The organism is Lysinibacillus sp. Bpr_S20 (assembly GCF_023337835.1).
Taxonomy (GTDB): Bacteria; Bacillota; Bacilli; order Bacillales_A; family Planococcaceae; genus Lysinibacillus.
This window is the reverse complement of the sequence record NZ_JALNLQ010000015.1, coordinates 1-57,671: the sequence shown is the minus strand read 5'-3', so window position 1 is coordinate 57,671 and position 57,671 is coordinate 1. Positions and strand designations below refer to the sequence as shown.

53 protein-coding genes (1 of these 53 running past the window's edge) are annotated in these 57,671 nt (G+C 36.8%); 48 read left to right on the top strand and 5 right to left on the bottom strand.

All coding sequences use genetic code 11. The features are described 5' to 3' along the window. From pnp to MWJ95_RS22800, 3 genes are all read left to right on the top strand, one after another. A protein-coding gene (pnp, locus tag MWJ95_RS22810; RefSeq protein ID WP_249073086.1) for a polyribonucleotide nucleotidyltransferase crosses the window boundary here: on the top strand, positions 1-281 show its 3' end. Its footprint begins 1,834 nt before the window's first position; 281 of the gene's 2,115 nt are visible here — the last part of the coding sequence; its start codon lies beyond the left edge, outside the window; the stop codon is at positions 279-281. 229 nt (positions 282-510) lie between these two features. Continuing rightward, positions 511-654 (top strand): hypothetical protein, encoded by a 144-nt coding sequence (locus tag MWJ95_RS22805; protein WP_249107294.1) that lies wholly within the window; start codon positions 511-513, stop codon positions 652-654. A 54-nt stretch (positions 655-708) separates the two neighbouring features. Continuing rightward, on the top strand, positions 709-1,932 hold the full coding sequence (locus tag MWJ95_RS22800) for a M16 family metallopeptidase (protein ID WP_249107293.1): 1,224 nt from the start codon (positions 709-711) through the stop codon (positions 1,930-1,932). 257 nt (positions 1,933-2,189) lie between these two features. Here MWJ95_RS22800 and MWJ95_RS22795 read toward each other — a convergent pair whose 3' ends face one another. The 5 genes from MWJ95_RS22795 to MWJ95_RS22775 all read right to left on the bottom strand — a co-directional run bounded on the left by MWJ95_RS22795 (position 2,190) and on the right by MWJ95_RS22775 (position 5,237). After that, positions 2,190-2,591 (bottom strand): hypothetical protein, encoded by a 402-nt coding sequence (locus tag MWJ95_RS22795; RefSeq protein WP_249107292.1) that lies wholly within the window; start codon positions 2,589-2,591, stop codon positions 2,190-2,192. Between the two features lie 169 nt (positions 2,592-2,760). Then, a complete protein-coding gene (locus tag MWJ95_RS22790; protein ID WP_249107291.1) occupies positions 2,761-3,375 on the bottom strand; it encodes an ABC-2 transporter permease in 615 nt (204 codons plus the stop codon). A gap of 15 nt (positions 3,376-3,390) precedes the next feature. After that, complete coding sequence (locus tag MWJ95_RS22785; protein WP_249107290.1) at positions 3,391-4,014, bottom strand: ABC-2 transporter permease; 624 nt, start codon at positions 4,012-4,014, stop codon at positions 3,391-3,393. Between the two features lie 2 nt (positions 4,015-4,016). Continuing rightward, entirely contained in the window at positions 4,017-4,859 is an 843-nt protein-coding gene (locus MWJ95_RS22780; protein WP_249073080.1) for an ABC transporter ATP-binding protein, read from the bottom strand. Next, entirely contained in the window at positions 4,860-5,237 is a 378-nt protein-coding gene (locus MWJ95_RS22775) for a GntR family transcriptional regulator (protein WP_249073079.1), read from the bottom strand. Positions 5,238-5,378: 141 nt separating this feature from the next. On the opposite strand from MWJ95_RS22775, the gene MWJ95_RS22770 reads away from it, so the two are divergent. The 45 genes from MWJ95_RS22770 (at position 5,379) to MWJ95_RS22550 (ending at position 57,497) form a co-directional block, all read left to right on the top strand. After that, positions 5,379-5,642 carry a YlmC/YmxH family sporulation protein gene (locus MWJ95_RS22770; protein WP_053594254.1) on the top strand — a complete coding sequence of 88 codons (264 nt, stop codon included), beginning with the start codon at positions 5,379-5,381 and terminating at the stop codon, positions 5,640-5,642. Between the two features lie 9 nt (positions 5,643-5,651). Further along, a complete protein-coding gene (locus tag MWJ95_RS22765; RefSeq protein WP_249073078.1) occupies positions 5,652-6,431 on the top strand; it encodes a dipicolinate synthase in 780 nt (259 codons plus the stop codon). Beyond that, positions 6,425-7,015 (top strand): dipicolinate synthase subunit B, encoded by a 591-nt coding sequence (locus MWJ95_RS22760; RefSeq protein WP_249073077.1) that lies wholly within the window; start codon positions 6,425-6,427, stop codon positions 7,013-7,015. The genes MWJ95_RS22765 and MWJ95_RS22760 overlap by 7 nt, the downstream gene beginning before the upstream one ends. A gap of 82 nt (positions 7,016-7,097) precedes the next feature. Beyond that, entirely contained in the window at positions 7,098-8,135 is a 1,038-nt protein-coding gene (locus MWJ95_RS22755; RefSeq protein WP_249107289.1) for an aspartate-semialdehyde dehydrogenase, read from the top strand. A 13-nt stretch (positions 8,136-8,148) separates the two neighbouring features. Further along, positions 8,149-9,066: a 4-hydroxy-tetrahydrodipicolinate synthase gene (dapA, locus tag MWJ95_RS22750; RefSeq protein WP_249073075.1), complete on the top strand. Its 918-nt coding sequence runs from the start codon at positions 8,149-8,151 to the stop codon at positions 9,064-9,066. A 590-nt stretch (positions 9,067-9,656) separates the two neighbouring features. Beyond that, complete coding sequence (locus tag MWJ95_RS22745) at positions 9,657-11,324, top strand: ribonuclease J (RefSeq protein WP_249073074.1); 1,668 nt, start codon at positions 9,657-9,659, stop codon at positions 11,322-11,324. Between the two features lie 309 nt (positions 11,325-11,633). Beyond that, the gene (locus tag MWJ95_RS22740) at positions 11,634-13,922 is read left to right on the top strand and encodes an FtsK/SpoIIIE family DNA translocase (protein WP_249073073.1); all 2,289 of its coding nucleotides are present in this window, start codon (positions 11,634-11,636) and stop codon (positions 13,920-13,922) included. Between the two features lie 187 nt (positions 13,923-14,109). After that, positions 14,110-14,838, top strand: coding sequence for a GntR family transcriptional regulator (locus MWJ95_RS22735; RefSeq protein ID WP_249073072.1), 729 nt, complete (start codon positions 14,110-14,112; stop codon positions 14,836-14,838). A 54-nt stretch (positions 14,839-14,892) separates the two neighbouring features. Next, entirely contained in the window at positions 14,893-15,984 is a 1,092-nt protein-coding gene (locus tag MWJ95_RS22730; protein WP_249107288.1) for a BMP family lipoprotein, read from the top strand. A gap of 585 nt (positions 15,985-16,569) precedes the next feature. Then, on the top strand, positions 16,570-18,117 hold the full coding sequence (locus tag MWJ95_RS22725) for an ABC transporter ATP-binding protein (RefSeq protein WP_249073070.1): 1,548 nt from the start codon (positions 16,570-16,572) through the stop codon (positions 18,115-18,117). Further along, positions 18,117-19,163, top strand: coding sequence for an ABC transporter permease (locus MWJ95_RS22720; protein WP_249073069.1), 1,047 nt, complete (start codon positions 18,117-18,119; stop codon positions 19,161-19,163). Before MWJ95_RS22725 ends, MWJ95_RS22720 begins: the two co-directional genes overlap by 1 nt. Position 19,164: 1 nt before the next feature. Continuing rightward, the gene (locus tag MWJ95_RS22715) at positions 19,165-20,124 is read left to right on the top strand and encodes an ABC transporter permease (RefSeq protein WP_249073068.1); all 960 of its coding nucleotides are present in this window, start codon (positions 19,165-19,167) and stop codon (positions 20,122-20,124) included. Between the two features lie 259 nt (positions 20,125-20,383). After that, the gene (gene yfmF / locus MWJ95_RS22710) at positions 20,384-21,655 is read left to right on the top strand and encodes an EF-P 5-aminopentanol modification-associated protein YfmF (protein WP_249073067.1); all 1,272 of its coding nucleotides are present in this window, start codon (positions 20,384-20,386) and stop codon (positions 21,653-21,655) included. Beyond that, positions 21,652-22,953 carry an EF-P 5-aminopentanol modification-associated protein YfmH gene (gene yfmH / locus MWJ95_RS22705; RefSeq protein ID WP_249073066.1) on the top strand — a complete coding sequence of 434 codons (1,302 nt, stop codon included), beginning with the start codon at positions 21,652-21,654 and terminating at the stop codon, positions 22,951-22,953. The genes yfmF and yfmH overlap by 4 nt, the downstream gene beginning before the upstream one ends. Further along, the gene (gene ymfI / locus MWJ95_RS22700) at positions 22,950-23,678 is read left to right on the top strand and encodes an elongation factor P 5-aminopentanone reductase (RefSeq protein ID WP_249073065.1); all 729 of its coding nucleotides are present in this window, start codon (positions 22,950-22,952) and stop codon (positions 23,676-23,678) included. Before yfmH ends, ymfI begins: the two co-directional genes overlap by 4 nt. Positions 23,679-23,722: 44 nt before the next feature. After that, a complete protein-coding gene (locus MWJ95_RS22695) occupies positions 23,723-23,980 on the top strand; it encodes a DUF3243 domain-containing protein (RefSeq protein WP_249073064.1) in 258 nt (85 codons plus the stop codon). A 227-nt stretch (positions 23,981-24,207) separates the two neighbouring features. Further along, complete coding sequence (locus MWJ95_RS22690) at positions 24,208-24,996, top strand: DUF3388 domain-containing protein (RefSeq protein ID WP_249073063.1); 789 nt, start codon at positions 24,208-24,210, stop codon at positions 24,994-24,996. 16 nt (positions 24,997-25,012) lie between these two features. Beyond that, a complete protein-coding gene (locus MWJ95_RS22685; protein WP_249073062.1) occupies positions 25,013-25,933 on the top strand; it encodes a helix-turn-helix domain-containing protein in 921 nt (306 codons plus the stop codon). 50 nt (positions 25,934-25,983) lie between these two features. Then, complete coding sequence (pgsA, locus tag MWJ95_RS22680) at positions 25,984-26,562, top strand: CDP-diacylglycerol--glycerol-3-phosphate 3-phosphatidyltransferase (protein WP_249073061.1); 579 nt, start codon at positions 25,984-25,986, stop codon at positions 26,560-26,562. A 17-nt stretch (positions 26,563-26,579) separates the two neighbouring features. Next, on the top strand, positions 26,580-27,836 hold the full coding sequence (locus MWJ95_RS22675) for a competence/damage-inducible protein A (protein ID WP_249107287.1): 1,257 nt from the start codon (positions 26,580-26,582) through the stop codon (positions 27,834-27,836). 392 nt (positions 27,837-28,228) lie between these two features. Then, a complete protein-coding gene (gene recA / locus MWJ95_RS22670; RefSeq protein ID WP_249073059.1) occupies positions 28,229-29,293 on the top strand; it encodes a recombinase RecA in 1,065 nt (354 codons plus the stop codon). Between the two features lie 560 nt (positions 29,294-29,853). Beyond that, on the top strand, positions 29,854-31,413 hold the full coding sequence (gene rny / locus MWJ95_RS22665; RefSeq protein WP_249073058.1) for a ribonuclease Y: 1,560 nt from the start codon (positions 29,854-29,856) through the stop codon (positions 31,411-31,413). Positions 31,414-31,738: 325 nt separating this feature from the next. Next, positions 31,739-32,509, top strand: coding sequence for a tyrosine-protein phosphatase (locus MWJ95_RS22660; protein ID WP_249107286.1), 771 nt, complete (start codon positions 31,739-31,741; stop codon positions 32,507-32,509). Positions 32,510-32,694: 185 nt separating this feature from the next. Then, positions 32,695-34,401, top strand: coding sequence for a phospho-sugar mutase (locus MWJ95_RS22655; protein ID WP_249073056.1), 1,707 nt, complete (start codon positions 32,695-32,697; stop codon positions 34,399-34,401). A gap of 178 nt (positions 34,402-34,579) precedes the next feature. Continuing rightward, positions 34,580-35,563, top strand: coding sequence for an ATP-grasp domain-containing protein (locus MWJ95_RS22650; RefSeq protein WP_249073055.1), 984 nt, complete (start codon positions 34,580-34,582; stop codon positions 35,561-35,563). Between the two features lie 334 nt (positions 35,564-35,897). After that, a complete protein-coding gene (locus MWJ95_RS22645) occupies positions 35,898-36,872 on the top strand; it encodes a glycosyltransferase (protein ID WP_249073054.1) in 975 nt (324 codons plus the stop codon). Further along, positions 36,857-38,344 carry a lipopolysaccharide biosynthesis protein gene (locus tag MWJ95_RS22640; protein ID WP_249107285.1) on the top strand — a complete coding sequence of 496 codons (1,488 nt, stop codon included), beginning with the start codon at positions 36,857-36,859 and terminating at the stop codon, positions 38,342-38,344. Before MWJ95_RS22645 ends, MWJ95_RS22640 begins: the two co-directional genes overlap by 16 nt. After that, on the top strand, positions 38,341-39,582 hold the full coding sequence (locus MWJ95_RS22635) for an ATP-grasp domain-containing protein (protein ID WP_249073052.1): 1,242 nt from the start codon (positions 38,341-38,343) through the stop codon (positions 39,580-39,582). The genes MWJ95_RS22640 and MWJ95_RS22635 overlap by 4 nt, the downstream gene beginning before the upstream one ends. Beyond that, positions 39,579-40,670, top strand: coding sequence for a DegT/DnrJ/EryC1/StrS family aminotransferase (locus tag MWJ95_RS22630; RefSeq protein WP_249107284.1), 1,092 nt, complete (start codon positions 39,579-39,581; stop codon positions 40,668-40,670). The genes MWJ95_RS22635 and MWJ95_RS22630 overlap by 4 nt, the downstream gene beginning before the upstream one ends. A gap of 213 nt (positions 40,671-40,883) precedes the next feature. Next, positions 40,884-41,591, top strand: coding sequence for a WbqC family protein (locus MWJ95_RS22625; protein ID WP_249073050.1), 708 nt, complete (start codon positions 40,884-40,886; stop codon positions 41,589-41,591). A gap of 53 nt (positions 41,592-41,644) precedes the next feature. Next, complete coding sequence (gene rfbA, locus MWJ95_RS22620; RefSeq protein WP_249073492.1) at positions 41,645-42,538, top strand: glucose-1-phosphate thymidylyltransferase RfbA; 894 nt, start codon at positions 41,645-41,647, stop codon at positions 42,536-42,538. An 11-nt stretch (positions 42,539-42,549) separates the two neighbouring features. Next, positions 42,550-43,569, top strand: a complete 1,020-nt coding sequence (rfbB, locus tag MWJ95_RS22615; RefSeq protein WP_249073491.1) for a dTDP-glucose 4,6-dehydratase — start codon at positions 42,550-42,552, stop codon at positions 43,567-43,569. Positions 43,570-44,133: 564 nt separating this feature from the next. Continuing rightward, positions 44,134-45,363 carry an O-antigen ligase family protein gene (locus MWJ95_RS24670; protein WP_249073049.1) on the top strand — a complete coding sequence of 410 codons (1,230 nt, stop codon included), beginning with the start codon at positions 44,134-44,136 and terminating at the stop codon, positions 45,361-45,363. Positions 45,364-45,392: 29 nt separating this feature from the next. Next, positions 45,393-46,430, top strand: coding sequence for a glycosyltransferase family 2 protein (locus MWJ95_RS22605; RefSeq protein WP_249107283.1), 1,038 nt, complete (start codon positions 45,393-45,395; stop codon positions 46,428-46,430). Positions 46,431-46,439: 9 nt separating this feature from the next. Next, positions 46,440-47,213, top strand: coding sequence for a glycosyltransferase family 2 protein (locus tag MWJ95_RS22600; RefSeq protein ID WP_249107282.1), 774 nt, complete (start codon positions 46,440-46,442; stop codon positions 47,211-47,213). Positions 47,214-47,549: 336 nt separating this feature from the next. Next, positions 47,550-48,446 carry a UTP--glucose-1-phosphate uridylyltransferase GalU gene (gene galU, locus MWJ95_RS22595; RefSeq protein WP_249107281.1) on the top strand — a complete coding sequence of 299 codons (897 nt, stop codon included), beginning with the start codon at positions 47,550-47,552 and terminating at the stop codon, positions 48,444-48,446. A gap of 50 nt (positions 48,447-48,496) precedes the next feature. Continuing rightward, positions 48,497-49,795 (top strand): glucose-6-phosphate isomerase, encoded by a 1,299-nt coding sequence (locus MWJ95_RS22590; protein ID WP_249107280.1) that lies wholly within the window; start codon positions 48,497-48,499, stop codon positions 49,793-49,795. A gap of 293 nt (positions 49,796-50,088) precedes the next feature. Beyond that, on the top strand, positions 50,089-50,802 hold the full coding sequence (locus MWJ95_RS24665) for a YveK family protein (RefSeq protein WP_249073044.1): 714 nt from the start codon (positions 50,089-50,091) through the stop codon (positions 50,800-50,802). A gap of 2 nt (positions 50,803-50,804) precedes the next feature. Then, positions 50,805-51,512, top strand: a complete 708-nt coding sequence (locus MWJ95_RS22580) for a CpsD/CapB family tyrosine-protein kinase (RefSeq protein ID WP_249073043.1) — start codon at positions 50,805-50,807, stop codon at positions 51,510-51,512. Between the two features lie 117 nt (positions 51,513-51,629). Then, on the top strand, positions 51,630-52,427 hold the full coding sequence (locus tag MWJ95_RS22575; protein WP_249073042.1) for a TIGR00282 family metallophosphoesterase: 798 nt from the start codon (positions 51,630-51,632) through the stop codon (positions 52,425-52,427). Positions 52,428-53,147: 720 nt separating this feature from the next. Next, positions 53,148-53,414 carry a stage V sporulation protein S gene (locus MWJ95_RS22570; protein WP_004224903.1) on the top strand — a complete coding sequence of 89 codons (267 nt, stop codon included), beginning with the start codon at positions 53,148-53,150 and terminating at the stop codon, positions 53,412-53,414. Between the two features lie 230 nt (positions 53,415-53,644). Next, positions 53,645-53,809, top strand: coding sequence for a hypothetical protein (locus MWJ95_RS22565; RefSeq protein WP_249073041.1), 165 nt, complete (start codon positions 53,645-53,647; stop codon positions 53,807-53,809). Between the two features lie 64 nt (positions 53,810-53,873). Then, positions 53,874-54,488 carry a cysteine peptidase family C39 domain-containing protein gene (locus MWJ95_RS22560; protein ID WP_249073040.1) on the top strand — a complete coding sequence of 205 codons (615 nt, stop codon included), beginning with the start codon at positions 53,874-53,876 and terminating at the stop codon, positions 54,486-54,488. Between the two features lie 403 nt (positions 54,489-54,891). Then, complete coding sequence (locus MWJ95_RS22555) at positions 54,892-56,631, top strand: 2-oxoacid:acceptor oxidoreductase subunit alpha (RefSeq protein WP_249073039.1); 1,740 nt, start codon at positions 54,892-54,894, stop codon at positions 56,629-56,631. Beyond that, on the top strand, positions 56,631-57,497 hold the full coding sequence (locus MWJ95_RS22550; RefSeq protein WP_249073038.1) for a 2-oxoacid:ferredoxin oxidoreductase subunit beta: 867 nt from the start codon (positions 56,631-56,633) through the stop codon (positions 57,495-57,497). The genes MWJ95_RS22555 and MWJ95_RS22550 overlap by 1 nt, the downstream gene beginning before the upstream one ends. Positions 57,498-57,671: the final 174 nt, after the last annotated feature.

Below are 57,671 nucleotides of genomic sequence, written 5' to 3'. Positions count from 1 at the left end.
TCGAAGACATCGTACGCGAAGCAAAAGTTGGCGAGTATTACTTATCAACAGTTAAACGTATTGAAAAATTCGGTGCGTTCTGTGAAATATTCCCAGGTAAAGATGGCTTACTTCACATCTCTGAAATTCAAGAGGAACGTACAAAACAAGTTGAAGATGTATTAAAACTTGGCGATCAGTTACTTGTAAAAGTTATTGAAATTGACAAGCAAGGTCGTGTGAATTTATCTCGTAAAGTAGTTATTCAAGAGGAAAAAGAACGCGCTGAGCAAGATAAATAATAATTGTAAAAAAGGCTGCGTATAATGCGCAGCCTTTTTTAAATAAAATATAAGTAAAATGGTTCAATAAGGGATACTTTGGGGGGAGCTTCACATTATGGTTCATCACCAAAAGTTGTGGATGACTTTTGTTAAAACGTCTACTATGTAAATAAGTTGATTGGAGTGGAGGCTGGGCGACTCCTCGGGGATCAGCGTCACAGATGAGACCCTGGAGCGAGCAACGCGAGTGAAGCAGCTCATCGGACGCCCCCAGGAAGCTCTGCTCTGTGCGAAAGCGAAGCGACAGCAACAAATGTTTTATCTGTGCGAAAGCGAAGCGACAGCAACAAAGCGCCCAGTCGGAACGGAAATCAACCACACGTTTTGGTGATAATCCCTCATTATGCCTTTAATGTAGAACCAGAGATAAATTGGGGGAGATTTTTTGGTACAAGTACATACATGTCAGAATGGTGTGCGTATTGTGTCTGAGCAAATTGATCATGTAAGATCTGTTGCGCTAGGCATTTTTGTGAATGCAGGATCTCGTTATGAGCTGCCTGAGGAAAATGGCATTACGCATTTTATAGAGCATATGCTTTTTAAAGGGACAAAAACCCGATCAGCTCGCCAAATTGCAGAAGAATTTGATCGCATTGGTGGCGAGTTAAATGCTTTTACATCCAAGGAAAACACGTGTTATTATGCAAAGGTTTTAGACCATCATGCTGAACGTGCAGTGACAATTTTAGCGGATATGTTCTTTAATTCTACGTTTGCAGAAGAAGAGTTAGAGAAGGAAAGACAAGTTGTGCTTGAGGAAATATTAATGAGTGAAGACGCACCTGATGACGATGTTCATGAAAAACTATGGGAAGTCATGTATCCAAACGACGCACTTGGTCGCCCAATTCTAGGAACTGAGGCTACTTTAAAAACATTTACAGCAGATATGATCCGTCACTATATGGCAAAACATTATGGACCGGAATCCGTTGTTATTTCAATAGCAGGAAATATTTCTGCAAAACTTTTGCAAACAATTGAAGATTTATTTGGCCAATATGAGCCATCTCCATTGGCGGTGGAGCCTGTGCTTTCCAATCCTGATTTTTATCCAGGAGAGATTTCAAAAACTCGCGATACGGAGCAAGCGCATTTAGCTATTTCTTATCCTGCAATTGGCGTAAAGGATCCAGATATGTATAGCTTTATTGCACTTAATAACATTATTGGGGGTAATATGAGCTCTCGTTTGTTCCAAGAAGTACGTGAAGAACGTGGTTTAGCCTATTCAATATTTTCTTACCAATCTTGCTATGCGGATGTTGGGGCGTTTACGATTTATGGTAGTACAAGTCGTCAGCAACTATCACAGCTTCAACATACAATTGATGCGACATTACTTGATATTGTAGCAGGTGGCGTAACAGAGGAAGAACTTATGAATGCGAAGGAACAGCTGAAGGGAAGTTTTGTACTCGGTTTGGAGGGGACAGGCGCTCGTATGAATCGTAACGGTACAAGTGAAATCGTCCATCGCAAACATCGTTCAGTAGACGAAGTATTAGCGTCAATCGATGCTGTATCCATGGAATCAATTGACCGTTTAATTGCAAAAATCTTAAAAGCTGAGCCAGCCATTTCAATTATTGGCCCAGAAGCATAAAAATACTTCTACATTTGACGAAGCATCTATAAGAAGAATAGCAATTGAACAGCACCTTTCTAAAGGGGAATTTGTGAATAGATTAGCGGTCCAAACATACATTGCAGAAAATTAAGAACGATGGTAACTAATCCATTTGAGCAGTTCAAATAGAAAAATTAGCCTTATTAAATTACTTTAACAAGGCTAATTTAACTATTCTTCAAACTACATATGATCGTAATTATTTGGAGGTATTTTTATAAAATAATGATTCATTATTTTCTTTCTAAGATAATCTCCTCTTCATTATCATTCCAACTAATTGTGAAGACTGGTTTATCCTTTTTAGTTAAAGTTCCTTTCCATATTGCAGAACTAGAGCTTGTATATTGCCCGTTTTCATCTAATTCAATTGTACTTTCGCCCCATTTACCAAGATTAGTTTGTACTGCGAATTGAAATTCTCCAATACTGCTTAAATCTGAACCCTGATATTTTAAAAGAATAGAACGTTGCACTTCTTCTGTACCGATATTATTGAGTATATATTCAACTTTCCAATTTTCATTTTCCCCTTCATAAGTGAGCTTTTCATCACTTCCACTTTGTCCAAAAAGAAAATAACTCCCAATGCCTAAAATTCCTGCGATCAATATTCCAACTAAAGTTTTTTTCATTTATTTAATCCCCTTACGCTCATTATACCGAAATAACCCAAACGCTTGATGAATTATTCTGCACCGTTAGTTGAATCTGGGTAGAATCCGGGACGCAACCCCTCGTTTTAATCGAAAAGCCATCCTTTATTTAGGACATCTTCATTTCGTTGACATAATAGTTTTCCGATCAATTTACATCTTTTATTAAATATAAGGTAAGGCTTTGTCGGAAAATAAATAGACTAATGACGATACTGATAATTGTAGGGATCAAAATTATCGATAAATTTGCTACAACTTGTGATAAAAAATAATGAATAGGGAAGTTGATGATAAAAATAAGGAAGATGGCAGTCATCATTTTAAAATAACGCATCCCGTTTGCCTTGCCTAGATGATGGATATAAAACTGAACACAGATGAATAAAGAGGCACTGCTAATATATGCGAAATACATGGCAAAATGCTCTAAAAAGTTTTCGTCGGCTGCAGATTGTGAAAAATAAGCAGGGGCCATTAGCACAAAAAGAAGTGCCACCCAACCATAACTAAATAGGAAATCAGCCTGTAGCTGTGTTTTCTTCGTTAAAGGAAGACTATTAACGAACAATTCCCAATTCACTTTAAGATCGTCTTCATAAAACCCTCTTACGAATGAAGTGGAAAAAACAACAACAACCAACCCAATTGAGGGGCTATCTAAAAAAGGTATATCAATGTAATTAATGAGCATACATATGGCAATTGCAAAAAGGATGGACCATTTTTGCACTATTATTCTTTGCAAAAGTAAAGCCTGCATTATCTCTTTCCCTCCCTAGAATTCTTTATGTTTATAGATTGCGGTTGAAATGAGAGAGGACAGCCATAGGATGAAAAGACCACCAAAAGGTGCTAAAAATATATATTGCTTTATGTTTATTAAAACTAAGTGAATATCAGGCAATTGCTTGCTAATTAGGCCAGAAAAAAAGCCAGGTATGAAGCATATAGCAATAAGAACCATTCTTCCTTTTATGGACCCGAATTTAATATAGATCGGTAATAAAAGTGCTAGCATACAAAGGGCTAATGTCACAAGAAGATTAAATGTTAGAAAAAACTCTGCTGAAGCCCAGTTATTAAAACGGTGAATAATAAATACAATCGGTAATGCAAGGATAAGCCCAAAAAGCATAAGAAGGATACTAAGTATATATTTACTAAGTACTATGTCCCCTTTTGAAATGGGTAAAGTATTTGCATATTTATCCCAGCTGCTTTGTTCATCATAGGTAAGAGCAGTTATAGTTTGAAAGGTTACGATAAATATAATAATTGTAAAGAGTATTAAACTTTGTTGCATAAAAATTGATGTAATTAGGAAAAAGGTTAGCACGAAGGCCTGTGTTTTTATTTGACGTTTAATCGTCATTAAATCTTTTAAGATAAGACCTGTCATGTTCAAACACTACCTTTCACATAAAATAGCATAATATCTTCTATAGAAGGCTTTTCAAGAGAAAATACCTCATTTACTTCATTTTTCAGAACTAAGGCTTCTATGCCAAAGGCTCCATTACGTTTTCTAATAATGGCGTGTTCTGGTATGGCACTTATTTCCTCTTTATTACCTTTAAATATTCCGTATTCGTAGTGCAGTACGTCTTTATCTTCACTGAATAAAATTTCCCCATTATGAATGAATGTAATATAGTCAGCAATCTTCTCTAAATCACTTGTTATATGAGAAGAAAAAAGAATACTATGGGTTTCATCCTGCATAAACGTTAAAAATAAATCGAGAATTTCATCACGAATTATCGGATCTAGCCCACTCGTTGGTTCATCTAAAATTAATAGCTTTGGATGATGGGACAGGGCTAATGCAATGGACAGCTTCATCCTCATTCCACGGGAAAATTCTTTTACCTTCTTCCTCTGTGGAATTTTAAATTGTGCTAATCGCTCAAAATAATAGTTGGAATCCCATGTTTTAAACACTTTTTTCATAAATTTGTCGAGTTGCGTCGCATTGAGCGTTTCCGGTACATGTAAATCGTCAAAAACTACACCGATGTCGTTTTTTATCGCTAACTCATGTTCGACAATATCCTTGCCGAATAGTAAAATTTCGCCGTATTCTTTTTTTAGTAAGTTAAGTATGCATTTAATGGTAGTAGACTTCCCGGCACCGTTTTCTCCTACAAAACCCATGACAGTGCCTTGAGGTACTGAAAAACTAACATCATTAAGAGAAAATCCTGTAAAGCTTTTGCGTAAATCATGAATTTCAATAGCATTCATTTAGTTGTCCTCCTCCAAAATTAATGAAAGTAACTCCTGTAATTCCTCGTTTGCCAGCCCAGCCGTTTTGGCTGTTCTCACTGCTTTTTGTAAATGCTCTTCAACTTGACGCAATAATTCCTCACGTAGAAAATCTTGATTTCGTTCTGTAACAAAGCTTCCTTTCCCAGCGACCGTTTCGATAAATCCATCTCGCTCTAAATCAGCATAAGCACGCTTCGTTGTCATAACACTAATTTTTAAATCCTTTGCAAGTGCACGAATAGAAGGTAGTGCATCACCGGCCTGTAATTTATTGGCTAGTATCGCTTCCTTAAGCTGTACGGTTATTTGCTCATAGATGGGTTTATCGCTGGCGTTGCTTAAATGGATATGCATAAATCTTTCACCTCACAACTGTATATACACACTATACACAGTCGCGAAGATAAATGCAACTTTTTCGTTCTTTGGGTAAGGGTCACGAATTGCAAAAACTCGGCATATATTGGGGTAACGGTTCAAGGAGGGAGATGAGGGATGCTACTATCAGAGATGGTGGATAAAGAGTTAATTCAAGTTGAAGGTGGCGTACACTTCGGCATATTGGCACATACGGAATGTCTATTAGATGTGCAAACAGGAAAGATTCATGGTTTTGAAATTGTTAAAGATAAATTACCATTCCAAAAAAAGAAAGTGAAAGTTAGTGAAATGATACCTTGGCACGAAATAATACTAATTGGTGAAGATCGGATTTTATTTAACAAAACAACTACGGTACAGTCAGAATTTTTACAGTGAGGTGAGCTTTTGGAAAATGAAAAATGGCTTGTTATCGGTGAGGATCTAAGGTTAAAGGAAATGGCTACAATGCTAAGAAGCCCATCGAGAACTGTATTTTATAAAAGAACATCAGTTTGGAATGAAGAGTTAAATAAGCTTGTATTAGAATACCAACCAAATAGAATTATTCTTCCTATTCTTCCACTAAAAATAGAAGTGGAACAGCTTTATGGGATATCTCAAGTTAAGTTTTATACAGGGCGTTTGACTATGCATTGGAAGCAATTACTTGAGAATAATGAAACAAATTGCTATTTACAACAAGAATCTTTTATTTGGCAAAACGCAAGATTAACAGCGGAGGGATTTATCGCCACGTTTTACGGACTCGAGCAAAAATGTATTTACGGACAAAACTTTACTATCGCAGGTTTTGGACGCACAGCCAAAATGCTCGCATCTTTACTCGTCAAGATGGGTGCTAATGTCCATATAGTAGCGCGTTCAGTTGTACAAGTGAGTGAAGCTAGGGCATATGGTTATAAAGCCACGGATTTAGATGATCGCCAATGGTCAATTCATGATGGGATTTTTATCAATACGATTCCAGCTAAGTGGATTACAGAATCATTCAAAGATCATGTCCCAGCTGTACTATATGATTTAGCTTCAGAGCCGGGCTGTTTAGATATAGACGCTGAGCAATTACAAACGTACGTGCTATTGCCATCATTACCTGGGAAATACTTTGCACATGATGCAGCTACGATATTGTGCAAGGCAATAGAGGAGGAAGAAAATTGTTAACGGGGAAACGAATAGGATTAGGTATTACAGCCTCGCACTGTACGTATGAGGATGTAATACCTAAAATTCAAAACTTTATCGATGCAGGAGCAACAGTGGTTCCAATCATTACGCATTCCGTATTACATGCGGCTACGCGTTTTGGTACCGGAGAGGAGTGGATTGCCAAAATAGAGGAATTGACTGGAGAGAAAGTGATCTCCTCTATTAAAGAGGCAGAACCATTCGGACCATCCAATCCATTGGATGCGATGGTTATAGCACCAATGACAGGTAATAGTATTAGTAAATTTGCTAATGCAGCAACTGATAGTCCAGTATTGATGGCTGCTAAAGCAACATTGCGAAACGGTTCGCCTGTCGTCTTAGGCATATCAACAAATGATGCGCTTGGCTTAAATGGTATGAATATTATGAGGCTGTTAAATGCAAAGAACATTTACTTTATTCCATTCGGGCAGGACTCACCACATTCAAAACCCAATTCCTTGATTGCTGATTTTGATCAAATGGTTGCAACTGTTCATGAAGCGATTACGGAGAAAAAGCAATTACAACCACTGTTTATACAATATTTCAAATAATTCGATGATTACACACAATTTTCAGTATTTTTGTGATACAATAGCACACATTATGGAACAAGTATTCAAGGAGAGATGACAGATGACAAAGCAGTTAACGGTTGCGGTTGTTGGAGCAACAGGAGCAGTAGGCACAAAAATGATGGAACAGCTAATTAAACGGAATTTTCCAATCGGAGATATTAAGTTTTTGGCTTCTGCACGTTCAGCAGGAAAACCAATCGAGTTTAATGGTAAGACATATACTATTGAAGAAGCGACACCTGAAGCTTTTGAAGGCGTCAATGTCGCTTTATTCTCAGCTGGTGGTTCGGTTTCAGCGGTGCTAGCGCCAGAAGCGGCAAAACGTGGTGCAGTAGTGATCGATAACACGAGCCATTTCCGCATGGATCCAGACGTACCACTGGTTGTTCCAGAAGTAAATCGTGGCGATCTTGCTAGGCATAAAGGGATTATTGCGAATCCAAACTGCTCTACGATTCAAATGATGGCTGCACTTGAACCTATTCGTAAGGCATATGGCTTAACTAAAGTTATTGTATCGACATACCAAGCGGTTTCAGGTGCAGGTATTTCAGCTATTCAGGAATTAAAGGCACAAAGTGAAAACTGGGATGCAGGTAAGGATGTAGAAGCAAATATTTTACCTTCTGGTAGCGACAAACGTCATTATCCAATCGCTCGTAATGTCATTCCACAAATTGATAAATTTACAGACAATGGCTTTACATACGAAGAAATGAAAATGATTAATGAAACGAAAAAAATCATGCATGCACCAGAACTAAAAGTAGCTGCAACTTGTGTTCGTGTGCCAGTCGTTTCAGGACACTCTGAATCTGTTTATATTGAAGTAGAAAAAGAAGCAACGGTACAGGGAATTTTTGAAGTATTACGCAGTGCACCAGGTGTAGTATTACAAGATGATATCGCAACACAAACTTACCCAATGCCTATCTATGCAGAAGGGGAAGATGCTACTTTTGTAGGGCGTATCCGTCAAGATTTAGACAATAAAAAAGGGTTCCACCTATGGATCGTTTCTGACAATCTTTTAAAAGGCGCTGCATTAAACTCTATTCAAATTGCAGAAGCAATGCTGGAGGATAACTTACTATAAGAGGGGTGTAAGGATGAATTTAGGTCGAATTGGAACGGCGATGATTACGCCGTTCAAAGAAGATGGCACGATTAATTATCCAGAACTAGAACGTATTATTAATTATTTGATTGATAATGGTACAGATTGTATTGTCGCTTGTGGCACAACCTCTGAAAATCCAACTATGTCCACAGAAGAAAAAATTGAAGTTGTTCGCTTTACAGTAGAAAAAGCAGCAGGTCGTGTACCTGTAATTGCAGGTACAGGGGATAACGAAACGGCGTACTCTATTGCAATGACGCACAAGGCAGAAGAAAATGGTGCAAATGGTATCATGCTTGTAGCACCATATTATAATAAGCCAAATCAACGCGGTATTTTTGCGCATTTTGAAACAATTGCCAAAGAAACAAGTTTACCTGTCATGCTTTATAACGTGCCAGGACGCACAGGCATCAATGTTGCCTATGAAACTTCCGTTGCTTTAAGTAAAATTCCTAATATTTCATGGATTAAAGAAGCGAGCGGCAATCTAGATCAAATGGGCGATATTATTGAGAATGTTGATTCAGATGATAATTTCTTAGTTTATAGCGGAGATGATGGTTTAACACTCCCACTACTAGCAATCGGCGGAGCAGGTATTATTTCAGTTGCTGCTCATGTTGTAGGAAATGATATGCAATTAATGATTAAAGCGTTTGAAGAAGGAAATCACGAGCTAGCAGCCAAAATTCACCGAGCATTATTACCACTTGTACGTGCGCTATTCGCACAGCCAAACCCATCGCCTGTAAAATACGCGATGACCAAATTAGGCTTTGATACACTAAATGTTCGTCTGCCAATGATGGAAATGACAGATGAAGAGAAAGCAAACTTTGACCGAATTTGGGATACTTATCAAGAAAAAGCGAGAAGCTTTAGGCAAATAAGTACCTTTAGTTAAATACTCAGACCGTCAACAAACGTGAGATTTTTTGTTTGTTGACGGTCTTTTTTCTTTGTTAGAAATAAAGAAGAATAAGATCATTGCTTCGGTGGGAGGCCCCTCATGGAAGATAGTATGGAGGGAAAACTGCACAGGTGAGGCAAAAATCCGCTCGGGTAAGCGTGAAGATCGCTCAGGTTAGGCAGAGATCCGCTCAGGTAGGAGTGAAAATCGCTCAGGTCAGGCAGAGATCCGCTCGGGTAAGAGTGGAAATCGCTCAGGTCAGGCAGAAATCCGCTCGGGAAGGCGTAAAAATCGCTCAGGTCAATCAGAGATCCACTCAAGCGCTAGAATCCCCATACAAAGAATGGCTTACAAACAGCGCTAGATCCCCATCTACAAAAGCTACGTCGTTAAAATAAAGACAAAAACTAGGCCTTTCACATTGCCACATCTCAATCTAGCTTTCCATCTATTAGAAATAAAATTAGCAATAAATTTCTGTTTCCAATATGAAAGTTGTATTTTTAATTTGTGCAAAAGCTTTGCAAACCGTATAATAAATCTTAAGTGGTTGCTGTTCGGGATATTTTTTAGGAGGAAATAAATTGACAAAAAAGAAAAATGAATTAATTCGCATCATTCCACTTGGTGGCGTGGGCGAAATTGGAAAAGCAATGTACGTAGTAGAAATTGACGAAGAGCTATTTGTAGTGGATAGCGGTTTAATGTTCCCTGAAGACGAAATGCTGGGCATTGATATCGTAATTCCAGATATTACGTATTTAGAAGAAAATAAAGATCGCGTAAAGGGGATTTTCTTAACACATGGTCACGAAGATGCAATTGGCTCGATTGCCTATGTTCTACAGAAAGTGAAAGCGCCAGTGTACGGATCAAAATTAACAATTGCACTTGCAAAGGAACATTTAAAGGAATTGCCTGCACCACATCAGGTAAAATTCTTTGAGGTTACGAACCGTAGTCGTATGAATTTTAACTCAACGTATGTGACATTCTTCCATACAACACATAGTATTCCCGATTCGTTAGGGGTAGTGTTCCATACATCTGAAGGAGCAATTGTTCATACAGGTGAGTTTAAATTCGATCAATCAGCGACAGGTAAATTTAAGCCTGATTTAGCAAAAATGGCTCAGTTAGGAGAAGAAGGCGTATTTATTCTGTTATCTGAGTCTAGTGAAGCTGAGCGACCAGGTTATACAACATCTGAGCTTGTGATTGAAGAGCAATTATCAAAAACATTCCATTCAGCACCAGGTCGTATTTTAGTTGCTGTTTATGCATCGAATTTTATTCGTATTCAACAAGTATTTACACAAGCTCAAAAGTCGTTCCGTAAAGTAGTCATTGTAGGAAAACCTTTAGAAAAAGCTGTGGATTTAGGTGTCCAGCTAGGTCATTTAACGGTTGAGGAAGATACAATCATCCCAATCTCAGAAATGCAAAAATATCAAGATGATGAGATTATTATCATTGCTACAGGTAATAAAGGGGAGCCACTTGATGCATTAGAAAAAATCGTCCGCAAACATCACCGAGACATTAAAATAAAGCAAAACGATACAGTATTAATTACGTTCACACCGTCTCCTAGTATGGAAGTACAAATGGCTAATACGATGAACTCTATCGCAAAAGCAGGTGCTGAGATTCTAACATCTAGTAAGAATGTACATGTGTCGGGTCACGGAAGCCAAGAGGACTTAAAATTAATGCTAAACTTAATGCAACCGAAGTACTTTATCCCTGTGCAAGGTGAGTACCGTATGCTTATTGCTCACTCTAAGCTTGCTCAACAACTAGGTATGCATAAATCTCAAATTTTTATCGCCGATAAAGGGGATATTGTAGAATATAAAAATGGTAAAATGCGAATGAGTGGCCGTGTACAAGCTGGTAATGTATTAATAGACGGTATTGGTGTTGGCGATGTAGGTAATATCGTACTGCGCGATCGTAAGTTATTATCGCAGGATGGTATTTTCATCGTTGTCGTAACATTAAACCGTGCTCAAAAGAAAATTGCATCTGGTCCAGAAATTTTATCGCGTGGATTCGTATATGTACGCGAATCAGAGGAATTAATGGTAGAAGCTTCTGATATTGCTAAAAATGTTATTGAAAAATACGTTGGTAAAGATACGTTTGAATGGACAAACATTAAACAAGAAATTAGAGATACACTGAATACGTATTTATTCCAAAAAACGAAGCGCCGCCCAATGATTATCCCAATCATTATGGAATATTAAAATTGAAAGATCATCGTTGAACGAAAAAGGATTTTCTAACCGAATGTAAACGGTGGAGAATCCTTTTTTGGCTCAAACCAAAGTTGAGAATGGGGTTTAATGAAATATATACCTTTTATGTAAGTTGATTGGAGTGGAGGCTGGGCGACTCCTTGGGGATCAGCGATAGGGGAACGAAGCGCCCAGCCGGAACGGAAATCAGCCACACGTTATGGTAATAAGTTTTTTGAAATAATCAAGTTTTACATGTTATTATCCATATTATTATTCGCTACGTAAAAGAATGGATTGTAAAAGAAGGTGAAATAGATGGCGACTAGGAAAAAAAGAAAAGTCACAAAAGGAAAAGCGACGACAGAAAAAAAAGAAATGCATCCGCTTATGTATGAAATTATAGGTCTGATCTTAATTGCATTGGCGGTCATTATGATTTTTGAATATGGCATGATCGGACGTATTCTACAGACAATCGCCATGTTTTTTTTAGGGAATTTACATTTTGCTGTGCCTTGTATGCTGATATATGTAGCGTTATTACTAATGATTGGGCGAAAAAAAGTAAGTATTTATAATCGTCTAATTTTAGGTATGCTCCTCATTGTTATGAGTTTAACAATTTTTAGTCACGGCATTCTCTTTGAACAATTATCAAAATCTGGTGGTTTATTATCAGACTCTGTGTTACGAGAATCTTGGCGAATTTTAATTAATTCAGAGGGCATTATCCATCGAAGTAATGCACTTGGCGGAGGTATGATTGGTGCACTGTTATTCAGTGCTCTACATGTATTATTTGAGGCAACAGGTGCGAAGGTCGTTGCATGGGTTATTTTCTTTATCGGCTTAATTTTAGTAACAGGAAAGGCACTTGTTCCATATTTAGCGGAAAAAATGCCCGCTCTTTTTGGTAAATGGCAAAAGAAACATCGCGAAAAGAAAAAAAGTGTGCCTAAAAAACCTACTAATCGCCGTTCAAAAGTAGAAAGTAAGGATGAAATTGCAGCTGTCGATCAGGAGCCTGAGGTACAAGAGGAAGAAGAGATTGCTCATGAACCAATCATCTCAGCCTTTACTCAGAATGTGTCACATGAACGAGAAGTATTTGCAACACCAGAAAATGAAGACCTTGAACATGGAGAGATTGTTGATGATGTCCATATTGAAGGTGCAGATGCTGTGGAAAATGCAGATTATCAACTTCCATCGTATAATCTATTACAATTACCGCCACAGCATGACCAAAGCGGCGAATATTCTGTCATACAGGCAAATGCGAAAAAACTTGAGCAAACTCTACAGAGCTTTGGTGTAAAGGCAAAAGTAACACAAGTTCATTTAGGTCCAGCTGTGACGAAATACGAAATATTACCAGATGTAGGTGTGAAAGTAAGTAAAATTGTAAACTTACAGGATGATCTTGCCTTAGCACTTGCTGCGAAGGACATCCGTATGGAAGCACCAATCCCTGGGAAGTCTGCGATTGGCATCGAAGTACCAAATAGTGAGGTAGCCATTGTTACACTTCGGGAAGTGTTAGAGTCTAAGGATGGTGCCAAGCCCGAGGCATTATTACAAGTGGCGTTCGGTCGTGATATTACTGGACAAGCAGTACTTGCTGAGCTCAATAAAATGCCACATTTACTTGTTGCAGGTTCAACCGGTAGTGGGAAAAGTGTGTGTATAAATGGTATTATCGTTTCAATCCTAATGCGTACAAAACCACATGAGGTAAAGCTCATGATGATTGACCCGAAAATGGTGGAGTTAAATGTTTATAATGGCATTCCACATCTCCTAGCACCCGTTGTTACAGATGCCCGTAAAGCATCTCAGGCGCTGAAGAAAGTTGTGGCTGAAATGGAGCGCCGCTATGATCTATTTTCTCATACTGGTACTCGTAATATCGAAGGCTACAATGGTCATGTACAAAAAGTGAATGAGCAAACAGATGAAAAACATCCGAAATTACCTTATATTGTGGTCATTGTTGACGAGTTAGCAGACTTAATGATGGTTGCCTCAAGTGATGTAGAGGATTCTATTACACGTTTAGCTCAAATGGCACGTGCAGCAGGGATTCATCTAATCATTGCAACCCAACGACCAAGTGTAGATGTATTGACAGGTGTTATTAAAGCAAATATCCCTTCTCGTATAGCCTTTGCAGTATCGTCAGCAATCGATTCTAGAACGATATTAGACATGGGCGGAGCGGAACGTTTACTCGGTCGTGGTGATATGTTGTTTTTACCTGCCGGTGCATCTAAACCAAAACGTGTGCAAGGTGCCTTCTTATCAGATCAAGAAGTTGAATCAATAGTTAGCTTTGTTATAGAACAGCAAAAAGCACAATATCAGGAGGAAATGATACCGACCGAAGAAGAGACAATTTTAGAGGAAACGGACGAATTATTTGATGAGGCTGTGCAGTTAGTTGTAAGTATGCAGACGGCTTCTGTTTCGATGTTGCAGCGCCGCTTCCGTATCGGCTATTCGAGAGCTGCTCGTATTGTCGATCAAATGGAGCAACGCGGTATTGTCGGGCCTTCAGAGGGTAGTAAACCTCGTCAAGTGCTCATTCATCAATACGATAATTAATGACGAAATAGCGACAAAAAGTTGAATAATGTTGGGTGCATGAAGTAGGCCCAAACGCATTTCAAAATTCGGACGTAATTACGCTAAGGTGCAATTGATTTCAATCTATAAAAATGTTATATTTATGAACGATTAGTAGGAATGTTGTACATCAGATGTCTGATCTCTGATTTTGGTGGTGATATATGTGACTATTAAAGCTGATCATCGTCATCTCTATCTCCAAGTAATTGATCGTTTAAAATCTGACATAGAAACAGGCGTTTTTAAAGAAAATGAAAAACTGCCTTCAGAGTTTGAATTATCGAAATCACTAGGAGTCAGTCGAGCAACACTTAGAGAAGCGCTACGACTGTTGGAAGAGGAAAATGTTATTGTGCGTCGACATGGGGTGGGGACTTTCGTAAACCCTAAGCCGTTGTTTACATCAGGTATCGAGCATTTATCAAGCATTTCTTCTATGATCGAGGCAGCAGGTATGGAACCCGGTTCTCGCTTTTTAAAGGCGACGGAAAGCATACCTTCTGAGGAAGATTTAAAACGCTTCCAAAGTGATGACGAAGATAAAATACTCACAATTGAACGTGTCAGAACAGCGGATGGCGAGCCGGTAGTATACTGCATAGACAGATTACCAGCAAGCTTCCTGCCAACTGACTTCGTAGAAAAAAAAGAAGTTTCACTTTTCTCTGCACTTGAACAATCCGGTAAAATTCATGTTGCCTATGCTGTTACATATATTGATCCAATAGGGTATCATGAGCAAGCTTCACCGATTTTAAATTGCGGACGTGAAACAGCTCTTTTAGTATTAAAGCAGTTACATTACGATGATCATGATCAAGTAGTGCTGTATTCAAAAAATTATTTCCGAGCTGATAAATTCAGCTTCCATGTAGTTCGTAAACGGGTGTAGAACATTTCTAAAACTTTTTCCTGCTAATTACAATACCTTTGGGGGGTTCATCAAATGAAAAAACGTAAATTTGGCTTAGTATTATCATCAGTTTTAGCTGCAAGTGCAATCCTAGGTGCATGTGGTACGAAAGACGAAGACAAACCTGCAAAAGAAAAAGAAAATGAAAACGCTTCATCAGGCGAAAGCAACAAAGAAGGTGCGTTCTCAGTAGCAATGGTTACTGACGTAGGTGGTATTGATGATAAATCATTCAACCAATCAGCTTGGGAAGGTGTTCAAGCTTACGGTAAAGAACATAACCTTGAAAAAAGTAAAGGTTTCGACTACTTACAATCAAAATCAGATGCAGACTATGATGCAAATTTAAACGCATTAGTACGTCGTAACTTTGACTTAATCTACGGTATTGGTTTCATGATGGAAGACGCCATTGCTGCAATAGCTGAAGAAAATCCAGATAACAAATTCGCAATCATTGACGCTGAAGTAAAAGCTGATAACGTAGTATCTGTACTGTTCAAAGAGCAAGAAGGTGCTTTCTTAGCAGGTGTAGCTGCTGCGAAAATGTCTAAATCAGGTACAATCGGTTTCGTAGGTGGCGTAGATATCCCAGTTATCAATCGCTTCGAGGCTGGATTCGTTGAAGGTGCAAAAGCTGTGAATCCAAAAATCGAAATTAAATCAAAATACACAGGTGCATTCGATAAGGCTGACCTTGGTAAAATTACGGCAAACAGCATGTACTCTGCAGGTGCAGATGTAATCTTCCACGCTGCTGGTGCAACTGGTAACGGTGTATTCTCTGAGGCAAAAGAGCGTAAGAAAAAAGACCCTAATGCAAATGTATGGGTAATTGGTGTAGATGCTGACCAATACGAAGAAGGTAAAATAGACGATAAAACAAATGTAACTTTAACTTCTATGTTAAAAGGTGTTAACACTGCAGTTGTAGATATTTCAAATAAAGCGAAAAACGGCAAATTCCCAGGTGGCAAAAAGCTTGTTTACGGTTTAGCTGAAGATGGCGTGAAGCTTGCAGATTCTCGTGGTGCAATCCCAGAAGATGTACAAAAGGTCATTGACGAATATAAAGAAAAAATTGCTAATGGTGAAATTAAAGTTCCAGAAAAAGTGAAAAAATAATTCACCTTTTGATCATCATAAGGGACTTGAAGAAGGCCCTTATGATGATTTTTCAATCTATCGTTATATTTTGACTATTCGTAATACTCTCGTTGTTTACCATAGGGGTAGTAATTTTTCTATGAGTTTATCGTAAGAATAGTAACAAGTTAATAGAAGAAAGGTTTCTAACGATGACCTTTCCTGTATTAATTTATCTTCATTCAGAAGAATATCTACCTCTATTAGTGGAACTAGATATACTGATTTTTTGTTAATAGGGTACATAATGTCCACTGAACGAAGAGGGAACCTTTGGCTGAAGTCACGGCTAATTAATGTGTAAAATGTTGAACTAACAGTGACTATGGCTAGTATTATTAAGTTTTTTAAACAAATGTTTAGCCGTGCGACAGCGCAGTGAAACGAAGCGACAGCAACAAAATGTTTTACTGTGCGAAAGCGCAGTGAAACGAAGCGACAGCAACAAAATGTTTTACTGTGCGAAAGCGTAGCGAAACGCAAAGCAACAGCTACAATGTGGCGATAGCCGCAATTACGCCAAGGCGAAAATTGATAAAAGTGCCTATTAAGGGAGTGACAAATTTGGAATACGTGATAGAGATGCTAGGAATCCGAAAAGAATTCGGTAATTTCGTGGCGAATAATAACATCACCCTCCAACTGAAAAAAGGCGAAATCCATGCATTATTAGGCGAAAATGGTGCTGGTAAATCGACTTTAATGAACGTCCTTTTTGGTTTGTATCAACCAGAGGGCGGCGAAATTCGAGTTCGTGGGAAGGCTGTTAAAATTACAAACCCGAATGTGGCCAACGATTTAGGGATTGGGATGGTCCATCAACACTTTATGTTGGTTGAAAATTTTACAGTGACAGAGAACATTATTTTAGGTTCTGAGCCTACAAAAATGGGCATTGTTAACATCAAAGATGCGGCTAAGAAAGTACAAGCCCTTTCTGAACAATATGGTTTAGACGTTGATCCGTATGCCAAAATCGAGGATATTACTGTAGGGATGCAACAGCGTGTTGAAATTTTAAAAACACTATACCGTGGTGCAGAAATTTTAATCTTTGATGAACCTACTGCATCTTTAACACCACAAGAAATTACAGAGCTTATTCAAATAATGCGCCGCTTAATTGCAGAGGGCAAATCCATTATTTTAATTACCCATAAACTTAAAGAAATTATGGAAGTCTCTGACCGCGTGACAATTATCCGAAAAGGTGAAGGGATTGGAACAGTTACAACTGCTGAAACAAATCCTAACCAATTAGCTGAAATGATGGTTGGTCGCCAAGTCGAATTTAAAACAGAAAAAACAGAAGCAAACCCAACGGATGAAGTACTTACAATCGAAAACTTGGTTGTTACAGACTACCGAAATATCGATAAAGTAAAAGGCCTAAACTTAAAAGTTCGCAAAGGTGAAATTGTTGGTATTGCAGGTATAGATGGTAATGGACAATCCGAATTAATTGAGGCTATTACTGGTCTACGTAAAATTAAAAATGGTCACGTGAAATTAAATGGTAAAGAAATTACAAATATGAAGCCTCGTAAAATTACGGAGGAAGGCGTTGGGCATATCCCACAAGATCGCCATAAGCACGGTTTAGTATTAGATTTCCCAATTGGCCATAATATCGTTCTGCAAACATATTATCAGTCTCCAATTGCTAAAGGCTTTGTTATGAACTACAAGAAGGTTTCCGAAAAAGCCCGTCACATTATCGAAGAATATGATGTTCGTACTGGTAATGGTGAAATGACGCCAGCACGTGCCCTTTCAGGTGGTAACCAGCAAAAAGCGATTATCGGTCGTGAAATTGACCGTAATCCGGACTTATTGATCGCTGCTTTACCAACTCGTGGTCTGGACGTAGGTGCTATTGAATTTATTCACTCTCGCCTGATTGAGCAACGTGATAAAGGAAAAGCAGTACTGTTAATTTCTTTTGAATTAGATGAGGTCATGAATGTCTCGGACCGTATCGCTGTTATTTATGAAGGTCAAATTGTGGATGAGTTAAATCCAAAAGAAACGACAGAACAAGAGCTTGGTCTATTAATGGCAGGACAAAATAGTAAAAATAATACGAATGGTGCGAAGGAGGGGAACGACTAATGTCAAATCGTGTCATTAATATTCTCGTTCCTATCATCTCTATCATTATCGGTTTAATTGTTGGTGCTATCGTGATGGTAGTTAGCGGCTATGACCCAGTACAAGGTTATAGTGCACTTTGGACAGGTATTTTTGGAGATTCATATTCTATAGGGAACACAATCCGTCAAATAACACCGTATATATTGGCGGGTCTTGCAGTAGCATTTGCCTTCCGTACAGGGTTATTTAATATTGGTGTTGAAGGTCAGTTAATTTTAGGTTGGCTAGCAGCAGCTTGGGTTGGCTATGCGTTTGATCTACCTAAAATCATTCACTTACCGTTAGCATTACTTGCGGCAGCAGCTGCAGGTGCATTTTGGGCCTTTATTGCAGGTTTCTTAAAAGCGAAATTTAAAGTTCACGAAGTTATAGCGACAATTATGTTAAACTACACTGCGCTTTATATTGCGAATGCAGTGATTAAAAAATTGTCTGACGGTAGCTTTAAAACAGAACGTGTTCATGCGTCAGCGTCTTTACGTTCTCCGTTTTTAAGAGAGCTTACAGACAATTCAAGTCTTCACTATGGCATCATTGTTGCACTGTTGATGGTAGTAGTTATGTGGTTCATTCTAGAAAAAACAACACGTGGGTATGAGCTAAAAGCGGTAGGCTTTAATAAGCACGCTGCAGACTATGCTGGTATGAGCGTGAACAAAAATATTATTTTAGCTATGACGATTTCAGGTATGTTCGCTGGTCTTGGTGGTGCTATGGAGGCACTAGGTACTTTCGGAAACGCCTCTATTAAACCAGGCTTTACTGGTATTGGTTTCGATGGGATCGCTGTTGCCTTACTTGGTGCAAACACGCCACTAGGGGTTGTATTTGGCGCTTCATTATTTGGCTCACTGAAATACGGAGCACTAAATATGCCGAATGCTGCAGGTATTCCAGAGGAAATCGTGTCCATTATTATCGCATTAATTATTTTCTTCGTAGCATCAGGCTATATTATTCGAGTAGCATTACAAAAGTTGAGCAAGAAAAAGGAGGGACAATAACATGGGCTTTTTAGAAATGTTATATTTCATCATCCCTTCAGCGATTCTTTATGCAACACCTTTAATTTTTACGGCAATCGGTGGTGTATTCTCTGAACGTTCTGGTGTTGTAAACATCGGACTAGAAGGTTTAATGATTGTCGGCGCATTCGTTGGTATTTATGTTAACTTAGAATATGCTTCAACATTTGGTGCAGCAACAATTTGGGTGGCAATGCTGGCAGCTATCATTATTGGGGGAATCTTCTCACTTCTCCATGCAGTTGCGTCTATTTCCTTCCGTGCCGATCAAACAGTATCGGGGGTTGCTATCAACTTATTAGGTTTAGCGGTATCCGTATTCTTGGTGAAAATGATTTATGATAAAGGTCAAACAGATATGATTACCCGATCAATAGACCGTTTTGGTATCCCGTATTTACAGGATATCCCGTTCTTTGGTCCATTATTATTCCGTGATGTCTATAGTACGTCAATTTTAGCTTTTGCAGTTGCTATTGGGGCATGGTTTATCATTTATAAAACACCATTTGGGTTACGTTTACGCGCTGTCGGTGAACATCCAATGGCTGCAGATACGATGGGCGTAAATGTTAATAGAATGCGCTATATTGCTGTTGTTATCTCTGGTGCATTAGGTGGTCTTGGTGGTGCAGTATACGCGCAATCAATTACACTTAATTTCTCACATGCAACAATTGCTGGTCAAGGTTTTATGGCTATTGCTGCAATGATTTTTGGGAAATGGCATCCAATCGGTGCATTAGGTGCAGCTTTATTCTTTGGTGTAGCTCAAACGTTAAGTGTTGCAGGAAGTGGAATGCCTTACATTCAAGACATCCCTGCTGTATATCTACAAATTTTACCGTACGTATTAACAATCCTTGCACTAGCAGGATTTATCGGTAAAGCAAATGCACCAAAAGCTAGTGGGCAGCCTTATATTAAGGGAAAACGCTGATAACAAACAGACAATGTTGATACGAAAGACTGAGCGAAAATGCTCAGTCTTTTTCCTTGTACATATCTCAAGTGTTTGGGAAAATAATGGTTGGAGACGGATCTTTATTGACAAGTATGAACAGGATAATTCAATCAACGAAATTAATTTCCATACTTTTCATATACATACTTTGGATTCTTTTTGCAATTATAGACAATAGACATGTATAGTATGTGTAGTACTTTGTTATATTAAGAAAGATAAGGAGGGTTCTAATATGTTTAAAACAATACCTTTTGCAAAAGGTGTCAATTTGCATATCCGACAAACGACCCAATTTAAAACCGTGAATTTTTCAATTAAATGGAGAAGAGCATTAACGGCCACAAATGCGTCTGAACGCACAGTGTTAACAAATGTATTGCAACATAGCAATGCTACCTATCAGACAACAGCTGCATTCCGCAGTTTTTTGGATGATTTGTATGGCACAGTGTTATATTTTGACACATCTAAACGTGGTAATGAACATACAGTACTGATGAATGTAGAAACTGTTAATGATCATTTTTTGGCAAATACAAGTGTTTTAAACGAGGTACTTGATTTATTGCACACAGCAATATTTGAACCGAATTTAGAAAACGGTGTATTTAAAGAATCGATTGTGGAACGTGAAAAGAAAACGGTTATTCAGCGTATTGAGTCCATTTTTGACGATAAATCACGTTTTGCGCAGCAACGTATTCAACAAATTTTACGTCCGAATGAACCAGCCTCTATTTCTGCTAACGGAACTGTCGAGGACATTCAAAAAATTACCCCTACGACATTGTTTGCAGCATATCAATCCATGCTTGCTGACGATAAAATAGATATTTATGTCGCAGGTGATATCAATGAAGACGAAATCGTAGCAAAACTACAAAAAGCGCTACCATTTAAAGATCGTACACCTGAGGAAATCCCTGCTGTTCTTCCGCAACAGCATCCACAAAATGATTATGTACGCGAGCAGCAGGATATGAAGCAAGGAAAGCTGCATATTGGCTTTAGTACACCTGTACGATTTGGCGATGCTGATTTCGCCAAGATGCAAATCTTTAACGGCGTGTTCGGTGGGTATCCTCATGCAAAATTATTTATGAATGTTCGTGAAAAGGAAAGTTTAGCCTACTATGCGTCAAGCTCATATGCATCACATTATGGCTTAGTCTTTGTTGTATCTGGGATAGAACCTAAAAATGAAGAAAAAGCACTATCATTAATTAAAGAACAACTTGCTGTTATGCAAGCAGGTGATATTACAGATTTGGAAATTGAGCAAACAAAGGCAATGCTAACGAATCAGCTAAAAGAAGCATTAGACTCTGCCCGTGGACAAATAGAAATTTTTGACCAATATAAAGATTTACCCGAAGAGTTCTCTGTTGAAGCTTGGGCAAATAAATGGAAAGCTGTGACAAAGGAAAATATTGTTGAAATGGCGAAGCAAGTACAGCTAGAGGCGGTCTATTTCTTATGTGGAAAGGAGCAAGCCGCGCAATGAAAACTATTGAATTCAAACAATTAGATGAAACATTGTATTACGAAAAATTAGAGAATGGCTTAGATGTCTATATTTTACCAAAAAAAGGTTTTTCTAAAACATTTGTAACGTTCACCACTAAGTATGGTTCTGTTGATCGTACATTTGTACCGCTTGGTGATACGGAAAGCATAACAGTGCCAGATGGTATTGCCCACTTTTTAGAACATAAAATGTTTGAAAAAGAAGATGGAGATGTCTTCCAAAAATTTAGTGAATTCGGCGCTTCAGCCAATGCCTTTACATCATTTACACGTACTGCATATTTATTTTCTTCGACGGACAATATTTATAACAGCACAGAAACATTATTAAATTTCGTTCAAGAGCCTTACTTTACAGAAGCTACAGTTAATAAGGAGAAGGGCATTATTGGTCAGGAAATTACGATGTACGACGATCAACCAGATTGGCGCCTATACTTTGGCACAATCGAAAATATGTATCATAATCACCCAGTAAAAATTGATATCGCTGGTACGATAGAATCGATTGATGGCATTACTGCGGACCATTTATATACGTGCTACAACACATTTTATCATCCGTCCAATATGTTATTGTTTGTCATTGGCGCAGTAGATCCTAATGAAATGATGACGTTTATTCGTGACAATCAAGGCAAAAAAGAATTCCCTGAACCAACGCCGATTCAACGCTTCTTCGAAAAAGAGCCGACAGATGTTGCTATCAAAGAACGTGAGTTGCATATGGATGTACAAAAGCCTAAGGTCTATATCGGCTTAAAAGCAAAAGAAACAAATCTTTCTGGTCGTGACATGTTAAAACATGAGCTATCTGTTCAAATTGCACTTGAACTTATTTTTGGACGTACATCTAAATTTTATGAGCATGTTTATGATGATGGCTTAATCGATGAAACGTATGCATTTGATTTCACGTTAGAAAATGGCTTTGGTTTTGCTATGATTGGCTCAGATTCTACAGATCCGGCTGCATTAGAGAAAGCTATTAAGGATGAATTAGCAAAGCATGATGGAAATGCACAATTTGAAAATGCTGATTTAGAACGAGTAAAACGTAAAAAAATTGGTTTCTTCCTACGTGCACTGAACTCTATTGAATTTATTGCCAACCAATTTACACGTTATTCGTTTAATGATATGAATTTGTTCGATGTTGTGCCTGTACTAGAAGAACTAACGATTGAAGATTTGAAAAAAGCATTTTCTTCTATTCAAGGTGAATCTCAACAAACAGTCTTTAAAATTTTACCTACAGAGAAGGGCGTACAGTGAAAAAGTTTGCCCTCGTGTTAGGTGCATCGGGTGAGATTGGTCGTGCTATTTGTCAAAGTCTGGCAGAAGACGGTTGGTCCATCTACATACACTATTCAAATAATGAAAAAGCAGCACAGACTTTATACTGCTCCCTTTCAGAAAGCTTCCCTGCACAGGAGTTTTTACTTGTACAGGGAGACTTTTCAAAATCGTCTGGGGCACAATTGCTAGCATCGCAAATTTTTAATGTACAAGCAATTGTCTTTGCCAATGGTCAAGCACATTATGCGCTGCTTGAAGATACTACGGTGGAGGATATGGATGCTTTATGGCGTGTCCATGTGCAAAATCCAATGCGTCTGACGGCATTACTGTCATCAAAGCTTCGCGCTCATGATGTTAGCTATGTGCTGTTTATCGGTTCGATTTGGGGTGAAGCTGGATCGGCTGGCGAAGCACTTTACGCCACTGTGAAGGGCGCCCAGCATGCTTTTGTAAAGTCCTATGCGAAAGAAGCAGCGCTGTCACGTATTCGTGTTAATGCCATTGCACCTGGCTTTATTAATACCTCGATGAACAGTCATCTGAGTGAAGAGGAGCTTGACTATATTTTAGAGGACATTCCGCTAGGTATCATTGGACAAACAACGGATGTTGCCGAAATGGTAAGTTTTTATCTTTCTGGAAAAGCAGATTATGTAACAGGACAAATTATTCGATTAAACGGTGGCTGGTACATATAAAATTCTTTTTTGCACATACTACATGTGTAAAGGAGGAGAAACATATGACTATTTTAGAAAACTGGCAAAAGTGGACATCATTTTTAGGTCAAAATGTTATGCGAGCAGAATCAAGCGGTATGCCAACGAAAATGATCCAAGAAGCTGCTGTACAAATTGGAGAATATTTGGCGACAAATGTCGATCCTAAAAATGAACAAGAGCGAGTTTTGTCGGATTTATGGAGCGTTGCCTCTGAAGAAGAAAAACATTCATTGGCGAATTGTGTCGTTAAACTTGTGCAAAATAAGCATGTACAGTAAAAAAAGAGGAGAACCTTTCTCCTCTTTTTTTCTGTATAAAAAATAATTTCCACGTTGAAAAGGGAACGTATGTAAGCCTATTTTGTACGTTCGAAAAAAAAATAGTAAGTTTTTAAAAATAACGCCATAATTCCATGTATTCTAACTTTCCATTACATAAAAAATCAGCTATGATGGAACTTATAAAGGATTTTTTACGTTAACTAATAGGAAGGGAACGAGTGTGTTTGAGCGATTGGTACTTTGAATATGAAATTCAGGTGAATCGCCCTGGATTATTAGGAGATATTGCTTCACTTTTAGGGATGCTTCGTGTCAATATTATTTCAATTAATGGTGTCGATGAGGATCGACGTGGTATGTTAGTGCATACAGACAACGATGAGACAATTGAGCGTTTTCGTACAATTGTTTCGACAATGGAACATATTAACGTGACCAAATTTCGACAACCTAAACTTCGTGATCGATTAGCCATTAGGCACGGTCGTTATATTCCTCGAGATGCAGATGAAAAAAATACCTTCCGCTTCGTACGAGATGAACTTGGTATTTTAGTTGATTTTATGGCTGAGCTATTTAAAAAAGAAGGGCATAAGCTCATTGGGATACGTGGAATGCCTCGTGTTGGAAAAACTGAATCGATTGTGGCGGCTAGTGTATGTGCCAATAAAAAATGGATTTTTTTATCATCTACAATGATTAAGCAGACTGTTCGCAATAAACTCGCTGGCGATGAATTCAGTGACAATAATATTTTTATATTAGATGGCATTGTGACACGTCGTTCATCAGATGAGCGACATTTGCAACTAGTACGTGAAATGATGAGTATGCCTTCCATTAAGGTCGTCGAGCATCCAGACATGTTTGTTCAGCATTCAGAATATAGGATAGAGGATTTTGATTATATCATTGAATTGCGTCATCACCCAGATGAAGAAATTACGTATGAAATAATAGAAAAAAACCATGTGATGTCAGAATCCAATTCATTTGGTGGATTTAATTTTTAATTTGATATTAAAGTAGGTGTTATTAGTGGCAGAATTAGGGACTCGACTGAAAGAAGCGAGACTGTCTAAAGGCTACAGCTTAGACGATTTACAAGAAATAACAAAGATTCAAAAGCGTTATTTAATAGGTATTGAAGAAGGTAACTATTCAATAATGCCTGGTTCATTTTATGTACGAGCTTTTATTAAACAATATGCCGACGCTGTTGGTTTGGACGCAGAGGAAATTTTAGAAACTTATAAAAATGAGCTACCAGGTACTCCAAACAATCAAGTAAGTCAATCGATGACGAATAGTCCAAGTAGAAGAAAAGTTTCAAAGGGCCCTTCAACTAGAATGATGGAGGCAATGCCGAAAATAATCGTTGGTTTATTTATCATTGTCATTATTGTGGTCATTTGGGTGCTTATGCAGAATAGAAATAGTGCAGGGCCAAATGATACAGACGGTACAAATCCATCAGAAATGCAATATGATACAAATATTAAACCAATAGATACAGAAAAAGAGAAAGAAAAAGAGCAAAAGAAAGCTCAAACAAATGACAAACAAAACTCAACAGATTCCAAAGATTCAGAAAAACCTGATGAAAAGCAAACTGATGAGGCTAAGCAATCCATTTCAGCTGGAGCTATTGAAGCGGATGGTGCTACAACTTCTTATACGTTAACAGGTACCGATACATTTAAAATACGTATTGAGGTTTCCGGTCCTACATTCATCGGTATTCGAAACCAGCAGCAACAAGAAGTACTACCAGATACTCGTGTATATAATGCAGGAGAAGTAGTAGAATTCGATGCAACCTCTCAAAATTACGCCCGTATCCGTTTAGGTGATTCATCGCAAGCTAAAGTATACATTAATGACGAGCCTTTAACGTATGCACAGCAAATTGTAACGCAAAACATCGTCATCAATTTCAATAAAGAGTAGTAGTCATCTAGTGATGACTACTTTCTTTCATCATGAAAGGTGTTAGAAAAATGAACATTCCAAATAAAATTACCATCTCTCGAATCTTACTTATTCCGTTCTTTGTCATTGTTATGATGTTTGATTTTGGCTGGGGAACAATGTCGCTATTCGGTGCGACGATGCCAGTTCATCATTTTGTAGGTGCACTTATTTTTATTATTGCCTCAACGACTGATTGGGTGGATGGTTTTTATGCACGTAAGTATAATCTTGTCACAACATTTGGTAAATTTTTAGATCCACTTGCTGACAAATTACTAGTTTCTGCAGCGTTTATTTTAATGGTACAGCTTGAAATGGCGCCTGCCTGGGTCATCATAATTATTATTAGCCGTGAGTTTGCAGTAACTGGCCTTCGTTTGATATTGGCAGGTGAAGGAGAAGTAGTTGCAGCCAACCAGCTTGGTAAAATTAAAACGTGGGCTCAAATTGTGGCGATCGGAGCCGCACTTTTACACAATACAATCTTTATACTTATTGGTATTCCATTTGATGCAATTATGCTTTATATTGCCTTGTTCTTTACACTATGGTCTGGATGGGATTATTTCTATCTAAATCGCCGTGTCTTACTTGAGTCTAAATAAGAGAGGTCTTGAGGAACATGAATGCTGAAATTCTTGCTGTTGGCTCAGAGTTATTGCTTGGTCAGATTTCGAACACAAATGCAAGATTTATTTCTAGTCAATTGTCCGAATTAGGGATAAACGTGTATTATCATACGGTTGTAGGAGATAATGCACAACGTTTAGAAGAGGCTATTTCCATTGCAGAGTCTCGTGCTGATTTAATCATTTTATCTGGAGGGCTTGGTCCTACAAAGGATGATTTAACGAAGGAAACAATTGCGCGTCATCTTGACGTTACTCTCGATTTTGATGCTACCGCACTGTCTACTATTGAGCAGTTTTTTGCAAAACGAGGGCGTCCAATGACGGATAATAATCGTAAACAGGCTTTAATACTAGCAGGTAGTGAGGTGCTTGCAAACCATCACGGTATGGCACCTGGCATGATCGTAACAAAGGATGAGCGTACGTATATTTTGCTTCCAGGGCCACCAAAAGAGCTTGAGCCAATGTTCCAGTTTGAAGCAAAGCCAAAGCTTAGTGCGATGTTAAACGCTGGAGGGGTTATACAATCACATGTTATGCGTTTTTATGGTATTGGAGAGGCAGAGCTTGAAGTACGTGTTCAAAATATTTTAGATTCGCAAACTAACCCAACAGTTGCGCCACTTGCTTCTGACGGTGAGGTTACATTGCGTGTAACTGCCAAAGCAGAAACTGAGCAAGAAGCGCAGCAGCTTATAGCTGCAAAGGTAGCAGAGATCCAAGCGCTTGTAGGAGATTATCAATACGGTATGGATGATGATTCACTTGCCTCTAAAACAGTAGAAATGTTACTAGATAATAAGTTAACAATTTCTGCGGCTGAAAGTTTAACAGCGGGATTATTTCAGTCAGAACTTGCCGAAATACCTGGTGTAGGGGATGCCCTTGTGGGTGGCGTTGTGACGTATACAGAAGAGGCTAAGATAAAGCAGCTTGGTATTTCTAAAGAATTACTAACGACACATGGGATTGTCAGCAGTGAATGTGCAGCAGCTATGGCTAGTGCTGTACGTGAAAAGTTTGATACGAATATTGGTGTCGGATTAACAGGTGCTGCAGGTCCTACAGCCCATGATCATCAGCCAGTGGGGACGGTTTGGATTGGTATTGCCATTGGCGATGAGAAACCGATAACATATTTACTTCATTTATCGGGCATGCGTAATACCAATCGACTGCGCGCAGCTAAATTTACTTGTCATTATTTAATGCAGCTTTTGGCAGAAAGAGGCTTTAAAAAAAGTTAATCAATTCTGCCCTGGCATGGTATTGGTTCATCATCAAAAGATATGGATGACTTTTGTTAAAAGTCTACTTTTAAATAAGTTGATTGGAGTGGAGATTGGGCGACTCCTCGGGGATTAGCGTCACAGATGAGACCCTGGAGCGAGCAGCGCGAGTGAAGCGGCTCATCGGACGCCCCCAGGAAAGCGCCTAATCGGAACGGAAATCAACCACACGTTTTGTTGATGATCCATAATATAGTTAAAAATAGAAATTTGGGTAATGGAAAGTTACCCAAATTTTTATTTTTGAAGGAAAACGAATAAACGTTCGCTTTTTTCTTGCGTCTTCTCTTAAAAACAAGTATAGTAGAGATAGAGAAAAACAGTGAACAGTTTTCGAAGGAGGAAAATGAATGAGTGATCGTAAAGCTGCCTTAGAACAGGCGTTAAAACAAATTGAAAAGAATTTTGGTAAAGGTTCTATCATGAAACTTGGCGAAAAGACTGACTTAGAAATCGCTACATCTTCAAGTGGTTCGCTAGCACTTGATGCTGCATTAGGTGTTGGTGGTTACCCACGTGGACGTATTATTGAAGTATACGGCCCTGAATCATCAGGTAAAACAACTGTTGCTCTTCATGCCATTGCAGAGGTGCAGGCAAATGGTGGACAAGCAGCGTTTATCGATGCTGAGCATGCGTTAGATCCAATCTATGCACAAAAATTGGGCGTTAATATTGATGAGCTTCTATTATCTCAACCAGATACAGGGGAACAAGCGCTTGAAATTGCAGAAGCATTAGTACGTAGTGGTGCTATCGATATCATCGTTATCGACTCAGTAGCAGCATTAGTTCCGAAAGCGGAAATCGAGGGGGATATGGGTGATTCGCATGTTGGTTTACAAGCGCGTTTAATGTCGCAGGCGTTACGTAAACTTTCAGGTGCGATCAACAAATCAAAAACGATTGCTATTTTCATTAACCAAGTACGTGAGAAAATCGGTGTTATGTTCGGGAACCCAGAAACAACACCTGGTGGACGTGCGCTTAAATTCTACAGCTCCGTTCGTTTAGAAGTACGTCGTGCAGAAGCTATTAAACAAGGCAATGACATTATGGGTAACCGTACAAAAATTAAAATTGTGAAAAATAAAGTAGCACCACCATTCCGTACAGCTGAGGTGGATATTATGTACGGTGAAGGAATTTCAAAAGAGGGCGAAACAGTCGATTTAGGTGTTGAATTAGACATCGTTCAAAAAAGCGGTTCTTGGTATGCTTACGGTGATGAGCGCCTAGGTCAAGGTCGTGAAAATGCGAAACAGTATTTAAAAGAAAATCCAGCGGTACTGGATGACATCGCAAATAAAATCCGTGCTTCTTACGGCATTGCATCTTCATCATACACAATTGCTGCTCATGATGATGAGGAAGAAATGGATGATGAATTAAAGCTTCTTCTTGAGGATGAATAATATAAATGCATTGTTCCCACTCTTTATAGTGGGAGCAATGCATTTTTTTATTTACACATACGGAAGAATGTGGTTTTATAATATTTGTTAGGATATCCATATATTTGGCTTAACCCCAAAAGCTATGGAAGACATTCAAGAAGGCATTTAAGCTCAAAAGTAATTCCTAAGTACTGTTTCTGCGCATTAAAGATAAAAGTTAAAATAAGCATTAGTGTAAAAAGTATTAGGTAATTAATTCTCTTAATGGATATGACTGACTTTTTTTCTTGAAAGGGCGAACAGATGCCCGACTATCCTTGACAGAGATTGAGGCTAGCTATACAATTAAATATGTATAATTTCTGAATTATGACTTTAAATAGGCAGTACATTCTGAATTCATTTTAGAGGGCGTTGAAGACCTATTAAAACGAAGATGAAGACTCTGGCAGATGTCAAGGATTTTGAAAGAAATGAATAATAAGATTTTACATTAGATCTTCGCATCATACCAAGTCGAAATTGATGTATGCGCCGACTGAAACTGTAATACCCAAATAGCAAGAGGAGGTGTTCATATGGATGGAATTACTATCATCTCCGCTTTGCTTGGACTCATCGTTGGTGCCGCTGTTAGCTATATCTACATGAAAAAAGTGAATGACTCAAAAATCACTGGTGCTAAACATGTCGCTGAAACAATCGTTGAAGAAGGAAAACGAGAAGCGGAGGCATTGAAGAAAGAAGCACTACTTGAAGCCAAAGATGAAACTCACAAATTTCGTACTGAAGCAGAAAATGACATTCGTGAACGTCGTTCAGAACTTCAGAAACAAGAGAACCGTTTATTGCAAAGAGAAGAGAATCTTGATCGCAAAGATGATGCTCTAAATAAGAGAGAAGCAAGCTTTGAGCGTAAAGAACAAGCTCTAAGCGAAAAACAACAGCATATTGAACAGATGGAAAGCAAAGTGGACGAGCTCGTTGCCTCGCAAAAAACGGAGTTAGAACGAATTTCCGCTTTAACTAGAGATGAAGCGAAAGCTATTATCTTAGGAGAAGTAGAAAAAGAGCTAGCAACTGATATTGCTGTGATGACGAAGGAAGCTGAGACACGTGCGAAAGAAGAATCAGATAAAAAAGCACGTGAAATTTTATCATTGGCATTGCAACGTTTTGCAGCGGATCACGTTGCAGAAACAACAGTATCTGTCGTGAACTTGCCTAATGATGAAATGAAAGGTCGTATTATTGGTCGTGAAGGTCGTAACATCCGAACTTTGGAAACGCTAACAGGTATAGATTTAATTATTGATGATACTCCAGAGGCGGTTATTTTATCAGGCTTTGATCCAATTCGTCGTGAAACGGCTCGACTTGCACTTGAAAAACTTGTACAGGATGGCCGAATCCACCCTGCTCGAATTGAGGAAATGGTGGAAAAATCTCGCCGTGAGGTGGATGAACAAATCCGCGAAACTGGTGAGCAAACAACATTTGAAATAGGCATTCATAACTTACATCCAGATTTAATGAAGATATTAGGCCGCATGAAATACCGTACAAGTTATGGACAAAACGTCCTAAAACATTCAATTGAGGTTGCATATTTAGCAGGCTTGCTCGCTGCTGAACTCGGTGAAGATGTAGCATTAGCTCGCCGTGCAGGCTTATTACATGATATTGGTAAGGCAATTGACCATGAAGTTGAAGGTAGCCATGTCGAAATCGGTGTGGAATTAGCAACAAAATACAAAGAACATCCGGTCGTTATTAACAGTATTGCTTCTCACCATGGTGATACAGAAGCAACATCTGTTATTGCCGTATTAGTTGCTGCAGCTGATGCGTTATCAGCAGCTCGTCCAGGTGCTCGAAGTGAGACGCTTGAAAACTATATCCGTAGACTTGAAAAGTTAGAGGAAATTTCCGAAAGCTATGATGGTGTAGAAAAATCCTTTGCGATTCAGGCTGGTCGTGAAATCCGTATAATTGTACAACCTGAAAAAATTGATGACTTAGCTTCACATCGCTTAGCGAGAGATATCCGTAAGCGTATCGAAGAAGAACTCGATTATCCAGGTCATATTAAAGTAACGGTTATTCGTGAAACACGTGCCGTGGAATATGCGAAATAAAATCATTAAAGATTTTATTTCAAAAGAAGAATAGAATTTTCGAGTCGATATAATAGGTGGATATTTGCACCAGATAATCACAGGAAACCTTGTCGCGGATTGCGGGCTCGAAATGTTTTTCTTATTAATGAGGATACTGAAAACTTTAGCAATTAAAGTTAAACACGAAAAAATAGGTAACTTCTTGTTCGGTTTCGAACAAAGAGTTGCCTTTTTATTTACTCTTTAGTTATCCAATAACCACTTCCTTAATAGTACTCATAATATTTATAGACTGAGCATAATAAAAGTATTGGACCTTTTCTAATTAGAGAGGAGGATGTTAATGGTTGATATGCATAGTCATATCTTATGGAATGTAGATGATGGACCAAAAACGATGGAAGATACTATGCGATTGTTTGAACAAGCAGTTAAAGAAGGAATTAAAGAAATAATAGCCACTCCCCATTGCTATCACCCACTATATCATGCAAATTATAACGCAGTGAAAAATCAAATTCACTTATTACAATCTGAACTCACAAAAAAAAGTATTCCTCTAACCCTTTTTACCGGACATGAAGTACGATTATCAGAAAAAATCATTCCACTCTATAAAACAAATCAAATCCACACATTAGCATGCTCAAATTATATGCTTTTAGAATTACCATCCTATACTGTACCTGCTTATACAATAAGTATTATTCGTGCATTACTGTCTGAAGGAATTACCCCAATAATTGCGCATCCAGAACGAAATAAAGCCATTGTTGAAAGGCCTGTTAATTTAGAACGATTAATTTGTGAAGGAGCAAAAGCACAAATAACTGCTGGCAGCTTAGCTGGTTATTTTGGTCGTACAATACAAAAGCGCTCCCTTGAACTAGTAAGGGCTAATTTAGTTCATACGTATGGATCGGATGTTCACAATCAATCATCTCGACCATTTTTTTTTGATGTTGGGCTTTGTTATTTAGAAAAGAAAAAAGAGTTAGATTCCATCGATATATTACTCGAAAACAATGCAAGAATAATTGAAAACCAGCCTTTTATTATACAAGAACCTTGTAAAATCGAAGTGAGGAAATGGTGGAAGATTTTTAAGCATTAACAGAAGAAGTGAACTTATATTAAGAGATATGTAAGTAAAAAATACGGAAAGCTTTAATGTCATTATTGATATCGTGGATGGTATATAAAGTATTACGTAGCCCGATACAACTTGGGCCTAGGAATATAAACGTCTCTACAGATTTACATGCCATTGGAATTATTAAATGAACAGAAGGTGTCATATTGAGGAAAGTAGAAGATCATTACAGGCAATGGATAAAGGAAACTGTTCCTTCCCATTTAAAAAAAGAATTACTAGCCATTGTAAATGATGCAACACAAATTGAAGATCGATTTTATCAATACCTACAATTTGGTACAGCAGGTATGCGTGGTGTGTTAGGTGCAGGTACAAATCGGATGAATATCTACACAATTCGCAGAGCTGCATACGGGCTAGCGCAGTATATCACAGAAAACGGGGAAGTAGCCAAACGGCGTGGTGTTGTTATTGCTTATGATACACGGCATTTCTCAAAGGATTTTGCTATTGAAACAGCTCAAGTGCTGGGGGCATTAGGGGTGAAAGTATTCGTATTTCGCGATGCGCGCCCAACACCTGAATTATCTTTTGCAGTAAGGTATTTAAACGCTTTTGCAGGAGTTGTCATTACTGCTAGTCACAATCCAAAACAATATAATGGTTTTAAAGTTTATGGGGAGGACGGGGCACAACTTACGCCATCTGCCATTCAAACTATCGTTGAAAAATTCGATGATATCCAAAATATTTTTGACATTCCAACAACACCATGGCACATATTAGAACAGCATCGAACTGTAGAATGGGTGTTACTTAATATTGACCAAGCCTATCAAGAAAAATTACTCGCTTTAAAACAACGTACAAATATCGACTTCTCTATACCAATTGTTTACTCACCTTTACATGGTGCAGGGCTAATACCGGTACAACAAGGTTTACAAGCATTTGGTTTTACAAATGTCCATATTGTAGAACAGCAAGCCGTGCAAGATGGAGATTTTCCAACGGTTTCTTATCCAAACCCAGAGGAAGCAGCAGCCTTTATGTATGCAATACAAAAAGGTAACGAGACAGATGCACAAATACTATTAGCAACCGACCCAGATGCCGATCGATTAGGTGTGGCAGTGATAACAAAGCAAGGTTATCAATTATTAACAGGAAATCAGCTAGGTGCACTAATCTTACAGTATTTGCTTGAGGCGAAAAAAGAAAAAAATGCGCTACCTGAAAACGGCGTATTACTTAAAACAATTGTTACCTCTGAACTTGGTGCAGTAATTGCTCAACAATACGGAGTTGAAACTGTGAACACATTGACAGGTTTTAAATATATTGCAGAAAAGATTGCTGAGTATGATAAATCGGAGGAAAAAATATTCCTATTCGGCTATGAAGAAAGTTATGGCTACTTGGTTCAAAGCTTTGTACGTGATAAAGATGCTGTTCAAGTTGCGTTGGTAGTAGCAGAGATGGCAGCCTATTATGCAACAAAACAACAAACGTTACTAAATGTTTTGGACAGTTTATTTAATAAATATGGCTATTATCAAGAAGCATTACAGTCACAAATATTTGAAGGCATTTCTGGTCAAAAGGAAATGCAAGCTTTACTACAAAACTTTAGGGAAAATAGAATATTTGACATTGCAGGTCAAAAAGTAATGGTAATAGAAGATTACTTAACGCAACAAGCCATTCATCAAGGTGGCTTGATTTCTTCAATTAGATTACCTAAAGAAAATGTCTTAAAGTTTATATTAGAAGATCAATCATGGATAGCGATTCGCCCTTCCGGAACAGAGCCAAAATGTAAGTTTTACTTTGGTACAGTAGCTAGAACGAAGGAACAAGCACAACAAAAGTTAAAACAATTACAGATAAGCTTTATAACAAACAAGTAATTAACGATGAAGAAAGTCAAAAAAGCAATCATCCCAGCAACGGGTATTAGTTTTTGGCTTGATTCAAAAATATTTTTTTTACTATAAATCTGTACTTTTAACAAAAGAATATATAGATCCAAAGATAATAAAATGCCTTTTTTATAGGCCAAGATGAACTTAAAAGGAGAAATGGCGGATGAATATTCTTATTAGCTGTCCAGGAAGAAGAGTAGAAATGTTAGAAGTATTTAATCGTGAATTTGCGAAATTTAACATGGGGATAATAGCTACAGGAAATTCAAATATACTACCAGCCTTATATTCAGTGGAAAATTCATATATAGTACCATCACTAGAAGATGATAATTATGTTGAAGAACTTTTGGAAATTTGTAAAGAGAATGATGTTAAAGCAATTCTAACCATGTTAGATAAAGATATAATGGTTCTTTCTAAAAATATTGATAAATTTAAAGAAATTGGGGTTATCCCAATCTTACCTAATCTAAGTGCTGCAGAGATTTGCGATAACAAGTATTTAACGTATGAATTTTTGACAACAAATGGGATTCGTTGTGCAAAGTCATACAATGATTTAGAAACGTTTGAAGATGATTATAGTAAAAATAAAATATCATTCCCTGTAATAGTCAAACCAAATAGTGCTGATGGTAGTAGAGGAGTTATTAAATGTACTAATATGAAAGAACTAGAAAAGAGTTTTCATAATGGACATAAAAATATAATACAGGAGTTTTTAAATGGTACTGAGTATGATATAGATGCATATATTGATATTTATTCACAAAAAATGGTATCGATATTTGCAAAGGAAAAACTCTCAATGACTATAGGTGGCGCTGATAAAGTCATTTCTTATAAGGATCAGAAGTTATTTGACTTTATTGAAGATTTATCTAATAAACTCAATATTACTGGTCCTATTGATGTAGATGTGTTCAAGGTTAATGGAGAATATTATATAGGGGAAATTAATCCTAGGTTTGGTGCGAACTATATATGTGCTTACGGGTGCGGTGTAAACTTCCTTGAATTATTAGTAAACAATATAAATGGTAAAACGAATGTGAAGAAAATAGGCAACTACAGTGATGGTATTTTAATGATGAAATATGAAAGGATTATGTTTAAAGCACCAAACGAAATAATAGGTGTTTAGAATTAACAGAGAGGGAGCAGATGTTTTTGTGTAAACTTATCCATGCTTATGTCCTTTATTTTGGATTTGGATGATTTACTACCACCCAACCATTATAAAGGATTTTTTTATGTCTAGATAATATTGCAGAAAATTCGTTTCCAGAAACGCGTTGAATTATTTTAATGCGACGCTGGTGGAATAAAGTATAAACTAACTTCGTATATTAGGATAAAAATCAAATATACCTTCCTGTTTTGGTTTTAGTAACAATTAATCGCTATAAAGCGGAATTGATTAAATTTATTGATTGAGAAAAAAACAGTTAGTTCTACAATCAGGGGGAGAAAATCAGGTGGGAAAGATCTTGGTCAGTATTCACTGTCTCGCGTATAATCACGAACAATATATAGCGGATGCGATTGATAGTTTTTTAAAGCAAAAAACAAATTTCAAATTTGAAATATTAATACATGATGATGCCTCGACAGATAGAACTGCAGACATTATTAGAGAGTATGAAAAGAAATATCCTAATTTGATAAAGCCTATCTATCAAACAGAAAATCAGTATTCCAAAGGTGTTTCAGTAGATCATCTTAACATGATCCGAGCAAAGGGGAAATATATTGCAATTTGTGAGGGGGATGATTATTGGTTAGACCCTTATAAATTGCAAAAACAATTCGATTATATGGAGAAGCATCCTGAATGTAGCCTATGTGTTCATGGAGGAAATGTAGTAAATGCTTCTGATAAGAAATTTGAATTATATAACCGTCCGAATAAAGGAAATAAGGAATTCTCAGTTGAAGAAGTCATCGAAGGAGGAGGAGGCCTTTTTCTAACAAATTCTATGTTTTATCCTCTAAAGTTTAGAAAAGAGAGACCAGATTTTCTTGTAAATGCCCCTGTTGGCGATTACCCTTTAGTTATTTATTTATCATTGCTAGGTACGGTGTACTATATGGATGAGTTGATGTCTTCGTATCGAGTAGGGGATAGTACTTCTTGGACAGGTAGAACCTTTTCTGATATAGAAACAAAAAAGCAGCATTTTCGTGAAATAGAAGATATGTTGGATGAAATAAACCTATATACGAACTATAAATATGGAGATGTTATCGATAGGAAAAAGAAAAGTACCCAGTTGTTTCTTTTACTTGAGCAGGGAAAATTTAAAGAAGCAAAGACGGGAGAATATAGAGAGCTATATTTAAATTTAGGATTTAAGAAAAAATCAATACTATTTATAGATCAATATAGTCCAAGTATCTCAAAGTTTCTTAGATTTGTTAGAAGGAGGATCATAAATTGGACGATGATATAACAAAATCTAAAGTACTTTCCTCTCTATTATGGAAGCTATTAGAACGTGGAGGGACACAGGGAATTCAATTTATCGTGATGATTATATTAGCTCGTTTACTTCTTCCAGAGGACTTTGGGTTACTTGTTTTAGTAGCAATTTTCATAACATTAGCTGGTGTGATAGTGCAAAGTGGATTTAACACAGCATTGATTCAGAGAAAAAATGTAGATGAGGTGGATTATTCCTCTGTATTTTATTTAAACTTATTTGTTGCAACTAACCTGTATATCATCCTCTTTTTTACAGCCCCTTTCATAGCCTCATTTTTTGCAGAACCTCAACTAGTATCTGTCTTAAGAATTCTTTCCTTTACATTGTTTTTCGGTGCGTTTAATTCAATTCAACATGCAGTTATTGCACGAAATATGCAGTTTAAAAAACTGTTCTATAGTAGTTTGGGAGCCGTCATTATATCTGGTGTTGTTGGTATAACTATGGCCTATGCAGGATATAGTGTTTGGGCTTTAGTTGGACAACAAATTACAAACCAACTAATAGTAACGATCATTTTATGGTTTACGGTAAATTGGCGACCGAGATTTCTCTTTTCGATGGAAAGAATTAGGATCCTATTTACATTTGGTTGGAAGTTATTGGCTTCATCATTAATTGATACCCTTAGCTCGAATATTCGAAATCTGTTAATTGGTAAAATGTTTAGCCCTGCAATATTGGGTTTTTATAATCGGGGTGAGCAATTTCCTAGCGTAATTATTAACAATATTAATGGTTCCATACAATCTGTAATGCTTCCTACCTTATCCTTCCATCAAGATAATGCAGAAAGAGTAAAGGTTATGGTACGTCGTTCCATCGTTATGAGCTCGTTTGTAATTTTTCCGATGATGTTCGGACTGGCCGCTATTGCAGAGCCTTTAGTTAAAATTGTGTTAACAGAAAAATGGCTACCTTCCGTACCATTCTTACAAATTTTTTGTGTTAGTTATGCATTATGGCCTATACATACTGCAAATTTACAAGCAATTAACGCTTTAGGTCGTAGTGATATTTTTTTAAAACTAGAAATTGTGAAAACTATATTAGGATTGATTATTTTAGCTGTCAGTATTCCATTCGGTGTTCAAATGATGGCTTTAGGAGTGCTCGGAGTTGGAATTTTATCGGCTTTTATAAACGCATATCCAAATTTACTATTATTAAACTATAGCATTCAAGAACAGTGGAGAGATATAAAACCATCCTTGCTAACATCTTTAGTGATGGGGGCTATTGTTTTTCCAATCCACTTGATTGGGTTGACTGACAGTGTGACGCTCATTATTCAAATAATTGTAGGGATCGTTTTATATGTAGGGTTAGCAAAAGTATTTAATTTTGATGCCTTTACTTATTTACTATCGATTATAAAAGGTCTGTTTAGAAGGAATACAACTACTAAAATTATTGTAAATGAGGAGGCCACAGAATGAAAAAATTATTAATGCTTGGTGGTGCACATTCTCAAATTCCAGCAATAAAAAAAGCAAGAGAAATGGGCCACTATGTTATTACTTGTGATTATATAAAAGAAAATCCAGGGCATCAATATGCGCATGATTACTATAATGTCAGCACTACTGATAAGGAAGGTGTCTTATCATTAGCAAAATGGTTAAACATTGATGGCATAGTTAGTTATGCGTCTGATCCTGCAGCACCTACTGCGGCTTATGTTGCTGAAAGGCTAGGACTACCGTCACATCCTTATGAATCTGTAGAGATATTGTCAAATAAGGATTTGTTTCGGGAGTTTCAGAAGAATAATAATTTTAATGTTCCAAAAGCAAAGGGCTATCGAGCAGTGGAAGAAGCTAAAGCTGATTTTCATAATTTTAACATGCCTGTAATGATAAAACCTGTTGATTCTTCAGGTAGTAGAGGAGTCTCAAAAATAGATTCCATTGACATTTTGCAGGAAAAAATAGAGTACGCTTTAAGTTTTTCGAAAGTGAAACGTTTTATTGTGGAAGAGTATATAGAAAAGCATGGTTACCATGTTGGGGGGGATGGTTTTTCTGTAAATGGAAAGCTTGTTTTTCGTAGTTTTACGAATGAGCACTTTCCTACATTAGCATCACCAAATCCATTTGTCCCAGTTGGTTCAAGCTGGCCATGCACAATGTCTGAGCATATTCAACAAAAAATTCATAAAGAGATTCAAAGAGCGTTGACTTTACTCAATATGAAATCAGGTGCCTATAATTTTGATATTCGAGTGGACGAACAAGAAAATATTTATCTTATTGAGATAGCTGCCAGAAATGGTGGCGATTGGATTCCGCAAGTAACAAAATATGCAACTGGTGTAGATATGATCGAATATACAATTAAGGCGGCTTTAGGTGAGGATTGTAATGATTTGACTATGGTTGAACCACAAGGATATTGGTCGGTGTATGTATTGAACAGTGAAACTAGCGGAGTATTTATAAATGTGGAAATGCATGATGAAATAGCAAATGGCATTGTTGAATATGAATTGCTAGTTAAATCAAAAAGACACATTAAAGCATTTTCAGGATCTAATGAAAAATTGGGCACTATGATACTACAATTTCCTTCAGAAAATGACATGTTAGAGAAAATGGAACATATCACAAACTTCGTGAAGGTAAATGTTGAGCATTCATTTGTGAAAATAAATAGCGTCAAGAAGGTGAATATATGAAGCCTATTCAAGTAACACAGACATCAATGCCTAGTTTTATAGAGTTCTCTGAAGAAATTAGAGATCTTTGGGATAGCCGCTGGTTGACCAATATGGGTGTAAAGCATAATGCTTTAGAAACTGAATTGAAACGATATTTGAACACAAAAAATATTACGCTATTTTCTAACGGGCACCTAGCATTAGAATACGCGATTGAAGCTTTTCAATTAACTGGCGAAGTCATCACCACACCTTTTACATTTGCATCGACAACGCATGCAATCGTACGAAAAGGTTTAACACCAGTTTTTGCGGACATTAATCTTAATGATTACACCATAGAAACAGATAATATTGAAAGGTTAATAACGGATAAAACTTCCGCTATTATAGCCGTTCATGTGTACGGAAATATATGTAATATAAAAGAGATTGAAAGTATAGCAAGGAAATATAATCTAAAGGTCATATATGATGCTGCTCATGCCTTTGGGGTAAAAGTAGGTGGTGAAAGTGTTGCAAACTTTGGTGATGCTTCCATGTTTAGTTTCCATGCAACTAAAGTTTTTCACACTATTGAGGGTGGAGCGTTAACCATTAAAGATTCTAACATAAAAGACTTATTAAATATTTATAAAAATTTTGGTATTACTGGACCTGAAACAATTGAGTATACAGGTGGTAATGCTAAGATGAATGAATTTCAGGCAGCTATGGGTTTGTGTAATCTCCGAAATATAGATGTGGAAATAGGGAAGCGAAAGAAAGTATTTGAGAGATATGTTGAACATCTCTGTGATATCAAAGGTATTAAATTACTGTCCCCTCCAAAAGACGTGTCGAGTAATTATGCATACCTTCCTGTAGTGTTTGATGGATTCCAACTTTCGCGGGATGAAGTGTATGAGAAATTAATGAAACATAATATTTATTCCCGAAAGTATTTTTATCCTTTAACGTATAGCTTTGAATGCTTCAAAGATAAGTTCAATGCTGAAGATACACCTGTGGCAAAATATATTGCAGAGAGAGTTTTAACATTACCATTGTATGGGGATCTCATGCTAGAAGATGTAGATAAAATTTGTATACTTTTGAAAGAATAGTGTACAAGTTATCTATAAAACAAAAGTTTGCAAGTCATAGATAATATAGAAGCAGGACTTTTTAATTTAATTAATTATCTCATTGGAATGGAAGTGAACAAAGTCTTTACTTCGTTCCTCGAATTTCCAAAATTTGATCTTTATAAAATTAGTATTCAAGGATTATCAAGATACCTATTAGTAGTTTTATTAACGTAAGAAGGGACACTTAGAATGAAGATAGCCTTAATGCAACCTTATTTTTTTCCGTATCTAGGATATTTCCAACTGATACACTCAGTAGATGAATTTGTCATTTTTGATAATGCTCAATATACGAGAAGAAGTTGGATAAATAGGAACCGACTCTTGAGTGAGCATGGAAAAAGTATATATTTTAATGTTCCAGTATGTAAAGCTCCTAGAGAAACTAAAATTAAAGACATTATCATAAATAGTAATATAAATTGGCAAGAAAAGATTCTTAATCAATTAATATTTTATAAAAACGCGCCGTATTTTATGAATGTTATGGAATTCGTAACGGATTGTTTAACAAATAGTAACAGCAATTTAAGTCAATTCATTACTTTAATTCTAAGAAAGACTTGCGCATTATTAGGTATAGAAACGAGTATTACTATTCTGTCGCAAAAATTCCCTACTATTAAAGAGGCTAACGCAGCAGATGAATGGGGAATTAAAGTATCTAGGGCATTAAATGCGACTACCTATATTAATGCGATTGGTGGCAAGGATTTTTACAATCAGCAAAAATATATAGACAATGATTTGGAAATTCAATTTATTCAACCAATACTAACACCATACAAACAATACTCAAATGATTTTATGCCTGGCCTTTCAATAGTTGACGTCATGATGTTTAACGATATTAGTAAAATTAAAGAAATGTTAGATATTCATGAATTAGTTAGATGATAAAAACGAAAAATAACGATATTGAGCAATAAAAAAGAAAGAGGCGAAATTTGGTGAAAGGTATTATTTTAGCTGGGGGTTCAGGGACTCGACTTTATCCGTTAACAAAATCGATTTCAAAGCAAATGTTACCCGTATATGATAAACCGATGATTTATTACCCACTTTCGGTCTTAATGCTTGCGGGTATTAGAGAGATTTTAATAATATCTACACCTCGAGATCTTGAAGGATTTAAAGAGCTATTAGGTGATGGACGTCATTTAGGGATGCATTTCGAATATGCTGTTCAAGAATATCCCAACGGTCTTGCCGAAGCCTTTATTATTGGAGAAAAATTTATTGATAATTCCCCTGTCGTATTAATATTAGGGGATAATATTTTTTACGGCTCCGATTTGAGTAGTCGACTAAAAGATGCTGCAACCTTATCTACTGGGAGTATTATTTTTGGCTGTTATGTTAATGATCCGCGAGCATATGGAGTAATAGAGATTGACGGGCAGATGAATGCCATCTCAATTGAAGAAAAGCCGGAAAAACCCAAATCTTCTTACGCAGTGCCAGGCTTATACTTTTTTGATCATAAAGTCGTTGAGATTGCCAAAAATGTAATGCCATCAGTGCGCGGGGAAGTAGAAATCACCTCTATTCTTGAAGAATATTTACGAATGGGCGAATTAAAGGTCAAAATTGCGGGGCGTGGCTTAGCTTGGCTTGATACAGGAACACATGAGTCTTTACTTGAAGCTTCTAATTTTGTTGAGGCTATTCAAAAGAGGCAGGGGCTTTATATCGCATGCATTGAAGAAATTGCTTTTAGAAGCGGGTATATTACAAGTAAGCAATTGTTAGAGCTTGCTCAACCACTTATGAAAACAGAATATGGTAAGTATTTGCTGGAAATACCAAATGCCTTGGATCATTCACTTATAACAATACATTGAAAGAGGTAGGAATTGTGGTAAAAAAAATATTAGTTACAGGTGGTGCAGGATTTATAGGTGGTAATTTTATTCAATATTTAATTAGTAAGTATCCTGCCTATGAAATTTATAATTTAGATTTATTGACGTATGCAGGTGATCTAGGTAAACATCGGGCTTTCGAAACAAATGATAACTATACATTTGTAAAAGGGGATATTGTAGATCGTGAGTTAGTGATGGCTTTTTTTAAGAAGGAACAATTCGATTATGTAGTTCATTTTGCAGCAGAAAGTCATGTAGACCGCTCAATTACAGATCCATCGGTATTTGTTCGAACAAATGTATTAGGGACACAAGTATTATTAGAAGCAGCAAAACAAGTAGGCATTACAAAATTCGTCCATGTATCTACGGATGAAGTTTATGGGGAATTGGATTTTGAACCATCTACTTTTTTTACAGAGGAGACATCATTACTGCCAAATAGCCCATATAGTGCAAGTAAAGCTTCTTCTGATTGTTTAGTTCGTGCTTATTATAAAACATATGGATTACCAATGAATATTACGCGTTGTTCGAATAACTATGGACCATATCAGTTTCCAGAAAAATTAATTCCTTTAACTATTTCTCGTGTGTTAAAGGATGAAGTGATTCCTATATATGGTAATGGACAAAACATACGAGATTGGTTACATGTTTTTGATCATTGTACGGCCATTGATTTGGTGTTACATGAAGGTGTCAATGGAGAGATATATAATATTGGTGGGCATAATGAACGCACCAATTTAGAAGTTGTTCAAACGATTATCAAGACATTAGGGAAATCGGAAAAACTGATAAAGTATGTAACAGATCGTTTAGCTCATGATAAACGCTATGCCATTGACCCTACTAAAATAGAGAAATTAGGTTGGAAGCCCATATACACATTTGAAACTGGCATTGCTCAAACGATTCAATGGTATGTTGAAAACAACACATGGTGGGATCAAATTATAAGTGGACAATATCAACAGTATTTTGAAAAGCAATATTTAGGATGATAGAAGTTAGAAAAACGCAGACGAAAAAGGTCGTCATTTTGTAAAAGAGTTAGTAAAGTGGACAAATCATCGGGAGCAAATGATGAAAAGGCGTTTTGGAGCGTGTTTTTCCGCAATATTCCATTAAATCACTATTACACTTGGCTGCGAGTAGCCTAGTCGGTGAATATGTCGAAATCCGCAGAAAATACTTCAGCTAAAATGCATAGTGGAAATTATTGATGATGCTTGGATATAGACTAACAATCAAAGATATTGAACAGATTAAAACTTAATTTATGTGATTGACTAAAATATTCCTCGTTATTAAAAGTGCTGAATTTTACCTAAAATCAGGTGTAAAAGTTTAGCACTTTTATATTTTTCACCAAGTAGTCAATTTTTACTTTCTCTTTTGAATAACATTCTCACCATGTATAAAGAGAAATTCACCTTCATATAAGTAGTAAATAGCACAATGGTTTGTACAAACGAAGCTTATCGCAATGCAGTCATTCGCCAAGTTCTCTATTCAAATGGTTATCAATTGACATGCATATCATTTGAGTTAGTAGGTAGTAAGGGGTGAGAAAAATTATTTACGAAAAAAAAGGAATATCCAATAATTATCTTCTAATATTTATTTTAGTATTTAGTGTTTTTTTAGGTAACCTGAATGTAAACATTGGTTTTGCGTTAAAACCACATATGATATTGATGGTAATAATTTTTATGCTTACCCTTAGTAAATTTGTTTTTCATAAGCCTCAAAGTCATGAAACTTTTATGATTTTCTTCTATGTTTTCTACTGTCTTACTGGAGTATTTTCTACATATCCGATGGCAAGTCTTCGTTTGACTATTGCTATATTCATTGGTCTTTTTTCTTACTTTATATTTAAATTTCTATTTTCTACTATTACATTAAAAGAATTTGAGCGAATAATTGGGACAGTAGGAATATTATATAACGTAATTTCATTATTGTTTTATCTCTTTGGTTTAATCTCAAATAAGTATAATTTTTATGGGAATGGCATTAGAGTTTATGGCTTAATGCTAGATAGAAGTATGCCTCGATTAATCGGAATATTATCAGACCCTAATATATTTGTTGTATCCAACTCGTTCTTCTTGTTCTTTTTTCTAGCAAATATGAAAGACAAAAAAGGAAAGATTGGATTTGTTTTAGCCTTAATAACAACGATACTAACTTTTTCAAGGGGAGGGTTATTAGCAACCTTAGTAGGGATTGTTATTACTATCGCTTTTTTTAATGTGAAAACAAAAATAAGAATTTTTTTTATCGTACCTATAATGACATGGATAAGTTACTTTATCGTATTAAAAGTGATGCATATCGATATCTACCAGATGTTGATAAAAAGAATGGAATCTGTTAGTAAGGATGGTGGTAGTGGCAGAATTGAAATCTGGAACAATGGTTTGTCGCTCTTTTTAAACAACCCTGTACAAGGTATTGGTATATATAATTTTAGGGATTATAGTGCAGAATTTTTTGGTCAAGGAATTTATATGCACAATACTTTTTTAGAAATATTAGTTGAGTCGGGTGTAATTGGATCCGTATTATTCTTTATATTTTGGGCGCTATTATTTTTTAGAATAATGTCAATTGTATGGATGGATAAATCAAAGGCTTTTCTTCTAGGGACGTATGTTTCAATTTCAATTTCATTAATGTTCCTTTCGCTAATTGCGAGTGAATATTTATTTTTATTTCTAGCGCTTATTTGGCGATACAGTATGACAGAAAAAGAATATCTGTACCGTGAACAGATAAAGTTAGAGTGAAAATTATAAAATTTAAATTGGGGGAAACTATGAAGTTAGTCAGTGTCATTATTCCAATTTATAATGTTGAGCAATACTTACAAAAATGTGTACAATCAGTTCAAAATCAAACGTATACAAATCTAGAAATTTTTTTAGTCAATGATGGTTCTACAGATAAATGTGGAAAGATGGTGGATGAATTAGCTGTCCAAGATTCACGGATTCAAGTAATTCATAAGCCGAACGGTGGGCTGTCTTCTGCTAGAAATGCTGCATTAGATATGGCCAGTGGAGCATATATACTATTCGTGGACGCCGATGATTGGATAGAGTTGAATATGATTGAATCCATGGTACATGAAATGGAACAGCACGAAGCACAATTAGTAGTATGTGATTATACGAAAGTGTACGACGATAAAATGGATAAGAATTTTTTGAAAATGAAGCAAGAGAAGATCGATATTGGAAAATTGGGATTAAAAGGATACCTTTATGAATACTTCTTTAACTACAAACATGGGGATGAAGTTTGTAATAAATTGTATAAAAATGTGATTATTAAAGAACACCATATACGATTTGAATCAAATAGTGAGATATTCTCAGAAGATAAGCTATTTAATCTATATTACTTAGTGCATATAAAAAAAATAATAAGTATCAATTCATCTTTTTATTTTTATTTGCAACGAAATGGTTCGCTCATGAAACAACCTAAACCTGAAATTATAGAACAGTATTTAAATTTGGCAGAAAAGTACATTGATTATTTGAAAAGAAATGATTCGAATATGACAAGTATATACGCTATCTTAGTGTTTCATTTGTTTAATAGTTCTCTAAAAAACTACGTCAAATCGGGTGCAAGCATTTCACAAATAACAGCGGCTATTGATAAAACGCAGAATAGAGAGATAATGCAATTCATGGCTAGATTGAAGACAGATAAAGAAGTAATAGCATACTGTCAGAGTAATCGAACAAAAATATTGATACCTTTATTCGTTAAGGTCTATGCAGTTTGTTATACATTAAAATTTAATTTAATTCTTGCTTATACATTTAAAAATATTATGAAATAGGATGGTATATTGCATAAAAATAACTTTCTAGTATCAATTATTATGCCTGTTTACAATGCGGAAAAGTATGTTGGTCAATCCATTGAATCTGTTCTAAATCAAACGTACAAAAATTGGGAACTGATAATTATTAATGACAAATCAACAGACAATAGTCACCAAATACTACTAGGATATAAGGATAGTCGAATAAAGATTATTAATTTGACACAAAACGGTGGTGTTTCGAATGCCAGAAATGCTGGAATTGAAAAGGCAAAAGGACAATTTTTAGCTTTTCTTGATAGTGATGATTTGTGGCATCCTGAAAAATTATCCAAACAACTCGATTTCATGCTGGAACTTGATGTAGCTTTTTCCTATACACAATATCAAGAAATAACAGAAAGTAATAAACGAACACGGAAAATCGTTAAGATATGTAAAAAACCAGTAAATTATAAAAAATTATTGCGTGCTAATTACTTTGGATGTTTAACAGTTGTATTAGATACACGTAAAATTGCTAAACCACTTTTCAAGAAGACTAAGCATGAAGATTATGCTCTTTGGCTAGATATTTTAAAAGATTATGAGATTAAGGCTTACGGAATGAAGGAAGTACTTGCCTATTATCGAATTACACCAGGTTCCATAAGCAGAAATAAATTCAAAGGTTTAACGTGGAACTGGAAAATTTATAAAAATCACCTTGGCATGACGTCAATTCAAGCTGTTTACCGGATGTGTATTTTCTTACTTAACATTTCGATAAAATACGTTTCAACTAGATTGACAAGTTAAGAATGGTGAAAAGGCTAACTTAAAAAATGAGACATAGAAAAACACCTTTCGTTGTAAAACAGGTAGTGTACCTTATCAAATCAACGTGGAGGTGTTTTTCTATGGGAACAGGACAAGGTTAGCGGGGATTCCTATTAGTATGACATCATCTTGAACAGCCTGTAGGAATGAGAACGTAAAGTGAAAAGTGTTATCTTTCTATCTTGTTGGAAAAGATAATTATAAATTTGAATAAAAAGTAACTGTTATTAATATATTGAAAAGTAAAATAAACCCGCGAATGAATAATTAAACACATGCCGTAGAAGAGGACAGCCTTACATGAAGGGAGATTGCATGAAAAAAATACGTAAAGCCATAATACCTGCAGCAGGATTGGGCACGCGTTTTTTGCCAGCTACAAAGGCAATGCCGAAAGAAATGTTGCCGATTATCGATAAACCAACTATTCAATATATCGTTGAAGAGGCAGTTGCTTCAGGTATTGAGGATATCATTATTGTTACAGGTAAAAATAAAAGAGCAATTGAGGATCATTTTGATAATGCGTTTGAGCTCGAGGCAAATTTACTAAAAAAAGAGAAGTTCGATATGCTTGAGAAAGTAAAGGCCTCCTCTAAAGTAGATATTCACTATATCCGTCAGAAGGAACCTCTTGGCCTTGGTCATGCGATATGGTGTGCACGTAAGTTTATTGGGAATGAGCCATTTGCGGTCCTTTTAGGTGATGATATTGTGAAAAATGAGATTCCGTGTCTGAAACAATTAATCGAACAATATGATCAAACGTATTCGAGCGTTATAGGCGTGCAAAAGGTTCCAGATGTTGATGTTCATCGTTATGGAATCATTGACCCGGCTTCAACAGAAAACCGTTTGATGGAAGTAAGGGAATTTATCGAGAAGCCTGCTTTTAGAGATGCCCCATCAAATTTTGCCATCATAGGAAGGTATATTTTAACTCCTGAAATTTTCACCTTTTTAGATGAACAAAAAAAAGGTAAGGGCGGTGAAATTCAATTAACAGATGCGATTGAAGCATTAAATAGTTGTCAGCGTGTATTTGCATTTGAAATAGAAGGAAACCGCTATGATGTTGGAGAGCATATTGGCTTTATTAAGACAATTATTGATTTTGCGTTGGATCGTGATGAGTTACATGAAGCGGTTACCAATTTACTGTTAAATAAAGTGGAGCAACTTAGGAACTTAGGGAGAGTCACTTCGAATTAAAATAATTTACGCCAGTAGGAATTCCAAATTATAGGATTGGAAGAGATGATTTGACGATTCGTACTATTCAAATGAGCATTTTCAATTTTGAAATCACGAAGCAAGATTGGTCAATATATGAGGCGGAGGTAGAGTGGATTCACCGTCATTTAGCAGAGAGTAGCGAGATGTTAACGGGTTGGTTACAAGTGCCTCTTGTAAATCAGCGCGCTTTATTGCAGCGTATTGAAGATACTAAGCGAGAAATTCATGCGTATGCAGATGTACTTGTTGTTATTGGTGTGGGGGGATCATTTTTAGGGGCACGTGCCATCCAAGATGCGTTGTCACCTTATTTTACTTGTTCTACTGATGGTATTGAAGTGATGTATGTTGGACAAAATATGAGTGGTTCCTATATTAATAGTTTGCTTCAATATTTAGCGAATAAAAGTGTGTATGTGAACGTCATTTCGAAGTCTGGGGAAACGATGGAACCAGCACTCGCATTTCGTGTGTTGCGACAGTTTATGGAAAAACGTTATGGGGAAGAGGCTGTTGACAGAATCATTGTGACGACAGATGCCGAAAACGGACGTCTGAAGCAGATAGCAGATCGCACAGGTTATAGACAATTTAACATTCCAGCCGATATAGGTGGTCGCTATTCGGTGTTAACTCCGGTAGGGCTATTACCAGCAGCGGTTGCAGGTGTTGATATTCGGATGCTTATGGCAGGTGCTAGGGATGCTGCGTTAACATTGCAAGATACAGCGCTAGAGCGTAATGAAGCCTATCAATATGCAGTGTTCCGACATTTGATGTTTGAACGAGGGTATAAAGTGGAGTTGCTCGCTTCATTTGAACCTGCATTATGTAAATTCCATGAATGGTGGATGCAGTTGTTTGGTGAAAGTGAAGGGAAACAGCGAAAAGGTCTATTTCCTGCGACAGTTAATTATTCGACTGATTTACATGCTATAGGTCAGTTTATTCAAGAAGGAAGTCCGATCCTATTTGAAACATTACTGCATTTTAAGGAAATAGATAATGATTGTAAGGTGCCATATGATGTGCGAGATGAGGATGGTTTGAATTATCTATCGAAACGAACATTCAATGAAATTAATGGGCTTTCCATGAATGGAACAGCACTTGCTCATGCAGAGGGTGGTGTACCTGTCATTCAATTGATGCTCCCAAAACTGGATGCCTATCACATAGGTTATTTAATCTATTTCTTTATGAAGGCATGTGCAATGAGTGCAAGTTTACTAGGAGTTAATCCGTTCGATCAGCCAGGTGTAGAAGCGTATAAACAAAAGACGTTAGAACTATTACAAACGTTTAATAATTCCATCAACAAATGAATTTTTGAAATGAATGGTTCAACACCTAAATCTGTTTTTAACACAAAAAAGTACATGAGCGGAGGGTGGCGAGTATAGCTGTTCGGCTACGCTTTTTGCTACAGAGCAAAACTTCCAGCGGGGAAAGTAGCAATGTTTTTCCGTCAGTCATACAAGCTGAAAGCCCTGAAGAGAAGCGTAATATACGATCCAATATATGTTTTGGTGAAGAATCGAAGTAAATCGAACTAAAGTGCCGAATAATACGAAAGTTAAACATCAACGACAATGGTTTGACGAGGGAGGGAATTTAGGTGGAAGAAGTAATTGACTTAAAAAAAATATTTAAAATACTGTGTAAACGAATATACCTTATTCTAAGTCTTACTATTGTTGCGATTGGTATTACAACTGCTATAAGTTTCTTTGTAATTACGCCTATCTATCAAGCACAAACGCAATTTTTAGTGAATCAAAAAGTGAATGGTCAAGAAGCGTATGCCCAGGCACAACAGTTAGAGACGGATTTACAATTAATCAATACGTATAATGTCATCATTAAGAGTCCTGCTATTTTAAACAAAGTTATTGATAAGCTTGAGCTAAACATTACAACAGAAATGTTGGCTGAGCAAATAATCGTAACAAGCGAAAGTAACTCCAAAGTGGTTAATATTAAAGTTTTAAATACGGATTTAGAAAAAGCAGTTACCATCTCGAATACAGTTGCTACTGTATTTAAAGAAGAAATCCCGAAACTAATGAGTGTTGATAATATAAATATTTTATCGGAGGCAAAAATAAGTAAAGATTCTAGCCCTGTGAAACCAAATAAATTACTCAATATAGTCTTGGGTACCGTAATTGGGTTTGTAATTAGTGTAGGGTTTGCTCTATTGTTGGAGTTTTTAAATACAACAATAAAGACTGAGTCGGATATTGAAGATTTAGCATTGCCTGTTATGGGGTTGGTTGGTGCTTTTCCCACCGAAAAAAATTATAAATCCCGTAAAGCTAGGAGGACATAGAAATGCTTCGTTCCAAAAAGAAAAAGAACCAGAAACTATTAACAAAACCGCGTCAACTTATTACAGTTTTAGATGCAAAATCAATGATTTCTGAGCAATTTAAGACCATTCGTACGAATATTAAGTTTGCTATGCCAAAGCAAGGTCTTAAAACGATATTAGTTACGTCTTCTATACCAGGTGAAGGAAAGTCAACAAATGCTGCCAATCTTGGTGTTGTTTTTGCACAAGAAGGAAAACGGGTATTGCTCGTAGATGCTGATATGCGTAAACCGACATTGCATAATATATTTAATATTATCAATATATTTGGGTTATCATCACTATTAGAAAGAAAATGTCAGTATGATGAAGTATTACAGGGCACATCTGTGGAAGGGTTGTTTATCATTACAAGTGGACCAACCCCGACGAATCCAGCAGAATTACTGTTATCCTCTACTATGGATAGTTTTTTAGAAGCGGTGAATCATCAATTTGATCTTATCATTTTCGATACCCCCCCGCTATTACCTGTAGCCGATGCTCAAATTTTATCTAATAAATGCGATGGTTCGTTATTAATCGTTGGTGCGGGTGTTGTAGAAAAAGAGGATGTAAGAAAAGCGAAAACACTCTTAGAAGCTTCGAAAGCCAACATTATTGGTGTTGTGTTAAATAAATATAGCATGCCGAAAAGCCAATATTATTATCAATATACAGATAATTGAAATTTAATAATTTATCTTAGTCGCAAATCCAGGATGAGTTTGCGTTTTATTTTGCGATTTACTAGGAGTAGATGGTAAACTAAAAGGTGCTAATTAAAGAAAGAGTGGTCTTGTCAAATGAAAGTACTATTTATTGGAGATATCGTTGGTTCGATTGGCCGCGATGCAGTGGAAAAATATTTACCACGCTTAAAGAGAAAATATAACACAGACGTTGTTATTGCCAATGGTGAAAACGCAGCGGCAGGTCGTGGCATTACACGTAATATTTATAATGATTTGTTACAAATGGGTGTGGATGTTATTACGATGGGTAATCACACTTGGGATAATAAAGATATTTTTGATTTTATTGATGATGCAGAGTATTTAATACGCCCGGCGAACTTTTCAAATGAGGCACCAGGTAAAGGAATGGTACAAATTTCGAAAAACGGTGTGACATTATCTGTAATTAATCTACACGGTCGAGTATTTTTACCTCCTCATGAGGATCCATTTGCGATGGCTGAGAAATTAATCGAAGAAGCACATAAAACGTCACCACTTGTATTCGTGGATTTCCATGCAGAAGCGACAAGTGAAAAAATTGCTCTTGGATGGCACTTAGATGGAAAGGCTTCAGCAGTCGTTGGTACACATACACATGTGCAAACAGCCGATGCACGTATTTATCCAAATGGAACAGCCTATATTACGGATGTTGGAATGACAGGTCCATACGATGAAATCTTAGGGATGACGAAGGAAAGTGTCATTTATAAATTCCAAACAAACATGCCATCTCGTTTTGAAGTGCCTAAAAAAGGACGCGATGTGTTAAGTGGCTTCTTTGTAGAGATTGATGATAAAACAGGAAAAGCCCTACATTGTGAACGAGTATATATAAACGAAGATTATCCATTCCAAGCATAAAACGAGAAACTATTGTGTATGAAAACATGTACAATAGTTTTTTTTTGTTCAAAAATTGCCTCGAGGAGTCGCCTGGCCTCCACTTCAATCAACTTATCCGCATGACATACGTTTTAACAAAATGACATCCAACTTTTTTAGTTTGAGCGGGACCTTTTCAGGAGTTATCGCCCAACTTTTAAATTTTATCTACCAACTTGCACGTTTTATCTACCAACTTCTGAATTTTATCGACCAACTTTCGCGTTTTATCACCTAACTTTTAATTTTTATCGACGTCCACCTTCCGAAGAGCAAGAAGCGTTCATTCTTAATTGCACAAATTGGAGTCGAAGGCTACTCGGCGAGACCCTGAGGCCAACACGATGTTGGTGTCATAGGACGTGACGCACTCAGCCTTCGTTCTTTTAGCGGAGGAAGCGGCCCACAGGAAGCCTTGCTCTGCAAGAAAGCGAAGCGACAGCATCAACAAAGCGAGTAGCCTGGAACGAAAATCATCCGTGGTAGTGCCATGGAGTCTTAATTTATTTCATTGACAAAGTAATTCTTGGTATAAGTTTTCAGTCTTTTTAGATTGTTTCGATATATAAGAAATGAAAATAGTCTATTTTCTTCCTGCCGAGCATAAAATGACCTATCGACAATAACTTAAGGTCCAAAAAAAAGGGGGACATGAGTTGTTGAGCGTAAATAATATTCGCGAAACGGGGAGGAATAATTGTGGATTCATTAAAAGTATCATCACGCTCTAATCCAAATTCAGTTGCAGGTGCATTAGTCGCGGTAATCAGAGAAAAAGGGCAAGCAGAAATGCAGGCAGTTGGGGCAGGTGCACTTAACCAAGCCGTGAAAGCAGTAGCCATTGCACGCGGATTTGTAGCGCCAAGTGGCACAGATTTAATTTGCGCCCCGGCGTTTGCCGATATTTTAATTGCTGGTGAGGAACGTACAGCTTTAAAGCTCCTTGTGGAAAAACGTATTCGATAAAAAAGTAATGAAGTAAAATGCCTTGCACATAATAAGTTGCAAGGCATTTTTTTCGTTTAAATAGATTGCGTAGTTCATCTTTACATATTCACATGTTAAATGGCTCATAACCGAAGGGTTGTGGAATGGAGCAGAAAAGTTACAATTTTGAGAGAATTTTTACTATTAAACAGTTAAAATATGTATAATGAGTGTTAAATTGAGTAAAGCAAAAAGGGGGATGAGTGTTAATGGATTACTTTTCTTTGATAGCTATTATGTTTGTCGCACTTATTGGCTGTGCTATATATGATATAAAAAAGAAAAATGATGTAAAACTTGAACAAATCAAGTTAGAACGAGAAAAAGTAGCTTTGGAACAAAATAGATTGGAAATTGAGAAAAAAACGGATTAATTAATTAATGATTCATCTAAAGAATATTGTCTCGATATGGACGCAAAGAAATGGGGAAAGTAGTATGTTTATAGTTAGAACAGCTATTTTATGGATTATTATTTCAACTATCATTAATGCATATTTAATGACATTACCTAAACCTGTTTTACGAAAAAGAGATTATCCGGCTAACTATCTAATTAAACGAAATAATAGGATAGGTATACAAAACAGAAGGGAATGTGCAGCATTTTCAACAGCATATGTGTTGCGTCATTTTGGAATAGTGGCAGATGGTGAAGAGTTATATCCTAATTTCCCTAGTAAAACAAGAGCGGGCAATGTATATCCAAAGGGAATCCGTACGGTGTTAAGAGAAAAGGGATTTCAAACAAACTACTACAAAGGGAATATAAATACATTAAAGTACGAAGTTAGTAAAGGAACTCCCGTAATTGTTTTTATTAAAGTGCATCAGAATCGTAATAATTTACATTTTGTCCCTGTCGTAGGATATGACAAGGAGTATTTCTACCTTGCAGAATCATTAAGGCACCTGTTGAATTGTAATGATGAAAACAATAGCTACAATAGAAAAGTCCCTATTAATGAATTTAGGGAATTGTGGAATGTAAAAAATATTAATATGCTTTTTTATAGCAATACTTACATAACCGTAGACGCCACACAGAGCTAATATTAATGATGAAGAATTTTATTTGGATACACGGAGAAAAATACCGAAAATTGATCGAGCCTTATTAGTTTTTAATAATCAATTTTTGTTAAAAATATTTTTACTCTGGTTAGTTGTGCGATCGGGTGCTTTAGTTGTATAGAAGTTGTGAAGACTGATGATTCTTTGGAATTTTTTTATTGAGCCGATGCTTTTGTAGAGGAAGCAAAGCGTCAGCAACCATTACACTAAGGTGAAATTGCTGCTTGGCTGTTTTAAAATTACAACTTCTTGAACAAGATTTTCAGTCAAAGGTCTGATTTTCGTTTAAATCGGGGAATAACAATAGTGTAGTCTGTTTCTTCGTGTTAAACTTATGAAGGAAAAATAATAGTATACACATTGGATCTAAGGAGTTGTTGACATGTTACATCAGCTTTCATGGAAAGTCGGTGGGCAACAGGGTGAAGGGATTGAAAGTACAGGAGAAATTTTCTCAATGGCAATGAATCGTTTAGGTTATTTCCTATATGGTTATCGTCATTTCTCTTCTCGAATTAAAGGTGGCCATACGAATAATAAAATTACAGTTCGTCCAACAGAAGTGCGTTCAATTGCGGATGATTTAGATATTTTAGTGGCGTTCGACCAAGAAACAATCGACGTCAATTATAAAGAACTAACAGAAACAGGCATTATTTTAGCGGATTCAAAATTTACTCCAGTGCAGCCAGAAGATTCAAAAGCGCCATTATTTGCAGTACCTTTTACAGAGGTAGCCGCAGAGTTAGGCACTTCGTTGATGAAAAATATGGTGGCGATCGGAGCAACAGCTTCCTTGCTAAATTTAGAGGACGAAGTGTTCCAAAATGTTGTAGATGATATTTTTGGCAAAAAAGGCGAAGAAGTTGTTCAGAAAAATATGGAGGCCATTGCACGTGGTCATGAATTAATGAATGAGCTTTTAGGCGATCGCGTAGGTGAATGGGCTTTAGCACCAGCAGATGGTAAACGCCGTATGTTTATGATTGGGAACGATGCAATAGCTCTAGGTGCGCTTGCAGCTGGGACACGCTTTATGGCAGCCTACCCAATTACACCAGCTTCTGAGATTATGGAATACCTTATTAAAAAATTACCGAAATTCGGTGGTACGGTTATTCAAACAGAAGACGAAATTGCTGCAGCGACAATGGCAATTGGGGCAAACTTTGGTGGTGTTCGTTCCTTTACAGCTTCTGCTGGTCCTGGTCTTTCTTTAATGATGGAAGCACTTGGACTTTCAGGTATGACAGAGCAGCCACTAGTTGTTGTTGATACTCAACGTGGCGGTCCATCAACAGGATTACCAACAAAACAAGAGCAATCAGATTTAATGGCCATGTTATATGGTACGCATGGTGAGATTCCAAAAGTAGTGATTGCTCCTTCTACAATGGAAGAAGCATTCTTTGACACAATTCAAGCGTTTAACATTGCCGAGGAATTACAATTACCAGTTATTTTAATGACTGATTTGCAATTATCTCTTGGTAAACAATCTGTGGAACCATTCGATTACAGTAAAATTGAAATTCGTCGCGGTAAAATTGTTACAGACGACATTGAAGAAGCGGCTGATAAAGCATACTTCAAACGTTATGAAAATACGGAAGACGGTATTTCACCACGTGTGCTACCTGGTACGTTAAACGGTATTCACCATGTAACAGGGGTTGAGCACGATGAAACAGGTAAACCATCTGAAGCGACTGGTAACCGTCAAGTACAAATGGATAAACGTTTCCGTAAGCTAGCGGCCTTGAAATTTGAAAATCCAGTCTATTCAAATGTGCCACACGAAGAAGCTGACATTTTATTAGTAGGCTTTAACTCAACACGTGGAGCTATTGAAGAAGTACAAGAACGATTAAATGCTCAAGGGTTGAAGGTGAATCATGCACATATTCGTTTAATTCACCCATTCCCATCTGCTGAATTGGCACCGCTTGTAGCAAAAGCGAAAAAAGTAATCGTAGTGGAAAATAACTATACAGGTCAATTAGCTAATATTATGAAGATGAATATTGGTGGTCACGATAAAATCGAGACGATTACAAAATATAATGGTACACCATTCTTGCCAGGTGAATTAGAAAATCGTGTGAAGGAGTTGACTCGCTAATGGCAACATTTAAGGATTTTCGTAATACAGTGAAACCAAACTGGTGCCCAGGATGTGGGGACTTCTCTGTTCAAGCAGCGATTCAGCGCGCCGCGGCTAACGTTGGAATTGAACCAAACGAGCTAGCTGTGATCTCTGGGATTGGCTGTTCTGGTCGTATTTCAGGCTACATTAATTCGTACGGTTTCCATGGTATTCATGGTCGTGCATTACCAATTGCACAAGGCTTAAAAATGGCTAACCGTGACTTAAACGTTATCGCTTCTGGTGGTGACGGCGATGGTTTTGCAATTGGTATGGGTCATACTATCCATGCTATCCGTCGTAATATTGACATCACATACGTTGTTATGGATAACCAAATCTATGGTTTAACTAAGGGGCAAACTTCTCCGCGTTCTGCTGCAGGATTTATTACAAAATCTACGCCAGGTGGTGCGATTGAACCGTCATTAAAACCGTTAGAAGTCGCTTTAACAAGTGGAGCTACATTTGTGGCACAAGGTTTCTCAACAGATATTAAAGAATTAACAGCTTTAATTGAAGCAGGCATTAATCATAAAGGCTTCTCATTCATCAACGTATTCTCACCATGTGTTACGTATAACAAAGTGAACACGTACGATTGGTTCAAAGAAAACTTAACGAAGCTTGCTGATATCGAGGACTATGACAATTCTGACCGCGGTATGGCCATGCGTACAGTAATGGAGCATGAAGGTTTAGTAACAGGTATTATTTATCAAGATACTGAAACAGCTTCTTATCAAGAAAAAGTACCAGGCTATTCAGAGCTACCATTAACGGATATCGATATTAAAATGAGCGAAAATGATTTTAATGAGTTAGTAAAAGAATTTATGTAAATCAAATTTTATATTGCATGACAAAAAGCATTTGGGATACTTCCAAATGCTTTTTGTGTTTTCGAAAGACTGTTATGTCAATTGTTGCTGTCGCTCTGCTTTCGCACAGATAAAACATTTGTTGCTGTCGCTTCGCTTTCGCACAGATAAAACATTTGTTGCTGTCGCTTCGCT

Coding starts and splice junctions, on each gene's coding strand:
- MWJ95_RS22795 (WP_249107292.1), bottom strand. CDS start 2,591: ATGAAAAAAACTTTAGTTGGAATATTGATCGCAGGAATTTTAGGCATT.
- MWJ95_RS22790 (WP_249107291.1), bottom strand. CDS start 3,375: ATGCAGGCTTTACTTTTGCAAAGAATAATAGTGCAAAAATGGTCCATC.
- MWJ95_RS22785 (WP_249107290.1), bottom strand. CDS start 4,014: ATGACAGGTCTTATCTTAAAAGATTTAATGACGATTAAACGTCAAATA.
- MWJ95_RS22780 (WP_249073080.1), bottom strand. CDS start 4,859: ATGAATGCTATTGAAATTCATGATTTACGCAAAAGCTTTACAGGATTT.
- MWJ95_RS22775 (WP_249073079.1), bottom strand. CDS start 5,237: ATGCATATCCATTTAAGCAACGCCAGCGATAAACCCATCTATGAGCAA.
- MWJ95_RS22770 (WP_053594254.1), top strand. CDS start 5,379: ATGCTACTATCAGAGATGGTGGATAAAGAGTTAATTCAAGTTGAAGGT.
- MWJ95_RS22755 (WP_249107289.1), top strand. CDS start 7,098: ATGACAAAGCAGTTAACGGTTGCGGTTGTTGGAGCAACAGGAGCAGTA.
- dapA (WP_249073075.1), top strand. CDS start 8,149: ATGAATTTAGGTCGAATTGGAACGGCGATGATTACGCCGTTCAAAGAA.
- MWJ95_RS22740 (WP_249073073.1), top strand. CDS start 11,634: ATGGCGACTAGGAAAAAAAGAAAAGTCACAAAAGGAAAAGCGACGACA.
- MWJ95_RS22730 (WP_249107288.1), top strand. CDS start 14,893: ATGAAAAAACGTAAATTTGGCTTAGTATTATCATCAGTTTTAGCTGCA.
- MWJ95_RS22720 (WP_249073069.1), top strand. CDS start 18,117: ATGTCAAATCGTGTCATTAATATTCTCGTTCCTATCATCTCTATCATT.
- MWJ95_RS22715 (WP_249073068.1), top strand. CDS start 19,165: ATGGGCTTTTTAGAAATGTTATATTTCATCATCCCTTCAGCGATTCTT.
- yfmF (WP_249073067.1), top strand. CDS start 20,384: ATGTTTAAAACAATACCTTTTGCAAAAGGTGTCAATTTGCATATCCGA.
- yfmH (WP_249073066.1), top strand. CDS start 21,652: ATGAAAACTATTGAATTCAAACAATTAGATGAAACATTGTATTACGAA.
- MWJ95_RS22695 (WP_249073064.1), top strand. CDS start 23,723: ATGACTATTTTAGAAAACTGGCAAAAGTGGACATCATTTTTAGGTCAA.
- pgsA (WP_249073061.1), top strand. CDS start 25,984: ATGAACATTCCAAATAAAATTACCATCTCTCGAATCTTACTTATTCCG.
- MWJ95_RS22675 (WP_249107287.1), top strand. CDS start 26,580: ATGAATGCTGAAATTCTTGCTGTTGGCTCAGAGTTATTGCTTGGTCAG.
- recA (WP_249073059.1), top strand. CDS start 28,229: ATGAGTGATCGTAAAGCTGCCTTAGAACAGGCGTTAAAACAAATTGAA.
- rny (WP_249073058.1), top strand. CDS start 29,854: ATGGATGGAATTACTATCATCTCCGCTTTGCTTGGACTCATCGTTGGT.
- MWJ95_RS22660 (WP_249107286.1), top strand. CDS start 31,739: ATGGTTGATATGCATAGTCATATCTTATGGAATGTAGATGATGGACCA.
- MWJ95_RS22650 (WP_249073055.1), top strand. CDS start 34,580: ATGAATATTCTTATTAGCTGTCCAGGAAGAAGAGTAGAAATGTTAGAA.
- MWJ95_RS22635 (WP_249073052.1), top strand. CDS start 38,341: ATGAAAAAATTATTAATGCTTGGTGGTGCACATTCTCAAATTCCAGCA.
- MWJ95_RS22630 (WP_249107284.1), top strand. CDS start 39,579: ATGAAGCCTATTCAAGTAACACAGACATCAATGCCTAGTTTTATAGAG.
- MWJ95_RS22625 (WP_249073050.1), top strand. CDS start 40,884: ATGAAGATAGCCTTAATGCAACCTTATTTTTTTCCGTATCTAGGATAT.
- MWJ95_RS22605 (WP_249107283.1), top strand. CDS start 45,393: ATGAAGTTAGTCAGTGTCATTATTCCAATTTATAATGTTGAGCAATAC.
- galU (WP_249107281.1), top strand. CDS start 47,550: ATGAAAAAAATACGTAAAGCCATAATACCTGCAGCAGGATTGGGCACG.
- MWJ95_RS22580 (WP_249073043.1), top strand. CDS start 50,805: ATGCTTCGTTCCAAAAAGAAAAAGAACCAGAAACTATTAACAAAACCG.
- MWJ95_RS22575 (WP_249073042.1), top strand. CDS start 51,630: ATGAAAGTACTATTTATTGGAGATATCGTTGGTTCGATTGGCCGCGAT.
- MWJ95_RS22565 (WP_249073041.1), top strand. CDS start 53,645: ATGGATTACTTTTCTTTGATAGCTATTATGTTTGTCGCACTTATTGGC.
- MWJ95_RS22560 (WP_249073040.1), top strand. CDS start 53,874: ATGTTTATAGTTAGAACAGCTATTTTATGGATTATTATTTCAACTATC.
- MWJ95_RS22555 (WP_249073039.1), top strand. CDS start 54,892: ATGTTACATCAGCTTTCATGGAAAGTCGGTGGGCAACAGGGTGAAGGG.
- MWJ95_RS22550 (WP_249073038.1), top strand. CDS start 56,631: ATGGCAACATTTAAGGATTTTCGTAATACAGTGAAACCAAACTGGTGC.